This window comes from Pseudoroseomonas ludipueritiae (genome assembly GCF_014490445.1).
Lineage (GTDB): Bacteria > Pseudomonadota > Alphaproteobacteria > Acetobacterales > Acetobacteraceae > Pseudoroseomonas > Pseudoroseomonas ludipueritiae.
Genome location: NZ_JACTUZ010000011.1, coordinates 1 through 54,230, shown reverse-complemented (window position 1 = coordinate 54,230; position 54,230 = coordinate 1). Strand labels below are relative to the sequence as shown.

59 protein-coding genes (1 of these 59 running past the window's edge) are annotated in these 54,230 nt (G+C 69.3%); 38 read left to right on the top strand and 21 right to left on the bottom strand.

The window, feature by feature from the left end; genetic code table 11:
* Positions 1 to 508, bottom strand: partial view of a CvpA family protein gene (locus IBL25_RS05350; protein ID WP_187777519.1) — the 5' portion only. The gene continues 53 nt to the left of window position 1, outside the view; the window shows 508 of its 561 coding nt (coding positions 1–508); its start codon is at positions 506 to 508; the stop codon falls past the left edge of the window.
* A gap of 35 nt (positions 509 to 543) precedes the next feature.
* Positions 544 to 1,983, bottom strand: coding sequence for a DNA repair protein RadA (gene radA / locus IBL25_RS05345; RefSeq protein WP_187777518.1), 1,440 nt, complete (start codon positions 1,981 to 1,983; stop codon positions 544 to 546).
* A gap of 182 nt (positions 1,984 to 2,165) precedes the next feature.
* On the opposite strand from radA, the gene IBL25_RS05340 reads away from it, so the two are divergent.
* Positions 2,166 to 3,338: an MFS transporter gene (locus tag IBL25_RS05340; RefSeq protein ID WP_187777517.1), complete on the top strand. Its 1,173-nt coding sequence runs from the start codon at positions 2,166 to 2,168 to the stop codon at positions 3,336 to 3,338.
* On the opposite strand, the gene IBL25_RS05335 is transcribed toward IBL25_RS05340, so the two are convergent.
* From IBL25_RS05335 to rpsF, 10 genes are all read right to left on the bottom strand, one after another.
* Positions 3,335 to 3,760: a VOC family protein gene (locus tag IBL25_RS05335; RefSeq protein ID WP_187777516.1), complete on the bottom strand. Its 426-nt coding sequence runs from the start codon at positions 3,758 to 3,760 to the stop codon at positions 3,335 to 3,337. The two genes, IBL25_RS05340 and IBL25_RS05335, sit on opposite strands and share 4 nt — an antisense overlap.
* Before the next feature lie 4 nt (positions 3,761 to 3,764).
* Complete coding sequence (locus IBL25_RS05330; protein ID WP_187777515.1) at positions 3,765 to 4,544, bottom strand: ABC transporter ATP-binding protein; 780 nt, start codon at positions 4,542 to 4,544, stop codon at positions 3,765 to 3,767.
* Complete coding sequence (locus IBL25_RS05325; RefSeq protein WP_187777514.1) at positions 4,541 to 5,326, bottom strand: MlaE family ABC transporter permease; 786 nt, start codon at positions 5,324 to 5,326, stop codon at positions 4,541 to 4,543. The genes IBL25_RS05330 and IBL25_RS05325 overlap by 4 nt, the downstream gene beginning before the upstream one ends.
* Before the next feature lie 15 nt (positions 5,327 to 5,341).
* The gene (gene alr / locus IBL25_RS05320) at positions 5,342 to 6,412 is read right to left on the bottom strand and encodes an alanine racemase (RefSeq protein WP_202986687.1); all 1,071 of its coding nucleotides are present in this window, start codon (positions 6,410 to 6,412) and stop codon (positions 5,342 to 5,344) included.
* The gene (locus IBL25_RS05315; protein WP_187777512.1) at positions 6,399 to 7,904 is read right to left on the bottom strand and encodes a replicative DNA helicase; all 1,506 of its coding nucleotides are present in this window, start codon (positions 7,902 to 7,904) and stop codon (positions 6,399 to 6,401) included. The genes alr and IBL25_RS05315 overlap by 14 nt, the downstream gene beginning before the upstream one ends.
* Positions 7,905 to 7,973: 69 nt before the next feature.
* Positions 7,974 to 9,206, bottom strand: a complete 1,233-nt coding sequence (locus IBL25_RS05310; RefSeq protein ID WP_187777511.1) for an SAM-dependent methyltransferase — start codon at positions 9,204 to 9,206, stop codon at positions 7,974 to 7,976.
* Between the two features lie 203 nt (positions 9,207 to 9,409).
* Positions 9,410 to 9,979, bottom strand: a complete 570-nt coding sequence (gene rplI, locus IBL25_RS05305) for a 50S ribosomal protein L9 (protein WP_187777510.1) — start codon at positions 9,977 to 9,979, stop codon at positions 9,410 to 9,412.
* 18 nt (positions 9,980 to 9,997) lie between these two features.
* On the bottom strand, positions 9,998 to 10,936 hold the full coding sequence (locus IBL25_RS05300; RefSeq protein WP_187777509.1) for a DUF2232 domain-containing protein: 939 nt from the start codon (positions 10,934 to 10,936) through the stop codon (positions 9,998 to 10,000).
* A 32-nt stretch (positions 10,937 to 10,968) separates the two neighbouring features.
* On the bottom strand, positions 10,969 to 11,247 hold the full coding sequence (rpsR, locus tag IBL25_RS05295) for a 30S ribosomal protein S18 (RefSeq protein ID WP_187777508.1): 279 nt from the start codon (positions 11,245 to 11,247) through the stop codon (positions 10,969 to 10,971).
* A 6-nt stretch (positions 11,248 to 11,253) separates the two neighbouring features.
* Positions 11,254 to 11,733 (bottom strand): 30S ribosomal protein S6, encoded by a 480-nt coding sequence (gene rpsF / locus IBL25_RS05290; RefSeq protein ID WP_187777507.1) that lies wholly within the window; start codon positions 11,731 to 11,733, stop codon positions 11,254 to 11,256.
* 304 nt (positions 11,734 to 12,037) lie between these two features.
* Between rpsF and fabD the strand changes: the two genes are divergently transcribed.
* The 6 genes from fabD (at position 12,038) to IBL25_RS05260 (ending at position 17,360) form a co-directional block, all read left to right on the top strand.
* Entirely contained in the window at positions 12,038 to 12,994 is a 957-nt protein-coding gene (gene fabD / locus IBL25_RS05285; protein WP_187777506.1) for an ACP S-malonyltransferase, read from the top strand.
* 16 nt (positions 12,995 to 13,010) lie between these two features.
* Complete coding sequence (gene fabG / locus IBL25_RS05280; protein ID WP_187777505.1) at positions 13,011 to 13,748, top strand: 3-oxoacyl-[acyl-carrier-protein] reductase; 738 nt, start codon at positions 13,011 to 13,013, stop codon at positions 13,746 to 13,748.
* Between the two features lie 118 nt (positions 13,749 to 13,866).
* Positions 13,867 to 14,106, top strand: coding sequence for an acyl carrier protein (locus IBL25_RS05275; RefSeq protein ID WP_120637424.1), 240 nt, complete (start codon positions 13,867 to 13,869; stop codon positions 14,104 to 14,106).
* A gap of 53 nt (positions 14,107 to 14,159) precedes the next feature.
* On the top strand, positions 14,160 to 15,443 hold the full coding sequence (gene fabF, locus IBL25_RS05270; RefSeq protein WP_187777504.1) for a beta-ketoacyl-ACP synthase II: 1,284 nt from the start codon (positions 14,160 to 14,162) through the stop codon (positions 15,441 to 15,443).
* A gap of 67 nt (positions 15,444 to 15,510) precedes the next feature.
* Complete coding sequence (mltG, locus tag IBL25_RS05265) at positions 15,511 to 16,479, top strand: endolytic transglycosylase MltG (protein WP_187777503.1); 969 nt, start codon at positions 15,511 to 15,513, stop codon at positions 16,477 to 16,479.
* Complete coding sequence (locus tag IBL25_RS05260; protein WP_187777502.1) at positions 16,476 to 17,360, top strand: DMT family transporter; 885 nt, start codon at positions 16,476 to 16,478, stop codon at positions 17,358 to 17,360. The genes mltG and IBL25_RS05260 overlap by 4 nt, the downstream gene beginning before the upstream one ends.
* On the opposite strand, the gene IBL25_RS05255 is transcribed toward IBL25_RS05260, so the two are convergent.
* On the bottom strand, positions 17,347 to 18,144 hold the full coding sequence (locus IBL25_RS05255; protein WP_187777501.1) for an SDR family NAD(P)-dependent oxidoreductase: 798 nt from the start codon (positions 18,142 to 18,144) through the stop codon (positions 17,347 to 17,349). The two genes, IBL25_RS05260 and IBL25_RS05255, sit on opposite strands and share 14 nt — an antisense overlap.
* Before the next feature lie 30 nt (positions 18,145 to 18,174).
* Here IBL25_RS05255 and IBL25_RS05250 point away from each other — a divergent pair, with 30 nt between their 5' ends.
* The 3 genes from IBL25_RS05250 to IBL25_RS05240 are packed head-to-tail and all read left to right on the top strand — an operon-like array spanning position 18,175 to position 20,643.
* Entirely contained in the window at positions 18,175 to 19,071 is an 897-nt protein-coding gene (locus tag IBL25_RS05250; RefSeq protein WP_187777500.1) for a YicC/YloC family endoribonuclease, read from the top strand.
* Complete coding sequence (gene gmk / locus IBL25_RS05245) at positions 19,068 to 19,697, top strand: guanylate kinase (protein ID WP_187777499.1); 630 nt, start codon at positions 19,068 to 19,070, stop codon at positions 19,695 to 19,697. Before IBL25_RS05250 ends, gmk begins: the two co-directional genes overlap by 4 nt.
* A 19-nt stretch (positions 19,698 to 19,716) precedes the next feature.
* Positions 19,717 to 20,643 carry an AEC family transporter gene (locus tag IBL25_RS05240; RefSeq protein WP_187777498.1) on the top strand — a complete coding sequence of 309 codons (927 nt, stop codon included), beginning with the start codon at positions 19,717 to 19,719 and terminating at the stop codon, positions 20,641 to 20,643.
* Positions 20,644 to 20,661: 18 nt separating this feature from the next.
* On the opposite strand, the gene IBL25_RS05235 is transcribed toward IBL25_RS05240, so the two are convergent.
* Positions 20,662 to 20,937 (bottom strand): usg protein, encoded by a 276-nt coding sequence (locus IBL25_RS05235; protein ID WP_187777497.1) that lies wholly within the window; start codon positions 20,935 to 20,937, stop codon positions 20,662 to 20,664.
* Positions 20,938 to 21,207: 270 nt separating this feature from the next.
* Here IBL25_RS05235 and groES point away from each other — a divergent pair, with 270 nt between their 5' ends.
* The 4 genes from groES to IBL25_RS05215 all read left to right on the top strand — a co-directional run bounded on the left by groES (position 21,208) and on the right by IBL25_RS05215 (position 24,307).
* Positions 21,208 to 21,498 (top strand): co-chaperone GroES, encoded by a 291-nt coding sequence (groES, locus tag IBL25_RS05230; protein ID WP_187777496.1) that lies wholly within the window; start codon positions 21,208 to 21,210, stop codon positions 21,496 to 21,498.
* Between the two features lie 53 nt (positions 21,499 to 21,551).
* The gene (gene groL, locus IBL25_RS05225) at positions 21,552 to 23,195 is read left to right on the top strand and encodes a chaperonin GroEL (RefSeq protein ID WP_187777495.1); all 1,644 of its coding nucleotides are present in this window, start codon (positions 21,552 to 21,554) and stop codon (positions 23,193 to 23,195) included.
* A gap of 286 nt (positions 23,196 to 23,481) precedes the next feature.
* Positions 23,482 to 23,685, top strand: a complete 204-nt coding sequence (locus IBL25_RS05220; protein ID WP_007434677.1) for a cold-shock protein — start codon at positions 23,482 to 23,484, stop codon at positions 23,683 to 23,685.
* Between the two features lie 217 nt (positions 23,686 to 23,902).
* The gene (locus IBL25_RS05215; protein WP_187777494.1) at positions 23,903 to 24,307 is read left to right on the top strand and encodes a hypothetical protein; all 405 of its coding nucleotides are present in this window, start codon (positions 23,903 to 23,905) and stop codon (positions 24,305 to 24,307) included.
* Here the strand turns inward: IBL25_RS05215 and IBL25_RS05210 are convergent.
* From IBL25_RS05210 to IBL25_RS05200, 3 genes are read right to left on the bottom strand one after another with little or no spacing between them, the layout of a single operon-like run.
* Entirely contained in the window at positions 24,299 to 26,377 is a 2,079-nt protein-coding gene (locus IBL25_RS05210) for a prolyl oligopeptidase family serine peptidase (protein WP_187777493.1), read from the bottom strand. The genes IBL25_RS05215 and IBL25_RS05210 overlap by 9 nt on opposite strands.
* Positions 26,378 to 26,384: 7 nt before the next feature.
* Positions 26,385 to 26,807 carry a tellurite resistance TerB family protein gene (locus IBL25_RS05205; protein ID WP_187777492.1) on the bottom strand — a complete coding sequence of 141 codons (423 nt, stop codon included), beginning with the start codon at positions 26,805 to 26,807 and terminating at the stop codon, positions 26,385 to 26,387.
* 53 nt (positions 26,808 to 26,860) lie between these two features.
* Positions 26,861 to 29,665 carry an ATP-dependent DNA helicase gene (locus IBL25_RS05200; RefSeq protein WP_379656010.1) on the bottom strand — a complete coding sequence of 935 codons (2,805 nt, stop codon included), beginning with the start codon at positions 29,663 to 29,665 and terminating at the stop codon, positions 26,861 to 26,863.
* Positions 29,666 to 29,762: 97 nt separating this feature from the next.
* On the opposite strand from IBL25_RS05200, the gene IBL25_RS05195 reads away from it, so the two are divergent.
* Positions 29,763 to 31,409, top strand: coding sequence for a lysine--tRNA ligase (locus IBL25_RS05195; RefSeq protein ID WP_187777490.1), 1,647 nt, complete (start codon positions 29,763 to 29,765; stop codon positions 31,407 to 31,409).
* 5 nt (positions 31,410 to 31,414) lie between these two features.
* Positions 31,415 to 33,319 (top strand): putative bifunctional lysylphosphatidylglycerol flippase/synthetase, encoded by a 1,905-nt coding sequence (locus IBL25_RS05190; protein ID WP_367615561.1) that lies wholly within the window; start codon positions 31,415 to 31,417, stop codon positions 33,317 to 33,319.
* A 12-nt stretch (positions 33,320 to 33,331) separates the two neighbouring features.
* On the opposite strand, the gene IBL25_RS05185 is transcribed toward IBL25_RS05190, so the two are convergent.
* Complete coding sequence (locus tag IBL25_RS05185; protein ID WP_187777488.1) at positions 33,332 to 33,979, bottom strand: S24 family peptidase; 648 nt, start codon at positions 33,977 to 33,979, stop codon at positions 33,332 to 33,334.
* A 140-nt stretch (positions 33,980 to 34,119) separates the two neighbouring features.
* On the opposite strand from IBL25_RS05185, the gene IBL25_RS05180 reads away from it, so the two are divergent.
* From IBL25_RS05180 to IBL25_RS05110, 15 genes are all read left to right on the top strand, one after another.
* Complete coding sequence (locus IBL25_RS05180; RefSeq protein ID WP_187777487.1) at positions 34,120 to 34,566, top strand: hypothetical protein; 447 nt, start codon at positions 34,120 to 34,122, stop codon at positions 34,564 to 34,566.
* A 170-nt stretch (positions 34,567 to 34,736) separates the two neighbouring features.
* Entirely contained in the window at positions 34,737 to 35,138 is a 402-nt protein-coding gene (locus IBL25_RS05175; RefSeq protein WP_367615560.1) for a hypothetical protein, read from the top strand.
* 142 nt (positions 35,139 to 35,280) lie between these two features.
* Positions 35,281 to 35,517, top strand: a complete 237-nt coding sequence (locus IBL25_RS05170) for a hypothetical protein (RefSeq protein WP_187777486.1) — start codon at positions 35,281 to 35,283, stop codon at positions 35,515 to 35,517.
* A 3-nt stretch (positions 35,518 to 35,520) separates the two neighbouring features.
* On the top strand, positions 35,521 to 36,966 hold the full coding sequence (locus tag IBL25_RS05165; protein ID WP_238940230.1) for a portal protein: 1,446 nt from the start codon (positions 35,521 to 35,523) through the stop codon (positions 36,964 to 36,966).
* 8 nt (positions 36,967 to 36,974) lie between these two features.
* Positions 36,975 to 37,688: a capsid assembly protein gene (locus tag IBL25_RS05160; protein WP_187777485.1), complete on the top strand. Its 714-nt coding sequence runs from the start codon at positions 36,975 to 36,977 to the stop codon at positions 37,686 to 37,688.
* A 213-nt stretch (positions 37,689 to 37,901) separates the two neighbouring features.
* Positions 37,902 to 38,738 carry a phage capsid protein gene (locus IBL25_RS05155; protein WP_187777484.1) on the top strand — a complete coding sequence of 279 codons (837 nt, stop codon included), beginning with the start codon at positions 37,902 to 37,904 and terminating at the stop codon, positions 38,736 to 38,738.
* Between the two features lie 73 nt (positions 38,739 to 38,811).
* On the top strand, positions 38,812 to 39,381 hold the full coding sequence (locus IBL25_RS05150) for a hypothetical protein (protein ID WP_187777483.1): 570 nt from the start codon (positions 38,812 to 38,814) through the stop codon (positions 39,379 to 39,381).
* A 4-nt stretch (positions 39,382 to 39,385) separates the two neighbouring features.
* Positions 39,386 to 41,266, top strand: coding sequence for a hypothetical protein (locus IBL25_RS05145; protein WP_187777482.1), 1,881 nt, complete (start codon positions 39,386 to 39,388; stop codon positions 41,264 to 41,266).
* On the top strand, positions 41,266 to 41,706 hold the full coding sequence (locus IBL25_RS05140) for a hypothetical protein (RefSeq protein ID WP_187777481.1): 441 nt from the start codon (positions 41,266 to 41,268) through the stop codon (positions 41,704 to 41,706). The genes IBL25_RS05145 and IBL25_RS05140 overlap by 1 nt, the downstream gene beginning before the upstream one ends.
* Positions 41,707 to 41,767: 61 nt before the next feature.
* The gene (locus IBL25_RS05135; RefSeq protein WP_187777480.1) at positions 41,768 to 44,110 is read left to right on the top strand and encodes a hydrolase; all 2,343 of its coding nucleotides are present in this window, start codon (positions 41,768 to 41,770) and stop codon (positions 44,108 to 44,110) included.
* Positions 44,111 to 44,113: 3 nt separating this feature from the next.
* Entirely contained in the window at positions 44,114 to 44,437 is a 324-nt protein-coding gene (locus IBL25_RS05130) for a hypothetical protein (protein WP_187777479.1), read from the top strand.
* On the top strand, positions 44,409 to 45,854 hold the full coding sequence (gene terL / locus IBL25_RS05125) for a phage terminase large subunit (RefSeq protein WP_238940229.1): 1,446 nt from the start codon (positions 44,409 to 44,411) through the stop codon (positions 45,852 to 45,854). The genes IBL25_RS05130 and terL overlap by 29 nt, the downstream gene beginning before the upstream one ends.
* A gap of 48 nt (positions 45,855 to 45,902) precedes the next feature.
* Positions 45,903 to 46,295 carry a hypothetical protein gene (locus tag IBL25_RS05120; protein ID WP_187777543.1) on the top strand — a complete coding sequence of 131 codons (393 nt, stop codon included), beginning with the start codon at positions 45,903 to 45,905 and terminating at the stop codon, positions 46,293 to 46,295.
* Entirely contained in the window at positions 46,235 to 46,504 is a 270-nt protein-coding gene (locus IBL25_RS27490) for a polymorphic toxin type 50 domain-containing protein (protein WP_187777478.1), read from the top strand. Before IBL25_RS05120 ends, IBL25_RS27490 begins: the two co-directional genes overlap by 61 nt.
* A 419-nt stretch (positions 46,505 to 46,923) precedes the next feature.
* On the top strand, positions 46,924 to 47,433 hold the full coding sequence (locus tag IBL25_RS05110; RefSeq protein ID WP_187777477.1) for a hypothetical protein: 510 nt from the start codon (positions 46,924 to 46,926) through the stop codon (positions 47,431 to 47,433).
* Positions 47,434 to 47,528: 95 nt separating this feature from the next.
* On the opposite strand, the gene IBL25_RS05105 is transcribed toward IBL25_RS05110, so the two are convergent.
* On the bottom strand, positions 47,529 to 47,753 hold the full coding sequence (locus tag IBL25_RS05105; RefSeq protein WP_120638570.1) for a hypothetical protein: 225 nt from the start codon (positions 47,751 to 47,753) through the stop codon (positions 47,529 to 47,531).
* Positions 47,754 to 47,854: 101 nt separating this feature from the next.
* On the opposite strand from IBL25_RS05105, the gene IBL25_RS05100 reads away from it, so the two are divergent.
* Genes IBL25_RS05100 through IBL25_RS05090 form a run of 3 tightly spaced genes read left to right on the top strand, consistent with a single transcriptional unit; the run spans position 47,855 to position 49,104 of the window.
* Entirely contained in the window at positions 47,855 to 48,229 is a 375-nt protein-coding gene (locus IBL25_RS05100) for a hypothetical protein (protein ID WP_187777476.1), read from the top strand.
* On the top strand, positions 48,226 to 48,699 hold the full coding sequence (locus IBL25_RS05095; RefSeq protein WP_187777475.1) for a cell wall hydrolase: 474 nt from the start codon (positions 48,226 to 48,228) through the stop codon (positions 48,697 to 48,699). The genes IBL25_RS05100 and IBL25_RS05095 overlap by 4 nt, the downstream gene beginning before the upstream one ends.
* 6 nt (positions 48,700 to 48,705) lie before the next feature.
* Positions 48,706 to 49,104, top strand: coding sequence for a DUF952 domain-containing protein (locus tag IBL25_RS05090; protein WP_456315854.1), 399 nt, complete (start codon positions 48,706 to 48,708; stop codon positions 49,102 to 49,104).
* A gap of 4 nt (positions 49,105 to 49,108) precedes the next feature.
* On the opposite strand, the gene IBL25_RS05085 is transcribed toward IBL25_RS05090, so the two are convergent.
* Positions 49,109 to 49,963, bottom strand: a complete 855-nt coding sequence (locus IBL25_RS05085; protein ID WP_238940228.1) for a DMT family transporter — start codon at positions 49,961 to 49,963, stop codon at positions 49,109 to 49,111.
* Between the two features lie 116 nt (positions 49,964 to 50,079).
* Here IBL25_RS05085 and IBL25_RS05080 point away from each other — a divergent pair, with 116 nt between their 5' ends.
* The 4 genes from IBL25_RS05080 to IBL25_RS27230 all read left to right on the top strand — a co-directional run bounded on the left by IBL25_RS05080 (position 50,080) and on the right by IBL25_RS27230 (position 53,680).
* Entirely contained in the window at positions 50,080 to 51,138 is a 1,059-nt protein-coding gene (locus IBL25_RS05080) for a quinone-dependent dihydroorotate dehydrogenase (protein WP_187777474.1), read from the top strand.
* Complete coding sequence (locus IBL25_RS05075; RefSeq protein WP_187777473.1) at positions 51,138 to 52,001, top strand: TIGR01459 family HAD-type hydrolase; 864 nt, start codon at positions 51,138 to 51,140, stop codon at positions 51,999 to 52,001. Before IBL25_RS05080 ends, IBL25_RS05075 begins: the two co-directional genes overlap by 1 nt.
* A 36-nt stretch (positions 52,002 to 52,037) precedes the next feature.
* Positions 52,038 to 53,255: a multidrug effflux MFS transporter gene (locus IBL25_RS05070; protein WP_187777472.1), complete on the top strand. Its 1,218-nt coding sequence runs from the start codon at positions 52,038 to 52,040 to the stop codon at positions 53,253 to 53,255.
* Positions 53,256 to 53,341: 86 nt separating this feature from the next.
* Positions 53,342 to 53,680: an Hpt domain-containing protein gene (locus tag IBL25_RS27230; RefSeq protein WP_187777471.1), complete on the top strand. Its 339-nt coding sequence runs from the start codon at positions 53,342 to 53,344 to the stop codon at positions 53,678 to 53,680.
* A gap of 10 nt (positions 53,681 to 53,690) precedes the next feature.
* Here IBL25_RS27230 and IBL25_RS05060 read toward each other — a convergent pair.
* Positions 53,691 to 54,230 (bottom strand): response regulator (locus IBL25_RS05060; protein WP_187777470.1); only part of this gene is annotated, 540 nt, incomplete at its 5' end.

The following is a 54,230-nucleotide window of genomic DNA, read 5'->3' as shown; positions in this document are numbered from 1 at the left end:
CGCGGTCAGGCAGCTCCGGCAGACGCGGGCGGTATTCGGCCGGCAGGAACGACACAACGGCCTGGGCCGCATCCGCCACCACCGGCAGGGTCCGGGCATTCCGCACCGCTTCGGGCCAAAGCTCGGTGGCAGGCAGGAACAACCCGCCGACGATATAGGCGAGTACGAGCAGGAAAGCACCTCTCGCGAGGCCAAACACGATGCCGAGGGCGCGATCCACCCCCCCGAGGACGGAATGGCGCACCAGCCCGGCGAACCAGGCGATCAGCAGCTTCAGCACCAGCAGGGCGAGCAGGAAGGCGATGGCGAGGGCGGCGAGTTCCGCCATCCACTCGGTGGTCAGGTATTTCATGACCAGTGGCTTGGCCGCCGGCTGGGCATAAAGCGCAAAGGCAATGGCGCCGGCCCAGGCGCCGATGCCCAGCACCTCCCGCACCAAGCCCCGGAAATAGGCGATGAGCGCCGAAAGGGCGAGCACCGCGAGAACAAGGCCGTCGACCCAGGTCATCGTGGCGCAGCCTATACCGGGGCCATGGCGCGGTGTCAGCCCTCCTCGGTGGCTTCGGCCTTCTCGGATTTGCGGGTAGCGGGCTTCGGCTTGGCGCTGGCGGCCAGCGGCGCCACCAGATCGGCCAGATGGCCGATCTCGGAAAGCCGCAGGCCATCGGGGGCGGCGGGCGCGCGGCCGCCGCGCGCGACTCGGCGGGGTAGGGTGGCGGCGGAGAAGCCGAGCTTGGCGGCCTCCCGCAGCCGGGTATCGGTCTGGGAGACCTGCCGCACCTCACCCGAGAGGCCGACCTCGCCGAAGAAGACCATGTCAGGCGGGGTCGGGCGGTCGGTGGCGGCCGAGACAAGCGCCGCGGCCACGGCGAGATCCGCCGCCGGCTCCCCCACCCGCAGCCCACCGGCGACATTGAGATAAACGTCGTTCTGGCCGAGGCCGACGCGGGCGCGGGATTCCAGCACCGCCATCAGCATGGCCAGCCGCCCGGAATCCCAGCCCACCACCTGCCGGCGGGGGGAGCCACCATTGGCGGAAGGGGAGAGCAGCACCTGGATTTCCACCAGAACCGGGCGCGAACCCTCCATCCCCGCGAAGACGGCACTTCCAGAAATATTGCCGCGCCGCTCCGCCAGGAAGAGGGCGGAGGGGTTGGAGACCTCCACCAGCCCCCGGTCCGTCATCTCGAAGACGCCGATCTCGTCCGTGGCGCCGAAGCGGTTCTTCACCGCGCGCAGGATGCGGAACTGGTGGCCGCGGTCGCCTTCGAAATAGAGCGTGGCATCCACCATGTGCTCCAGCACGCGCGGGCCGGCGAGGGTGCCTTCCTTCGTCACGTGGCCCACCAGCACCAGCGCGAAGCCGCGCGTCTTGGCCAGCCGCCCCAGCTCGGCGGCGCAGGCGCGGACCTGGGAGACGGTGCCGGGCGCGGAATCCAGGCTGTCCAGCCAGACGGTCTGGATGGAATCCATGATCACCAGCGTGGCGTCGCGTTCTTCCTCCAGGGAGGCCGCGATGTCGCGCAGGCTGGTGGCGGCGGCCAGCGCCAGGGGGCTGTCGGCCAGCCCGAGGCGCTGGGCGCGCATGCGCACCTGGTCGATGGCCTCCTCGCCCGAGATATAGAGCGTGCGCTTGCCGGCGGACGCCACCTTGGCCGCCGCCTGCAGCAGGATGGTGGACTTGCCGATGCCCGGGTCACCGCCCACCAGCACGATGGAGCCGGGCACAAAGCCGCCGCCCAGCACCTGGTCGAGTTCCGCGAGGCCGGTGCGGGTGCGCGGCGGCGGCTCGGCGCGGCCCTTCAGGCCGACGAATTCGATCTTGCGCCCGCCGCTGCTCTTGCCTGTGGGGCCGGAGGGGCGGGACTCGGCCGCTTCCTCCGCGATGGTGTTCCACTCGCCGCAGGTATCGCAGCGCCCCTGCCACTTGGGGTAAACGGCGCCGCAATTCTGGCAGACGAAGCGGGTGACGGATTTGGCCATGCCTGTGGATATAGAACAAACCGCGCACAGGCGGTAGGCCGGCTTGACATCGGCGCGGGGCGCAGCGAAACGCGAGGCATACGCCTGGGCCGGACGCCCTGGCGCGTAAGCGTTCACGTCAATCAACGCATCCCCTACCCGGCGCCGGCTTCCGCGCGCCGGCCGAATGGCGTTGTTCCCGCATGTCCTCTTCTTCCGTTCCGATGAGCACCAAGGCCGCCATGGGCCCGCTGGTCGTCATTGTCTTCCTGGGCTTCCTGGCCGTGGGCACGCCGCTGGCGGCGCTGGCCATCCACCTGCATGACGCCATGGGCTTCAGCCCGGCACTGGTGGGCGCCGTGATCGGCGCGCAATCGCTGATGACGGTGGTGACGCGGCATGCCGCCGGCACGGTCTGCGACCGCTACGGGCCGCGCCGCTCGGCGCTGATCGGCTTGCCGCTGGCGGCGCTCTCGGGGCTGGTGATGCTGCCGGCCACGATCCTGCTGCCCGCCGACAGCCTGCTGGTGGTGCCGCTGCTGCTGCTGGCGCGCGCCATGCTGGGGGCAGCGGAAAGCTTCTTCCTGACCGGCAGCATGACCTGGGGCATTGGCCGCATGGGCCCGGCGCGCACCGGCAAGGTCATGGCCTGGCAGGGCATCGCCATGTATGCGGCGCTGGGCACCGGCGCGCCGCTGGGCCTGTGGCTGCTGCAAGACGGCGGCTTCGACACCGTGCTGCTGCTCTCCATTCTGGCGCCGCTGCTGGCCACCGGCATCGCCCTTGGGCTACGCGGCTTCCCCGGCTCGGGCGGGCTGCGGCTGCCCTTCCACCGCGTGGTGGGGCTGGTCTGGATGCCAGGGACGGTGCTGGCGCTCTCCGGCCTGTCCTTTGTCGCCATGACCACCTTCCTGGCGCTGCACTACCAGGCGCGGGGCTGGGCGGGGGCGGGGCTCGGCATGATCGGCTTCGTGGCCGCCTATATCCTGGTGCGGCTCTTCCTGGCGCATCTGCCGGACCGGCAGGGGGGCATGCGGGTCGGCATCGCCTCGCTGGCGCTGCAATTCCTCGGGCAATTGCTGCTGTGGTGGGCGCCGGGTCCGCTCCCGGCGTTGCTGGGCGCGGTGGTCACCGGCCTCGGCTTCTCGCTGGTCTTTCCCGCCATGGGGGTGGAGGCCACGCGCTGCGTGCCCGCCGCCCAGCGTGGGCAGGCGGTCGGCAATTTCATCGCCTTCTTCGATCTTGCGCTAGGCCTGGGCGGGCCGCTGCTGGGGCTGGCGGCGACGCTGGGCGGCTCGGCCGCGCCCTTCCTGGTGGGGGCGGTCTCGACCCTGGCGGCGCTGCTGCTGCTGCGCCGGCTGCCGCCGGTGGCCTAGTCCGGCAGCGTCACCGCGCCATTGGGGCCGATGGGGAAGCCCGGGTTCCAGGCTACTTCCCACAGGTGGCCAGCGGGGTCCGCGAAGGCGCCGGCATAGCCGCCCCAGTCGGTTTCCCGCGCTGGCTTGGTGATGCGGGCACCGGCGGCGGCGGCTTCCGCCAGCACGGCGTCGACCTCCTGCCGCGTCCGGGCATTGTAGGCGAGGCTGAAGCCACGAAAGCCCTGGCCTTCCGGCGCCAGGCCGGAATCCCGCGCCAGATCCTCCCAGCCATAGAGCGAGAGGATCATGCCGCTGGCCTGGAAGAAGGAGACGCCCTCGGCCGCGCGCATCCCGCGCCGCCAGCCCAGAGCCTCGTAGAAGGCGGTGGCCGCCGCCAGATCAGGCACGCCCAGCGTGATCAGGCTGAGGCGCTGCTCCACCGGGCTATTTCCGCAATTCCATGGTGATGGGCCCTTCGCGCTCCCCGCGCGCGAACTGGTCCACCATGGCATTGCCGGTCTCGCCCAGCGTGGCGGCGGGGCCGGTCCAGACGATTCGGCCCTTGTGGATCATGGCCGCCGTGTCGCCGATGCGCCGGGCGCTGGCCATGTCATGCGTGATGGAGACCGCCGTGGCGCCCAGGCGCTTCACGCAATCCACGATCAGCCCGTCGATCACCGCGCCCATGATGGGGTCGAGGCCGGTGGTCGGCTCGTCGAAGAAGATGATATCCGGGTCGCCGGCAATGGCGCGGGCCAGGCCCACGCGCTTCTGCATGCCGCCCGAAAGCTCGCCCGGGTAGAGGTCGCCGACGCTGCCGGCGAGGCCGACCTGCGCCAGCACCTCGGCCGCCTTGTCCCGCGCCTGGGTGCGGGTGATGCGCTTCTGGGCCAGAGGCTTGAAGCAGACATTCTCCCAGACCGGCAGGCTGTCGAAGAGCGCGGCATTCTGGAACAGCATGCCGATGCGGTCGTTCAGCGCCTCGCGCTCCCGCCGCGGCATGGTCAGGACATTCTGGCCGTCGATCTCGATGATGCCGGCATCGGGCTGGATCAGCCCCAGGATGGACTTGATGGTGACCGACTTGCCGGAGCCCGAGCCGCCCAGGATGACCATGCCATGGCCGGCCTGCACGTCGAGGTCCACGCCATCCAGCACCTGCTTAGGCCCGAAGGACTTGCTGAGGCCGCGCAGGCGGATCTTGGGGGTGGAGGAGCCGCTCATTGGGCGAAGAACATCTCGGTGATGATGTAGTCGAGCGCCAGGATGAGGATGGAGGAGGAGACCACGGCCGCCGTGGTGGCCGCGCCCACGCCCTGCGCGCCGCCACGGCTGTTATAGCCATGGTAGCTGCCCATCAGCGCCACGATGAAGCCGAAGACCGCCGCCTTCACCAGGCCGGAGATCACATCCATCGGCTGCATGAAGTTCAGCGTGGCGTTCAGATAGGTGGCGGAGCCGAAGCCCAGCTTGGCGGTGCCGATGATCCAGCCGCCCATCACGCCCAGCACATCCGCCACCACCACCAGCAGCGGCATGGCGAGGGTGCCGGCCAGCAGGCGAGGCGCCACCAGGTACTTCATGGGGTTGGTGGAGAGGGTGGTCAGCGCATCCACCTGATCGGTGACGCGCATGGTGCCGATCTCGGCCGCGAAGGCGGCGCCGATGCGGCCCGCCACCATCAGGCCCGCCAGCACCGGGCCAAGCTCACGCGTGATGGAGAGCACCACCACATTGGCGATGGCGCTTTCCGCCCCGAAGCGGGAGAAGCCGGAATAGGATTGCAGCGCCAGCACCATGCCGGTGAAGACCGCCGTCAGCGACACCACCGGCAGGGAGAAATAAGCGATCTCCACAAAGGCGCGGAGGAACATGCGCGGGTAGAAGGGCGGCCGCAGCAGGTGCGAGAGACCCTCGGCCGCGAAGAGCGCGATGGCGCCCGCGCGCCGGCAGAGGCCGAGCACGGCGCGCCCGAGGCTCGCCAGGAAGTTCAGGATGACGTTCAATTCAGGACCGCCGTATCATGCCGGCCGGTATTGGCGCCGGTAGCGGGCGCCGAGCGATGTCATGACCTCGTAACCGATGGTGCCGGCCAGCGCCGCCACATCGTCCGGCGTCTGCGCCGGGCCGATTAACTCCACCCGGTCACCGGGGCGAAGGTCGGGCAGGTCGGTGACGTCGAGGGTGATGAGATCCATGGAAACCCGGCCTACCAGCGGCACAGGGCGCCCGGCGACAATGCCGATGCCCCGGCTGGACAGGGCGCGAAGGTAGCCATCGGCATAGCCCGCGGCAATGGTGGCAATCCGACTGTCACGTTTCGCCACCCAGGTGGCGCCGTAGCCCACCGGGGTGCCGGCCGCCACCTGCCGCACCTGCAGCACCGGCACGGTCAGGCGCAGCACCTGCCGCATCGGGTTCGGCAGCCCCGGAGTCGGGTTGATGCCATAGAGCCCGCAGCCCGGCCGGCCGAGGTCCGAGGCCATGGCGGCGCCATGGAAGATGCCGGCGGAATTGGCGAGGGAGCGGGGGATGCCGGGGAAGGCCGCGGCGGCCTCGGCGAAGCGGGCGGGCTGCAGCCGGTTCAGCTCGTGCTCCGGCTCATCGGCGCAGGCCAGGTGCGTCATCACATAGCGCAGGCCGAGCCCGTCCAGCGCCCCGGGGGGAAGGGCGGCCCGCTCGGCCGGGGAAAGGCCCAGGCGCTCCATGCCGGTATCGAGATGCAGGATGGTGCCGGCCCCGGGCGCCCCGGCGGCCTGCCAGGCAGCGATATCGGTGGGGCCGTTCAGCACCGGCGTCAGCCCGGCGCCGGCATCCGCGCCGGGCGGGAAGCCGCCGAGCACGGCGATCATCGGCCCGGCGCCCAGCGCCTGCCGCAGCGCCATGCCCTCGGCCAGTTGGGCCACGAAGAAGTGGCGGCAGCCGGCCCCGGCCAGCGCCCGCGCCACCGGAGCGGCGCCGAGCCCATAGGCATCGGCCTTCACCACGCCGGCCACGGGCGCGCCATGGCGGGCGCCGAGGTCGCGCCAATTGGCGGTGATGGCCGCGAGGTCGACTTCGAGAGTCGCCTCGGCAGCCTCAGTAACCGTCATGGCCATGGGTGATGTCGAGATCGCCGAAGCGCGTGAACTCGGCCTCGAAGAAGAGCGGAATGGTGCCGGTGGGGCCGTGGCGCTGCTTGGCCACGATCAGGTCGGCACGGTTATGGGCCTTCTCCATCCGCTCGATCCAGGCCGTATGGGCTTCCTCGAACTTCTCGCCTTTGTCGAAGGCTGCCTGCTTCGGCTCCTGCATCTTCAGGTAATAGTCGTCGCGATAGACGAACATCACCATGTCGGCGTCCTGCTCGATCGAGCCGGATTCGCGCAGGTCCGAGAGCTGCGGCCGCTTGTCCTCGCGGGATTCGACCTGGCGGGAGAGCTGGGACAGCGCCATCACCGGCACCGCCAGTTCCTTGGCGATGGCCTTCAGGCCCTGGGTGATCTGGCTGATCTCCTGCACCCGGTTCTCGGGGCGGGAGCCGGCGGCGGGGCGCATCAGCTGCAGGTAGTCCACCACGATGAAGTCGAGGCCGCGTGTCCGCTTCAGGCGGCGGCAGCGGGTGCGGAGCGCCGAGATGGTGATGGCCGGCGTGTCGTCGATATAGAGCGGCAGGCGCGCCAGCTCGCGCGAGACTTCCACGAATTTGTCGAAGTCCCGCTGCATGATCTCGCCACGGCGGATGCGGTCGCCGGAGATGCGGGAGGCTTCGGAGAGGAGACGGGTGGCGAGCTGGTCCGCGCTCATTTCCAGCGAGAAGATGGCGCAGCCGCCCTTGGGCACGGCGCCGGGGCCATGCTCGTCCTCGGCCGCGCGCAGGATGGACTGGGCGGCGCCGAAGGCGATCTTGGTGGCCAGCGCGGTCTTGCCCATGCCGGGGCGGCCGGCGAGGATCAGCAAGTCGGAGGGATGCAACCCGCCGGTCTTGGCATCCAGGTCCCGCAGGCCGGAGGAGAGGCCGGACACGCCGCCGCCACTCGTAAAAGCCTTCTCGGCCATGGTGACGGCTTCGGTCAGGGCGCGGCCGAAGGGCACGAAACCGCCCTCGTTGCCGCCATCCTTGGCCAGGTCGAAGAGCGCTTGCTCGGCGGCTTCCAGCTGCTCGCGGCCTTCCAGCCCTTCATCGGTGCCGAAGGCGCGGTTCACCACCGTCTCGCCCAGGTCCACCAGCTGGCGGCGCAGCCAGGCGTCATGGATGATGCGGCCATAGTCGCCGGCATTGATGATGCCGACCATGGCCGAGATCAGCCGGGCCAGGTATTCCGGCCCGCCCAGCTCATCCAGCAGGCCGGAATGGGCGAATTCGCCGCGCAGGGTCACCGCATCCGCGAGCTGGCCGGCCTCGATGCGCCGCTGGATGGCGGCATAGATGCGGCCATGGACCGGGTCGGCGAAATGCTCCGCCGCCAGGAATTCGGAAACACGCTCATAGGCTTTGTTGTTGGCCAGGAGCGCGCCAAGCAGCGCCTGTTCCGCCTGCAGGTTCGCTGGCGGCTGGCGCTGAGAGACGCGGAGCAGGCCATCGGTCTGGGGGACGCTGTTCATGCCCCCAGACTACCCTGTCCGGCCCCCCTCAGGCGAGAGGGAGGCTGTGGATAACGGGGATGCTTTGCCTCAGGCATCCTCGCGTGGCTGCTCCGCCACACGCCGCTCGGCCTCCACCATATAGTCGCGGGAGAGGGGGAGGGTGTCCACCTTGCGGGTCAGCTGCAGCTGCCAGTTCATGTGGCCCATGTAGCGGAAGGCCAGTTCCGAGCCGACCAGGTAGAATTCGAACATGCGGCAGAAGCGCTCGTCATAGAGGCTCTGGATCGCGTCCCGGTTGGCGGCGAAGCGGCGGCGCCAGTGGGCGATGGTATGGGCATAGTGCAGCCGCAGCACCTCGATATCCGTGGCCCAGAGGCCGGATTTCTCCACCGCCGGCAGCACCTCGGACAGGGCCGGGGAATAGCCGCCGGGGAAGATGTACTTGGAGATCCAGGCATTGGTGCTGCCGGGGCCGTCCGAGCGGCCGATGGCATGGATCACCGCCACGCCGTCCTCCTTCAGCGCGCTCTTCACGGTACGGAAGAAGGTCTTGTAGTGGTCGATGCCCACATGCTCGAACATGCCGACCGAGACGATGCGGTCCACCGGCCGCTTCCAGTCCCGGTAGTCCATCAGCTCGAACTTCACCCGGTCCGAGAGCCCGGCCTCGGCCGCGCGGCCGCGGGCCACTTCCAACTGCTCGGTGGACAGCGTGATGCCGGTGACGCGGGCGCCGTGCTCCCGTGCCAGATGCAGCGCCATGCCGCCCCAGCCGCAGCCGATATCCAGCACCTCCAGGCCCGGCCGGTCGAACTTCAGCTTGGAGGCGATATGCCGCTTCTTCAGCAGCTGCGCTTCCTCCAGCGTCTCGTTCCCGGTGGGGAAATAGGCGCAGGAATATTGCCGGTCCCGGTCCAGGAAGAGGGCATAGAGGCGGCCATTGAGGTCGTAGTGATGCGCCACGTTGCGACGGGCGCGGCTGGCGGGGTTGAGCTGGTCGAAGCGCCGGCGGGCCCAGCGCACCTTTTCCATGATGCCCTCGGCCGGGTGACTGAAGCTGCCCCGCATCAGGTTGATCGACATCAGCTCGGTCAGGTCGTAGAGCGAGCAGTCCATGGGGGCGATGTTGCCCTCCATGTACTCCTCGCCAAAGGCGAGGGTGGGATTGGTGGACAACCGCCAGAGCGCAGGCTTGCTGCGGATTTCCAGGCCTGCGCTGGGGCCGTCGGTGCCGCGATATTCCACAATGCGGCCATCCGGGTAGCGGACGGTCAGGGTCCCACATTGGATCAAGCGGGACAGAATACGGTCGAACAGCATGCCCGAGCCTTCCTCTTTCACCACGAAAGGTGATCGTGGCAATTGGGGGCCGAGCTTGTCCAGCCAAGCCTGGGCGGGTGTTACGAAGACTTCATCGCGGTATTCCATTCGTTACAACCGGCGCCGCCGATTGGAACAAGGCGCGAAAAAGGGCGCTCCCCTCGCGGAAAGCGCCCTTTCTCCTTCAGCCCTGGAAGAAGGGCTTATTCCTCGGTGGCAGCGCCCAGCTCGGACAGCTCGGCGGCCAGCTCGGCCTCCAGGCTCTCGTCCTCGGCCTGCTGCTCGGCGCGCAGGTCCTCGCCACGCGCCTGCTTCTCGGCTTCTTCCGGGGAGCGGGCGACGTTGACCGTCAGCGGCAGGTGGACTTCCGGGTGCAGCTCGACGCGGACGGTGGTCAGGCCTGTCGTCTTGATCGGCTGCTCCAGGAGGACCTGGCTGCGGTTGATGGTCAGGCCGGCTTCCTTGGCGGCGTCCGCGATGTCGCGGGCGCTGACGGAGCCGTAGAGGCCACCGGACTCGCCGGCCTGGCGGATGATGATGACGGACAGGCCGTCCATCCGCTCGGCCACGCGCTCGGCTTCCTCGCGGCGCTTCAGGTTCTGCGCCTCAAGCTGGGCGCGCTCCTGCTCGAAGCGCTCGAGGTTCGCCTTGCTGGCGCGGATGGCCTTGCCCTGCGGCAAGAGGTAGTTGCGGGCATAGCCCGGACGGACGGAGACGAGCTCGCCCATCTGGCCGAGCTTCTCGACCCGCTGCATCAGGATGACTTCGATCATCGGTTTTGAACCCCGATCTCAGGTGTTGGCGGGCGGCGGGTTACGGCGCCCGAATTGGTCAACGAGGCCCAGTGCCACCAGCATGATGGCGCCGGGCAGGCTGAAGACGAGAAGCAGGACATAGATCAGCACCAGCAGGGGCGCGCGCGCCTTGGCCGGCCGCAGCCGGGTGTGGAGCACCGCCAGCCCTTGCAGGACCATCGGCACCAGCAGCACCAGGCAGACCGACAGCGGCACCAGCGCATGCGCCGGGTCCGCCAGCAGCCAGGCCGCCGCGGCGAGCGCCGGCAGGGCAGGGTACCAGCGGGGCAGCCGCGCCGTGCTCCAGCGCGTCTCCGGCGCCAGCGCCAGGCCCTGGCGTCGCAGCAGCCACTGCGCCAGCCCGGCATTGCCGGTCAGCACAACAGCCAGCCACAGCGCCATGGCCGCCGCCTGCAGGCGGATGACCTGCGTCACCAGCCCTTCCGGCTCTTCCACGCCCATATGGACCAGGCCCGCCGACACCGCCTCCCGCAGCGCATGCTCCAGGCCACCCTCGGGGCTGGCCAGGGACAAGGCCGCGAGCAGCAGCACCGCCGCCGGCCAGAGGCCCAGCAGCGCCAGCGGCAAGCCGAGGGCGAGATGCCCCCCGCCATGCGCCAGCCCGCGGAGGGCCGTGACCAGCAGCAGGGTCGCCGGCATGCCGAAGGCGCCGAGATAGATCAGCGCCGGCAGCATGCTGATGCTGTCCACCAGCAGGGCCACCCCCGCCACCGCCACGGCGATGAGGAAGGACGGCAGGCCGAAGCCCAGCCCCGCGAGGCAGAGCGGCAGCGGGGCGAGCCAGAACAGGATCGCGCCCAGCGGCAGCCCGTGGAAGGCCCAGAGCGCCGCCAGCGCCGAGACAAGCCCGCCCGCCGCCCCCGCGAGGAATCGCGGGTCGTTGGCCAGGCCGGTCGATGGCTGGTTGGTGCTCAAGCCAGGATGTCCGTTTCTCGTCTCAGCCCGGCTCAGTCGTTGATGACGTAGGGCAGCAGGGCCAGGAAGCGGGCGCGCTTGATGGCGTTCGCCAGCTCACGCTGCTTCTTGCCCGACACGGCCGTGATGCGGCTCGGCACGATCTTGCCGCGCTCGCTCAGGAAGCGAGAGAGCAGGCGCACGTCCTTGTAGTCGATCTTCGGCGCGTTGGGGCCGGAGAAGGGGCAGGACTTGCGGCGGCGGTAGAACGGGCGGCGCGCGCCAACGGCGGGGCGGCGGGCAGCGGGGTTCAGGTCGGTGGTCTCGGACATGCTCTCTTACTCCTCGCCGCCGGCGTTGCCGCCGTCCATCTCGTCGCGCGGACGCGCACGGAATTCCTCGCGGTCGTCGCCACGCTCGCGGCCACGGCCGGAACCGAAGCGGCCAGCCGGGCGGGGGCCACGGAAGCTGCGGTCACGCTCGCGGTCGTCGCCACGCTTGGCGAGGATGGCGGAGGGAGCCTCGGGGTCGATCGCCTCGACGCGGATGGTCATGTGGCGCAGCACGTCCTCGTTGAGGCCGAGCTGGCGCGCCATCTCCTGCTCGGCGGAGGCCGGGCAGTCGAGGCCGAGGAGCACGTAGTGACCCTTGCGGTTCTTCTTGATGCGGTACGCCAGGCCGCGCAGGCCCCAGTACTCGCGCTTCTTCACCTCACCACCGGCTTCGGTGATGACGGAGGAGATCTGGTCGGTGATGGTGTCGACCTGCTGCTGCGTCAGGTCGTTCCGCGCGATGAGCACGGTTTCGTAAAGCGGCATGGTGTCTCCCTGTGGCTGTCTCAGCCCCGGGGCTTCGCGGCACCATGCCGCAAAGCGCAAACGGGCATAGCCGGGCGCGATGCCACGCGCCCGGCAGGGTGGGCGGCGTTAAGCACGGCGGCGGTGCCCAAGTCAAAGGATTCGGGGGAAGGGCCGGGCTTAAAGGCCACAGGTGCCCGGAATCGGGATGCGGGGGATGAATGACGGCGCTGCGGGGCCATAATATTGCCAAGGATTTCTTGACACCCGCGCGCCCCGCCTCTACCCCGCCGCCGCCATTCACACGTGGGAAACATTTCGCCCCATGCCGCTTGCCTTTGTATTTCCAGGCCAGGGCAGCCAGGCCGTCGGCATGGGCCGCGACCTCGCCGCCAGCTTCCCCGCCGCGCGCGAGGTCTTTGAGGCCGTCGACGAGACCCTGAAGCAGAACCTCTCCCGCCTCATGTTCGAGGGGCCGGCGGAGGAGCTGACGCTGACCGCCAATGCCCAGCCGGCGCTGATGGCCGTCTCGCTGGCCGTGCTGCGGGTGCTGGAGCAGGAAGGCGGCTTCGACCTCAAGTCCCGCGTGGCGCTGGTGGCCGGCCATTCGCTCGGCGAATACAGCGCGCTGGCCGCCGCCCTGACCTTCGACGTTCCCACCGCCGCCCGCCTGCTGCGTCTGCGTGGCGATGCGATGCAGAAGGCGGTGCCGGCGGGCATGGGCGCCATGGCGGCCCTGCTGGGTGCGGAGATGGCCCAGGCCGCCGCCATCTGCGCCCGCGCCGCCGAGGGGCCCGAGGGGCGGCACGAGATCGTCGAGGCCGCCAATGACAATGGTGGCGGCCAGGTGGTGATCTCCGGCCACCGCGGCGCCGTGGAGCGCGCGGTGGAGCTGGCCAAGGCCGAGGGCATCAAGCGCGCCATGCTGCTGCCGGTCTCGGCGCCCTTCCATTCCTCGCTGATGGCGCCCGCCGCCGATGCCATGGCCGAGGCGCTGGCGCAGGCCGAGCTGCGCCCGCCGGTGGTGCCGCTGGTGGCCAATGTCTCCGCCGCCAAGGCGACCGACCCGGCCGAGATCCGCGAGCTGCTGGTGCGGCAGGTGACCGGCACGGTGCGCTGGCGCGAATGCGTCGGCACCATGCTGGAGCTGGGCGTGGACCGCTTCGTCGAGATCGGCTCCGGCAAGGTGCTGACCGGGCTGGCCAAGCGGCTGGCGCCGGATGCGCAGGCCATGTCGGTGGGCTCGCCCGCCGATATCGAGGCCTTCCTCAAGAGCCTGTAAGGGATACCACCGGGATATGTTCAGCCTCGAAGGCAAGGTGGCGCTGGTCACCGGCGCGACCGGCGGCATCGGCGCCGAGATCGCGCGCGCGCTGCACAAGCAGGGCGCCAAGGTCGCGCTGTCCGGCACCCGCCGCGAGGTGCTGGAGACCCTGGCCGCCGAGTTGGGCGAGGGCGCCCTGGTGGCGCCGGCCAACCTGACCGACCCCGCCGCCCCGGCGGCGCTGGTGGAGCAGGTGGAAGGCGCCTTCGGCAAGCTGGACATCCTGGTCAACAACGCCGGCTTCACCCGCGACGGGCTGGCGATGCGCATGTCCGACAAGGACTGGTCGGATGTGCTGGAGGTCGACCTGGCCGCCCCCTTCCGCCTGGCGCGCGCCGCCATCCGCGGGATGATGAAGCGCCGGGCGGGCCGCATCATCTCCATTGCCTCGATCGTCGGTGTCACCGGCAATCCGGGGCAGGCGAACTACGCCGCCGCCAAGGCCGGCCTGATCGGCATGAGCAAGGCGCTGGCGCAGGAAGTCGCTTCCCGCGGCATCACGGTGAACGTGGTGGCCCCGGGCTTTATCGCCACACCGATGACCGATGCGCTCAACGAGCAGCAGAAGGCGCGGCTGATGGAACGGATTCCGATGGGACGGATGGGGGAGGCCACTGATATTGCGGCGGCCGTTGCCTATCTGTCTTCCGAAGAAGCCGGCTGGGTCACCGGCGCCACCCTGCATGTCAACGGCGGGATGGCGATGATCTGAACCACTTCGCGGGGGGAATTGTTCCCCGTGAAGCTTCCGTGTTAAGCCCGCGCGGGCCATGGGAGGGGCTGTTCCCTCCCGCCGCCGCAGGCAGCGTTCCAGCAGGAGACATCGCGTCATGAGCGATACCGCCGACAAGGTGAAGAAGATCGTTGTCGAGCATCTCGGCGTCGAAGAGGCCAAGGTGACGTCCGAAGCGTCGTTCATTGACGACCTGGGTGCCGACAGCCTCGACACCGTCGAGCTGGTGATGGCGTTCGAGGAGGCCTTCGGGGTCGAGATCCCGGACGACGCCGCCGAGAAGATCACGACCGTCAAGGACGCGATCGACTATATCGAGGCGCAGAAGGCGGCCTGAGGCCCCCTTCGGACTTGCGCTTCTAGAGGACTAAGAATCGGGAGGTTGCACGCGTGTTCGGTTCTCTGACGACGCCGCGCCGCGTCGTCGTCACCGGGATGGGCATTGCCTGCCCTCTCGGGGTCGGCGTCGCGCATGTGTGGCAGCGGATGCTTGCCAGCGAAAGCGGCATCGGCCCGATTAGCCTCTTCGACCCGAAGGACCTGCCGGCGAAGATCGCCGGCGAGGTGCCTTCCGGTTCCCGCGCCGAGGGTAAGCTCGACTTCAACGAGTTCATCCCGGTCAAGGACCAGAAGAAGATGGACCGCTTCATCCAGCTCGCCCTCGTGGCGGCCACGGAAGCGGTTGAGGATTCCGGCTGGGTTCCGGAGTCGGAGGAAGACCGTTGCGCCACGGGCGTGATGATCGGCTCCGGCATCGGCGGCCTGCCCGAGATCTACAATGCCTCGCAGCTGGTCAGCTCCGGCCGCGCGCGGCGTTTGTCGCCCTTCTTCATCCCGGCGGCGCTGATCAACCTCGCCTCCGGCCATGTCTCCATCAAGTATGGCTTCAAGGGCCCGAACCACGCGGTGGTCACGGCCTGCGCCAGCGGCGTGCACGCGCTGGGCGATGCCGCGCGCCTGATCGCGCTCGGCGATGCCGATGTGATGGTGGCGGGCGGCACGGAAGCGGCGGTCTGCGAGATCGGCATCGCCGGCTTCTGCTCGGCCCGCGCGCTCTCCACCGCCTTCAACGACACGCCGGAACAGGCTTCCCGTCCCTGGGACGAGGGCCGCGACGGCTTCGTGATGGGCGAGGGTGCCGGCGTGATGGTGCTCGAGGAATACGAGCACGCCAAGAAGCGCGGCGCCAAGATCTATGGCGAGGTGATCGGCTACGGCATGTCCGGTGACGCCTATCACATCACCGCGCCCGCCGAGGGCCATGACGGCGCCTATCGTGCCATGAAGGCGGCCTTCAAGAATGCCGGCGTCACGCCGGACCAGGTCCAGTATGTCAATGCGCACGGCACCTCCACGCCGCTGGGCGACGACCTGGAGTTGGAGGCGGTCGAGCGGATGTTCGGCGATGCCGCCAAGGGTCTGGCCATGTCCTCCACCAAGTCGGCCATCGGGCATCTGCTCGGCGCGGCGGGCGCGGTGGAAGGCATCTTCTCGATCCTGGCGATCCGGGACGGCGTGGCTCCGCCGACGCTGAACCTGGAGAAGGCCTCGCGGGAGAGCGTGATCGACCGCGTGGCGTTGCAGCCGCAGGAGCGCAAGATCGACGTGGCGCTGTCCAACAGCTTCGGCTTTGGCGGCACCAACGCCTCCATCCTGTTCCGCAAGGCGTCCTGATCCATTGATCCGGCCGGCCGGGGAGCCGTGATCCCCGGCAAGTCTTCCCTTTCTTGAGCGAGGGCCCATGCGCAAGGCGTTGATCGTCCTTCTCGTGCTGGTCCTGCTGGCGGGCGGTGGCGCCTGGTGGGCGCGGGAGCAGTATGTTTCCCCCGGCCCCCTGGCCGAGGCGACCGCCATCGTGGTGCCGCGCGGCAGTTCCCAGGCCATTGCCGAGGTGCTGGTGGAGCGGGGCGCCATCCGCGATGCCCGCGCCTTCACGCTGGCCGCCCGGCTGACGCGTTCCGAAGGGCCGCTGCGGGCCGGTGAATACCTCTTCCCCGCCCATGGTTCGCTGGAGCAGGTGCTGGAGGTGCTGCGCGAGGCCCGGCCGGTGCAGCGCCGCCTAACCCTGCCGGAAGGGCTGACGGCCAAGCAGATCGCCGCCCTGATCGATGCCGCGCCGGGCCTGACCGGCGATACTCCCGCGCTGGATGAAGGCGCGCTGCTGCCCGAGACCTATTCCTACCAGTATGGCGATACCCGCGCCGCCCTGGTGCGCCGCGCCACCACCGCCATGAGCGCGGCGCTGGAACGGCTCTGGAAGGACCGCAGCCCCGGCCTGCCGCTGGAAACCCCGCGCGAGGCGCTGGTGCTGGCTTCCATCGTGGAGCGCGAGACCGGCATGCCGGAGGAGCGGCCACGCGTCGCCGCCGTCTTCCTGAACCGGCTGAAGCGCGGCATGCCGCTGCAATCCGATCCTACCGTGGCCTATGCCGCCGCGGATGGCGCGCTACTGGAGCGGCCGCTGACGCGCGCGGACCTGGACCGCGACCATCCCTTCAATACCTATCGTGTACGCGGCCTGCCGCCGGGGCCCATTGCCAGCCCGGGCGAGAAATCCCTGGAAGCGGTGCTGCACCCGGCGGAGAGCGACGACCTCTACTTTGTCGCCGATGGCAGCGGCGGCCATGCCTTTGCCCGCACGCTGGAAGAGCATAATCGCAACGTCGCCCGCTGGCGGCAGATCGAGCGGCAGCGAGCCGCCCCACGGTGAGTGCGGCCGCGGCGCCGCTTTCGGCCTCCGGGCTCTGGCTGCGGCTTCTGGTGATCGCGGGGCTCTGGGGCTCGGCCTTTCCGCTGCTGCGCTTCGTCGCGCCGGCCATGCCGCCGCTGGCGGTGGCCTCGGTGCGGGCGCTGCTTTCGGCCCTCGCGGTGCTGGCCTTCCTGGCCGTGACAGGCAAGCTTTCCCGGCCGCGCGGCGCCACCTGGTGGCATATCCTGGCCGTCGGCACGCTGAATGGCTGGGTGCCGAACATCCTGACCGCCACCGCCATGCGCGGCATCGAGAGCGCCCCGGCGGCGCTGATCCAATCCGCTTCCCCGCTGCTGGTGGGGATGATGAGCCTGCTGCTGCTGCGGGAGGAGAAGCCGGGTCCCGCCACCTTCGCGGGGCTGCTGCTGGGCCTGCTGGGCATCGGGCTGATCCTGGGGCCAGCCGCCCTGACGGAGGGCGCGGACCTGGGTGCCGCGCTGATGATGCTGGGCACCGCCGCTTCCTATGCCCTGGGCACCGTTTATGTCCGCCGGGTGCGGCCGGAGGTGCCGGAGCATCTGGTGCTGGGCCAGCAGGTGGTGGCCATGCTGGTGGCGGCGCCGATGGCCCTGGCGCTGCATGGCGTGGCGGTGCTGGACCAGCCGGCTGAGATCTGGCTGGTGTTGCTGCTGCTGGGGGTGGCCTGCTCGGCGGTGCCGCTGTCGCTCTTCATCGCGCTGCTGGGGCGGGCGCCGGCGGCCAAGGCCTCGATGGTCAGCTACCTGCAGCCGCTCTTCGCCGCGCTGGTGGGCGCGGCCTGGCTGGAGGAATGGCCGGCGCCGCAGGTGCTGCTCGGCGGCCTGGTGGTGCTGGCCGGCGTCTGGATGACTACGCGGCGCTGACATCCTTGGCCGGCACGGCGCGGGAGGCCCAGGCCATCAGCCCGGGCGGCAGCATCCCCAGCAGCCGGAACAGCGCATAGGTGCGGCGCGGATAGGCGACCCGCTGCCGGCCGGAGGCGATGCCTTCCAGGGTGCGTCGCGCCGCTTCCTCCGGCGAGATCATGAAGGGCATGGGGAAGCGGTTGGGCGCTGTCATCGGCGTGCGGATGAAGCCGGGGCAGATGCTGTGCAGCCGGATGCCGCGCCGCCGCTGGGTGGCATCCGTGGCCTCCGCCCAGCGTTGCACGGCCGCCTTGCTGGCGGAATAGGCCGGCGCGCTGGGCGCCGCCACGAAGCCCACGACGGAGGCGACGATGCCGATCCGCCCGCGCAGCCCATCCGCCCCTGGCGCCTGTGTGGCCATGCGGGCCATGGCGGGCAGGGCGGTGTTCAGCACGCCGTTGAGATTCGTCTCGAAGACGGCGCGCACCTGCTCCCCAGGCTCCGTGCCGCCGCCGGTGCCGCCGGAGATCCCGGCATTGGCTAGCAGCAGGTCGATCCGTCCCATGCCATTCACCCAGGCGGCGCAGGCGGCGGCATCACGCACATCCAGCGGCGTCGCCATGACCTCGGCGCCCAGGGCGTGGCAGGCTGCGGCGGTATCCTCCAGCCGGGTGGTGTCGCGCGCCGCCAGATGCAGCACCCGGCCCGGCGCCGCATTGGCCAGCGCCAGGGCACGGCCAAGGCCGGAAGAGGCACCGGTGATGGCGACATGCGCCCAAGGCAGATCCGTCACGTCTTGCATCCTGTCGCAGAGGGATGGAGAAGGCCGCCCATGGCTCTTTCCTCGATGACCGGTTTTGCCCGGCAGGCCGGCACCTTGCCGGATGGCACGGGTTTCGTGTGGGAATTGCGCAGCGTCAACGGGCGCGGCCTGGATGTGCGCTTGCGCCTGCCCCCTGGCCCCGATCAGTTGGAGCCCCGGTTGCGGGACGCGGCGCAGTCCCGCTTCAAGCGCGGCAATATCTCTGCCAGCCTCAGCGTGAAGCGCGAGGAGCGCCCTGCACCGCGCCTGACGCCCGACCCGGTGGCGCTGGAACAGGCCCTGGCCCTGGCTCTGGAGGTGGCGGCGCGCATCCCCGGCTGCCCGGCGCCGCGCGCCGAGTCGATCCTGGCCATGCCCGGCGTGCTGCGCAGCGAGACCCCGGAGCCGCGCGAGGAAGAGGCCGAGGCGCGCAATGCCGCCCTCTCCGCCGGCTTCCTGCGCGCGCTGGAGGATCTGGCCGAGGCCCGGCGGGAGGAGGGCGAGAAGCTTTCCGGCATCCTGCACGCGCTGCTGGATGAGATCGCGGCCCTGGTAGAGCGCGCCGCCGCCCTGGCGGCCGAGCAGCCTGCCGCGCATCGCGCCCGCCTTTCGGCCGCCCTGGCGGAACTGCTGGACGGCGAGCGGCGGGTGCCGGAGGAGCGGCTGGCCATCGAGGTGGCGCTGCTGGCGCAGAAATCCGATGTGCGGGAGGAGCTGGACCGGCTGGCCGCGCATGTCGCCGCCGCCCGCGCCCTGCTGGATGGTGGTGAGCCAGCGGGGCGGCGGCTGGAATTCCTGGCGCAGGAATTCGGGCGCGAGGCCAACACGCTCGGCGCCAAATCCGCCAGCCTGGGGCTGACCGGCATTTCCCTCGATCTGAAGGCCGCCATCGAGCGGCTGCGCGAGCAGGCGGCGAACGTCGAATGAACCAGATTTCCCGCCGGGGCCTCTGCCTCGTGCTTTCCGCCCCCTCCGGCGCCGGCAAGTCCTCGGTCAGCCGGGCGCTGCTGGAGCGGGAGCCGGACCTGCGGCTTTCGGTCAGCGCCACCACCCGCCAGCCGCGTCCAGGCGAGGTGGAAGGCGTGCACTACTTCTTCCGCGAGCGGGAAGAGTTCCAGCGCATGATCGCGGCCGGCGAGCTGATCGAGCACGCGGAGGTCTTCGGCCGCTTCTACGGCACGCCGCGCATGGCGGTGGAACGGGCGCTGGCGGCGGGGCGGGACGTGCTCTTCGACATCGACTGGCAGGGGCACCTGCTGCTGCGGCAGGCATTGCCGGGCGATGTGGTCGGCGTCTTCCTGCTGCCGCCGGACCTGGCGGAGCTGGAACGCCGCTTGCATGGCCGTGGGCAGGATTCCGCCGAGGAGATCGCCCGCCGCATGGCTGCCGCCCGGGATGAAATCAGCCACTACGGCGATTTCGACAATGTGCTGGTGAACCACGACTTCCACCGCACGGTGGAAGAGGTCCGCGCCATTCTGCATGCTGGCCGCACCGCGCGGCTGCGGCAGCCCTGGTTGCCTGAATTCGTGTCCGGGCTGCTGGGGCAGTGAGGGGCGCGGTGCCCGCCGCATGATCTTCCTGCTGACCATCGTGGCGCCGATCTTCGCGATGATCGGCATCGGCTACCTGTCCGCCTACCGGCAATGGGTGACGGACCAGGGGCTGAAGGGGATGAATGGCTATGTCTTCAACCTCGCGCTGCCCTGCCTGATCTTCAACGGCGCCACCACACCGCATCCCGGCGGCGGCGCCACGGCCTTCGCCTTCTTCACCGGCTGCCTGGCAGCCTATGCGCTGGCGGTGCTGCTGGCCCGCACGCTGCTGCGGATGAAGCTGGGGGAAGCGGGGACCTTCGGCCTCAACGCCTCCTTCGGCAACAGCGGCATGATCGGCGTGCCGCTGATCCTGGCGGTCTATGGCCAGCCGGGGCTGGCGCAGCTGCTGGCCATCATCGGACTGCATTCGCTGATCCTGCTGCCCATCGGCACCGTGATCGGCGAGATCGCGCATGGCGGGCAGGCGCCAGTGCTGAAGATCCTGCGCGCCACCCTGGCCTCGGTGCTGCGCAACCCCATCGTGCTGGCGGTGCTGGCGGGCTTCGTGGTCTACCAAGCCGGCATCCCGGTGCCCCGGGTCGGGCGCAACTTCCTGGAGCTGGTGGGGGCCTCGGCCTCCCCGGTGGCGCTCTTCTGCCTGGGCGCGACCCTGGTGGCCTTCGATGCGCGGCGGGACTGGCCTTCCGCGCTGCTCTGCGCCGGGCTGAAGCTGCTGTTCATGCCGGTGCTGGTCGGGCTGGTGGGCTGGGCCATCGGCCTGCCGCCCTTGCAGATGGCCGTGGCCCTGGTGACGGCGGCGCTGCCCACCGGCGCCAACGCCTTCTTCCTGTCGCGCCGCTATGTGGCCGGCGCCGAGCGTTCCGGCGCCACGGTGCTGCTGTCCACCATCCTCTCGGTGGTGACCCTGACGCTCCTGCTGCTGGCGCTGGGGGCGGGCTGAACCCGCCCCGCCGCGGCCTTAGTGCAGCCGGAACTCGCCCCCGGCGTAACGGAACTCCGCCGGCTTGGTCAGCGCGGCGGAGGCGACGCGCACCGAATGCAGCGGCCCCTCAATGTCACGTTGCCAGAAGGCGAGGAAGCGGTGCAGCTCCGGGAAATTCGGTGCGTGGTCCAGCTTCTGCCAGATGAAGGTCTGCAACAGGCCCGGATGGTCGGGCAGGTGGTAGAGGATCTCGGCGGTGGTCAGCCGCCAGTCTGGAATGCATACGAAGGACTCGATGTCACGCAGCAGCATGATCGTTGTGTCTCCGCTTGGTTAAGGCCGTCGGCCCTTCCAACCCACAACCGCCATCTTGCCACGGCTTGCAGCGCAGCGGCCAAGAAAAACTTTTGGTTTCAAAGTGTTAGCACTCATCACGGCAGAGTGCTGACAAACGCTTGACGAGCCGCGCAGACTTCCCTAGATCGCTTAGCACTCTCCTGGGGTGAGTGCTGACAGGGCTTGCTGGTCCAGGAGAGCCAACCGTCACTGGGTGCGCCTGAAAGAGGGCGCCAGGAGAGGGCCATGAGCTTCCGTCCGCTGCATGACCGCGTTGTCGTTCGCCGGCTGACCGCCGATGAGAAGACCGCCGGTGGCATCATCATCCCCGACACCGCCAAGGAAAAGCCGCAGGAAGGCGAAGTTGTCGCCGTCGGCTCCGGCGCCCGTAACGAGCAGGGCCAGCTGGTCGCGCTCGACGTGAAGGCCGGCGACCGCGTCCTGTTCGGCAAGTGGTCGGGCACCGAGGTCAAGATCAAGGGCGAAGAGCTCCTGATCATGAAGGAATCCGACATCCTGGGCATCCTGGCGGCCTGAACGGCCCCGTTTGCCTGACGCGATTCCAACAGAACAGACAGAGGTAGAAGACAATGGCTGCTAAGGACGTGAAGTTCGGCGCCAACGCCCGTGAGCGGATGCTGCGCGGCGTGGACATCCTGGCCGATGCCGTGAAGGTGACGCTGGGCCCGAAGGGCCGCAACGTCGTGATCGACAAGTCCTTCGGCGCGCCCCGCATCACCAAGGACGGTGTGACGGTCGCCAAGGAAATCGAGCTGTCCGACAAGTTCGAGAACATGGGCGCGCAGATGGTGCGCGAAGTGGCCTCGAAGCAGAACGACCTGGCTGGCGATGGCACCACCACCGCCACCGTTCTGGCCCAGGCCATCGTCCGTGAGGGCGCCAAGGCCGTGGCCGCCGGCATGAACCCGATGGACCTGAAGCGCGGCGTCGACAAGGCCGTGGCCAAGATCGTCGAGGAACTGCAGGCCAAGACCAAGAAGATCACCACCTCCGCCGAGGTGGCCCAGGTCGGCACCCTTTCCGCCAACGGCGAGGCCGAGATCGGCCAGATGATCGCCGAGGCGATGGAGAAGGTCGGCAACGAGGGCGTGATCACGGTTGAGGAAGCCAAGGGCATCCAGACCGAGCTCGACGTCGTCGAGGGCATGCAGTTCGACCGCGGCTATGTCTCCCCGTATTTCATCACGAATGCGGAGAAGATGATCGCCGAGCTCGAGAACCCGTACATCCTGATCCACGAGAAGAAGCTGTCCCAGCTGCAGCCGATGCTGCCGCTGCTGGAGACGGTGGTGCAGTCGGGCCGCCCGCTGATCATCGTGGCCGAGGACGTGGAAGGCGAGGCGCTGGCCACCCTGGTGGTCAACAAGCTGCGCGGTGGCCTGAAGATCGCCGCCGTGAAGGCCCCGGGCTTCGGTGACCGCCGCAAGGCGATGCTGGAAGACATCGCGATCCTGACCGGTGGCCAGGTGATCTCCGAGGACCTCGGCATCAAGCTCGAGACCGTGACCCTCCAGATGCTGGGCCAGGCCAAGATGGTCCGCATCGAGAAGGAGAACACCACGATCGTCGACGGCGCCGGCTCCAAGGAGGACATCCAGGGCCGCGTCGAGCAGATCAAGGCGCAGATCGAGGAGACCACCTCGGACTACGACCGCGAGAAGCTGCAGGAGCGCCTGGCGAAGCTGGCCGGCGGCGTGGCCGTCATCCGCGTCGGTGGTTCCACCGAGGTCGAGGTGAAGGAGCGCAAGGACCGCGTCGACGACGCGCTGCACGCGACCCGCGCCGCGGTTGAGGAAGGCATTGTTCCGGGTGGTGGCGTGGCCCTGCTGCGCGCTTCCCTGAAGCTGGCCGACCTGAAGGGCCTGAACAACGACGAGCAGGTTGGCATCGAGATCGTCCGCCGCGCCATCCAGGTGCCGCTGAAGCAGATCGCCGAGAACGCCGGCAAGGACGGCGCCGTGATCGCCGGTGAAGTCCTGCGCGACGACACCTACGAGTACGGCTACGACGCCCAGCTGGACGGCTACAAGAACCTGGTCGAGGCCGGCATCATCGACCCGACCAAGGTTGTGCGTACCGCCCTGCAGGATGCGGCCTCCATCGCGGCCCTGCTGATCACCACCGAGGCGATGATCGCCGAGAAGCCGGCCAAGCCGGCGGCTCCGGCCGGTGGCCCGGGCGGCATGGGCGGCATGGGCGACATGGACTTCTGATCTCCGTCGGGGGGACCGGTTTCCGGTTCCTCCACCAGGATCGAAAGTTCGAAAAGAGGGGCGGTCTTCGGACCGCCCCTTCTTTTTTGAGATGAGTTCTGTTCCAGTTCGATAACGGGTTTGCGTTGACAGGGGCTTGACGATCTGGCCCACTCGTTACGCCACCGCTGCTGATCGCCTTGCCGTGCCTCCGGACGACCCGGGCGCCCATCAAGCCGTGAACCGGATGGGATAACCGCCCTGGCGATGTTCGCCCGGGCCAGCCAGTGAGAAGGAGTGGGTCGCCATGGCGATCGGCACCGTGAAATGGTTCAACGCCACCAAGGGCTTCGGCTTCATTGTCCCGCAGGATGGCGGCAAGGACGTGTTCGTCCATATCACTGCCGTGCAGCGTGCCGGTCTGCAGGGGCTGCAGGAAAACCAGAAGATCAGCTTTGAGGTGGTGCAGGAGCGCGGCAAGGCCGCCGCCACCAATCTGAAGCCGCTCTAAGCCAAAGAGCTGGAGCGGGGGCCCTGTGCCCCGCCTTGGACGGCCCACGCCTCTGGCGCGGGCCGTTTTTCTTTGCCTTCAACCAGTTACCGGCATGAAGCGTGAGCAAAGTTAAATTGGGGCATAAAAAGGGCGAAAGCAGGGCAAATATGTCTGCTGCATTGCACCAGAATGGCTAGATAGCGGCAGACCTCACGAAATAGAGAGAAGTTCCGTCGTGCCGCGCCGTTTCGTTGCCTTTGCTATAGCTTTGATGCTGCTGGTGTTTTCCTCCGATGCCATGGCGGCGGGCGGGCGCAAGGGCGATCTGAGCCTGACGGCTGTTGTTGGCGGTGCCCTGCCTTACTCGACGGATGGTGGCGGCTATCTGGTGACGCGGCTGATCAGCCCCGACCAGAATGCCCGCATAATCGACTTCGCGGCCCAGGCACCTTTCGGGCGGGACATGGGGAAGGTCTTCGATGCCCGGCCACAATTCGGCCTGGGCGGCCGCTATGAACTGGGCAAGACCCCCGGCGGCCTCAAGCTGACCCTGCGGGCCATGGTCAGCACCGCGATGGAGCGGCCTTCCGAGGGCGAGCGCCCGCTCCTCGGTGTCGCGGGCCTCACCGTCCTATTCTGATTCCCAGCCGATGGCACGCCGCAGGAAGGCGGAACCCAGGGCCATGAAGCGCGCCGTCTCGGCATTGTCCTTGCCATAGCCATGGCCGCCGGCGGCGGGCTCGTAGAAGCGGGCATCGTAGCCGAGCTTCTGCAGCTTCGCCGCCATCTTGCGCGCATGGCCCGGATGCACCCGGTCGTCCCGCCGCGTGGTGGCGATCAGGATGGGCGGATAGGGGCGTCCCGGCTCGGCGGCATGGTAGGCGGAGAAGTGCCGCATGAAGGCCCAGTCCTCCGGCACCGCCGGGTCGCCGTATTCGGCGATCCAGCTCGCGCCCGCCAGCAGCTTGGCATAGCGCCGCATGTCGATCAGCGGGATGGTGCAGAAGAGGGCACCGAAGCGCTCGGGGTAGCGGGTCAGCATATTGGCGATGAGCAGGCCGCCATTGGAGCCGCCTTCCGCCGCGATCCGCCCCGGCACCGTCACGCCGCGCCGCACCAGGTCGGCAGCCACGGCGGCGAAGTCATCATGGGAAAGACGCTTGTCCTCCCGCCGCCCGGCCTCATGCCAACGGGTGCCGAATTCGCCGCCGCCACGGATATGCGCCACCACCGCCGTGCCGCCGCGCTCCAGCCAGAGATGGCCGGTGCTGCCGCGGTAGGAAGGCTGCATCGTCACCTGGAAGCCGCCATAGCCGGTCAGGTGCACGGGCGCGTCGCCGCTCTCCTCCGCCGGGCCGGTCTGCACATAGGGGATGCGCTCGCCGTCGGAGGAAATCGCCTCATGCCGCGTCACGCGCAGGCCGTCGGCGTTGAAGAGGCGCGGCGCCTGCCGCAGCAGCAGCGGCGCAGCCAGCCGGCTGGCGGAGGTTTGCAGCAGGGTGGGCGGCGTCAGCGGGTCCTGGGCCAGGGCCAGCAGGGTGCCGTCGGATTCCTCCGCCTCGGCATCCAGGGGCCAGACGCTGACCACGCCGATCTCCGGCAATCCTTCCAGCGGGCGGGAGGTCCAGGTGCCGTCCTCCCGCTGGGTCCAGAGTGTGTGCACCGGGCGCAGGTCGTCCAGCACCGAGAGCACCAGCCGCCCGCCGCACCAGAAGAACCCGTCCAGCGCGCGGCGGGGCGCGGGCTCAAAGAGCACGGTCAGGTCGCGCTGGTTGTCCAGCAGGGCGGAAAGGCGGGTGCCCAGCAGCGTGTCGGGCGGGTAGGTGGTCTCGCTCACTGTCCAGGGGGTGCGGGGTTGCAGCACCACCCTGTCGCCATCCCAGTTGATGCGCATGTCGGTGGGCAGGTTGAGGTGCCAGCGCGGTCCGTTACGGTCGCCCAGGAAGACCGACATGTCGAAGAAGCCGATCTGGTCGAAGAAGACCACCCGCTCCGCATCGGCCGAGCGGTCCACGCCGCCCCAACTGCCCATGTGGTTGGCCGCGACCTCGAAGAGCACCGGGGCCGCCATCGGGCTCTCGCCGCGCGACCAGCGGCGGATGGTGCGGGGATAGCCGGATTCCGTCGCCATGCCCTCGCCCAGGGCGGAGGACAGGATCAGCGTGTCGCGGTCCAGCCAGGCGGCGCTGCTCTTGCCCTCCGGCAGGTCGAAGCCGCCGGGCACGAAGGCGCGGCTGGTGAGGTCGAATTCCCGCAGCACCACGGCGTCGCCGCCGCCGCGCGAGAGGCGCAGCAGCGCCCGCTCATGCATCGGCGGCAGGGTGATGGCGCCTTTCCAGATCCAGTCCTCGCCTTCCGCCGCCGCCAGGGCATCGAGGTCCAGCAGCACTTCCCAGTCGGGCGCTTCGCCGCGGTAGGATTCGAGGGTGGTGCGGCGCCAGAGGCCGCGCGGATGCTCGGCATCCTGCCAGTAGTTATAAAGCAGCCCGCCGCGCCGGGTGACATGCGGGATCTTGTCCGGCCGGTCCATCATCGCCTTCAGCGCGGCGGCATCGGCGGCCACGCGGGCATCGGAAAGGCGGGCGAGGGTCTTCTCGTTCTGGGCCTCGACCCAGGCCAGGGCCTCCGCGCCTTCCACCTCCTCCAGCCACAGGAAAGGATCGTCGTCCGGGTTCTCGAGGGTCGGGCGGGCGTCGGGGGCGATGGTCATGCCGGGCTCAGGCCATCTGGTACCGCGCCTTGGCGGCGCGTTCGATGGCGCCGGCGATCAGCCGGTCGATATCCATGCCGATGCGGAAGTCCTGGAGGAACTGCAGCTCGCCCTGGGTGGCCTCGCCATCGGCGGCGGCGACCTCGCAGGCCAGCAGATAGGCGGTCTCGCGCAGGCGGGGCGGCAGGGCGTCGCGCATCATGGTGAAGGCGCGGTCCAGGCCATCGGTCTGTCCCAGCAGGGCGAGGCAGGTCTCGGTCACCGGCTCGATCTCATGCGCCTGGAAGCCCGCGAAGACGGGCAGTTCCTGCACCAGCCGCGACATCATGCCCAGTTCGGCGTCGGACATGTGCTGGTCCGCCGCGGACATCAGCACCATGGCGCAGATCAGTCCTTCATGGACGGTGAAATGGGACTTGGTATGCGGCATGACGTTCAGGTTTTCCTCGGTTCCATCCGGCGTATCGCGGCCGTGACACAGCTTCAACCCGGCGGAAGCGCGGGGGATGCAAGAAAAGCGGCAGTTTGGCGCACGGCTTCCGCCAGCCCGAGCCGCCGGGGCACCACGCCCTCCGGCAGCCCGCCGAGCAGGCGGGAGGGAGTGCGCGGGTCCAGCAGCACGAAGACGCCCCGGTCGTCGGCGCGGCGGATCAGCCGGCCAAAGGCCTGGCGCAGCCGGTGCCGGGCGATGCCGTCATCATAGGCCGTTGGCCGCCCGCCGGAGAGATGAATCCGCCGTTCCCGGTGCAGAATGGAGGGGCGGGGCCAGGGCACGCGGTCAAAGACCAGCAGGCGGAGCGCGCGGCCGGGCACATCCACGCCATCGCGCAGCGCATCGGTGCCGAGCAGGCAGGAATCCTCCTCCGCCCGGAAGATGTCCACCAGGGTCGCGCTGTCCATGGCATCCACATGCTGGGCGTAGAGGGGGATGCCGGCTTCGGCCAGGGCGGGGGCGATGCGGGCATGCACGTCCCGCAGCCGGCGGATGGCGGTGAAGAGGCCCAGCGCGCCGCCGCCGGAAGCCAGGAAGAGCTGCTGCATCGCCGCCGCCACCTGGCCGGGGCTGTCGCGGTTCATGTCCTCCACCACGATGGCCAGGGTCTGGTTGGCGTAATCGAAGGGCGAGGGCAGGGCAGCGCGGATGGCGGGGTTGGGCAGGTGCTGGACGCCGGTGCGCGCTTCCGCTTCCCGCCAGGCGGCCTCCGGGTCGCGCTTCGCGGAATTGTCGCGCAGGGTGGCGGAGGCGATCAGCACGCCATGCGCCGGGGCCGCCACCTGGGTGGCGAAGGGCACGGTGGGGTCCAGCCAGTGGCGGTGCAGCCCGGCATCGACGTCGCGCCCGTCGCGCCGGGTCAGCGCCAGCCAGTCCACATAAAGCGGCCGGGTGCCCGGCTCCGGTGGCGGTTCCCGCAACTGGCGCAGCATGGCCAGCCAGGCGCCAAGCGGGATCAGCGCGCGGCGCTCGATGGCACGGGCGGCGGTGTCCAGGCGGATGCGGTCGCCGGTTTCCAGCTCCTGCTCCGGGTCTTCCAGGATCTCGTTCAGCAGCTTTTCGAGATGCTTCAGCGGCGCCTGGAGGCGTTGCAGCGCGTCTTCCAGCGCGGCGGCGGCGGCGGGGACATCCTCGTGCAGCGGGTAGAGATCGGCCTCGGCGTCGTAAAGCGGGTCGGCCTCGGCGGTGCGGGCCAGGACCTGGGCGCGGGCGGCGCGCAGGAAGTCCTCACCGGGGCGGGGAGTATCGCCGGGGGCATCCTCCCAGCGGTCCCACCAGCCGGAGGCGGGCAGGGCGCGGGCCATCTGCTCGGTATGGTCCAGCGGCGGGATCAGCGTGGGGTACTGGGGCAGCAGTTCTTCCAGGCGGCGGCGCAGGCCACGGGCGCGGCCCCGCCCGCCCTCGCTGCCCAGCAGCCAGCGGCGGACCTCCGCCATCTCGGCGCCGGAGAGCGCGGCGGCGAAGGCGCCATCGGCGGCATCGAAGAGGTGGTGGCCCTCGTCGAAGACATAGCGCAGCGCGGCGCCGGTCTCGCCATCGCCGCCGCGCGGGCCGAGCGCGGCCTGCACCATCACCAGCGCATGATTGGCCACGACAAGGTTGGCGGTCTGGGCACGGCGGATGGAATGCTCGACGAAGCAACGCTTCCAGTGCGGGCAGGCGGAATGGATGCATTCCCCCCGCCGGTCCGCCAGCAGGGAAATGGCGCCGGCGGGAAACAGCTCGGAGATCCAGCCGGGGAAGTCGCCGCCCATCAGGTCGCCGTCCCGGGTCGCGCCGGCCCAGCGTGCCACCAGGGCCAGCGCCACGATGCGGGCGGGCATGGCGCCGCTGACCGCCTCGTCATAGTTCAGCAGGCAGAGGTAGTTCTCGCGGCCCTTGCGGATCACGACCTTGCGGCGGCGCTCCTCCGGGTCCGGGTAAAGGCGGGCCAGTTCCTGGTCGAGCTGCCGTTGCAGGTTGCGGGTATAGGTGGCGATCCAGACCGGGGCGCCATTGCGCTCGGCCCAGAGGCTGGCGGGGGCGACATAGCCGAGCGTCTTGCCGGTGCCGGTGCCGGCTTCCGCCAGCACAAGCTGCGGCTCGCCCGGCACCTCGCGCGGCGCGAAGGCCATGCTGGCGGCGGAAGCGAAATCGCCCTGGCTGGGGCGCTGCTCGGCACCCTCGCCCAGGATCTCCGCCAGGCGCGTGCGGGCCTCGGCGGCGGTCACGGGCAGGCTGGCGGGGGGCGGGGCGGGGGCGGCTTCCTCCCATTCGGCCAGGGTGCGCCAGACCTTCAGCCCGTCATTGCTGCCGCGCGCCTTGGGCTGGCCCAGCGCCGCCAGCACCGCATCCGCCCAGGGCCAGTGCGCGGCATCGCGCAGCCGGGCGGCCAGCATGGCGGCATCGCGGTTGGGCTGCGCGTTACGGGCGCGGGCGAGGCGGCGGAGGATCTCCGTCGCGATCTCCGGCAACAGGGCGGCGGCGGATTCCGCATCCTCCGGCGGCGGCAGGTCCAGCGCCAGGGCCAGGCCGCGCGGGGTAGGCGGCGCCGGCTGGGCCGGCAGCGTGAAGGCGAAGAGTTCCAGCAGGTCATAGGCGCCGGGGATGGAGGAGATGCCGAGGCGCTTGGCCATGGCCGGCGCATGCACCAGGATCGGCGGGCCCATCTCCCGCAGGGCTTCCACCGCGTCGCGGGCGCGCAGGGTGGATAATTCGCCATCCGGGGTCAGCAGGACTGCCGCGCCATGGGTAGCGGCGATCAGCGCAGGGGCATCGGGCAGCAGCAGGCTGGGGGGCTGAGGCGCAGGGGGCACGCCGTATCCTAGGGGCAAAAGGCGAACGAAGCCATGATGAGCGGACCTGCGGAATGCGTGCGTTGACCACCAGCCTTCGCCCTGGCATGGGGCGGGCATGACCGCCGATCCCACGCTCCGTACCATCAAGGCCTGGCCCTTCGAGGAAGCCGCCAAGGTCGCCGATCGACTGGCCGCGTCGGGGAAAAAAACGGCGCTGTTCGAGACGGGCTACGGCCCCTCGGGCCTGCCCCATATCGGCACCTTCGGCGAGGTGGCCCGCACCACCTGGGTGCGCAATGCCTTCACGCGCCTGACCGGGCTGCCCTCCAAGCTGTTGGCCTTCTCGGACGACATGGACGGGCTGCGCAAGGTGCCGGACAATGTGCCGAACGGCGACCTGCTGCGGCAGCACCTGGGCAAGAGCCTGACCGCCGTGCCGGACCCCTTCGGCACCCATGACAGCTTTGGCGCCCATAACAACGCGCGGCTGCGCAGCTTCCTGGATGCCTTCGGCTTCGAATACGAATTCGCCTCCGCCACCGACTACTACAAGTCCGGCCGCTTCGACGCCGCGCTGATGCGGATGCTGGAGGCGCATGAGGAAGTGCGGCAGGTGATCCTGCCGACCCTCGGCCCGGACCGCCGCGCCACCTATTCGCCCTTCCTGCCGGTGCACCCGAAGACCGGCGTGGTGATGCAGGTGCCGATGGAGGAGACCCGGCCGCAGGACGGCACCGTGGTCTGGCGCGACCCCGAGACGGGAGAGCGCTTCGAGACGCCGGTGACCGGCGGCCACGTCAAGGCGCAGTGGAAGGCGGACTGGGCCATGCGCTGGTTCGCCCTCGGCGTCGATTACGAGATGTCGGGCAAGGACCTGATCGACAGCGTCAAGCTGTCCTCCCAGATCTGCCGCGTGCTGGGGGCCGAGCCGCCGGTCAGCATGACCTATGAGCTCTTCCTGGATGCCAATGGCCAGAAGATCTCGAAGTCCAAGGGCAATGGCCTGACCATCGAGGAATGGCTGCGCTACGCGCCACCCGAGAGCCTGGCCTATTTCATGTACGGCCAGCCCGGGCGCGCCAAGCGGTTGCATTTCGATGTTATCCCGCGCGCGACGGACGAATACCTGCAGCAGCGGGAGAAGCTGCGCGCCGGCCTGGACCCGGCCAACCCGGATTGGCACATCCATGGCGGCGAGGCGCCCAATACGCCCGAGCCGCCACTGACCTTCGGTATGCTGCTGAACCTCGTCACCGTCTCGGCGGCGGATACGCCGGAGCGGCTGTGGAAGTTCGTGCGCAACTACGCGCCCGAGGCGACGCCGGAGAACCAGCCGCTGCTGGCGCAACTGGTGGAATATGCCGTCGCTTATTCCCGCGACTTCATCCTGCCCGGCCTGCGCCCGCGCGCGCCGACGCCGGAGGAACGGCCGGCCTTTGAGGCGCTGGTGGAGCTGCTGAAGCAGCATCAGGCGGAGATCGAGGCCATGCCGCCGGGGCTGACCCAGGCCGAGTTCATCCAGACCCTGGTCTATGACGCCGGGCGGCGAGAGCCCTTCCTGGTGCCGGCCAAGGATGGCGGGCGGCCGGGCGTGAACCGCGGCTGGTTCAGCGCGCTGTACCAGGTGCTGGTGGGCACGGACCAGGGGCCGCGCTTCGGCTCCGTCGCCGCCGCCTATGGCATCCCGGAAACGATCCGGCTGGTGGAGGAGGCCCTGGCCCGCCCTGCCGAGCCGGAATCCGCTGAGGCCGGCCAGGCGTGAGACCGGTGCTGGCCCTGCTGCGGCGCCATGGGCCCACAGCCTTCGGCCTGCTGCTGCTGGCCGGCGCCATCTATGTCGTCCAGAAGGAATTCCGCGACCTGTCCATGGCCGACATCCTGTCGGCCGTGGGGGCTGTGCCGGGCAGCGCGCTCTGGATCGCCGGTGGATGGACGCTGCTGGCCTATGGGGTGCTGACGGTCTACGACCGGCTGGGCTCGGTCTATGCCGGCAAGCCGGTCAGCTACCTGCGGACCTCGCTGGCCTCCTTCTGCGCCTATACCCTGGCCCATAACCTGGGGGTCGCGGCTGTCTCCGGCGCCGCGGTGCGATACCGCTTCTATGCCGCCTGGGGGCTGACGGCGGTTGAGATCGCCAAGGTCATCGCCTTCACCAGCCTGACCTTCGGCCTGGGCGGCATGGCGCTGGGCGGCGCCGTGCTGGTCCTGGAGCCAGAGATCCTGCCCTGGTTCCGCGACAACATGCCGCATTGGGCCATGCAAGGCATTGGCGTGGCGCTGCTGGCGGTGGTGGGCGCCTATCTCGTGCTCTCCCGCGTGCTGCCGCATTTCACCATCTTCGGCCACAAGATCGACCTGCCGGGCTTCCGCATGGCCCTGATGCAGACGACGCTGGCAGTGGTGGATGTCGTGGTCACCACCATGATCTTCTATGTGCTGCTGCCGCCGGCGGAGGGGCTGACCTTTGTCCGCTTCCTGGGCATCTACCTCGCCGCCTATTCGGCGGGGCTGGCGGCGAATGTGCCGGGCGGGCTCGGCGTCTTTGATACCGTGATCCTGCTGGCGCTGCAGCCCTATGTGCCGGCGCCGCAGGTGATCGGCGCGCTCTTCCTGTTCCGGCTCTACTACTACATCGTGCCGCTCTTCATCGCCGGCGCGCTCTTCGCCGGCTTCGAGCTGAGCCAGCGCCGCCACCTGCTGGGTAGCTTGGGCACCGAGGCGCGGGTGGCGGATTCGCTGGAGGGGCCGGCACTCTCCGGCCTTTCCGCCGTCATGGGCGTGGCGCTGCTCTTTATCGGCGCGCTGCCTTCCCATGGCACCTGGCTGGCGGAATGGGCGGGGGAGTGGGCGGCGCTGGCCGGGCATTTCGCCGCCTCCGTCATCGGCTCCCTGCTACTGGTCATGGCCTATGGCATGCTGCGGCGGCTGCGGATCGCCCGCATCGGCGGCATCGTGCTGTTGCTGCTGGGGGCGGCGGCGGTGGCGCTGAAGGGTGAGCCCTGGTGGCTGGTGGTGATCTTCCTGCTGCCGGCAGGGTTGCTGGCCGGCATGCGCAGCACCTTCTATCGCGATGCCCGGCTGACGGGGGAGCCGCTGTCCTTCAGCACTGTCATCTCGCTGACGGCGAGCCTGCTCTGCGCCCTGCTGCTCGCCAGCATCGCCTGGAGCGGGCCGGTGACCGAAGATCCCTGGTGGATGGTGCCCTTTTCCTCCGATACGCCGGCCTCGCTGCGGCTGGCGGTGGGGGTCGCGGGGGTGCTGCTGCTGGTGGCGGTGTTCCGGCTGCTGCGTCCTTCCCGCCTCGTTGCCGCGCCTTACGACGAGGCGGCGCGTGCCCGGCTGAAGGCATTGGGTGCCACCGTGCCGGAGGAGGCCGATGGCGCCATCCTGGTCGAGGGCGCCGGCTTTGCCTTCCGCAAGCTGCCGGACACGTGGATCGGGCTCGGCGACCCGGCGGGGGAGGAGCAGGCGCGCATCACCGCGCTCTGGCGCTTCCGCGATATCTGCGAGCGCAATGGCGTCAGCCACGCCTTCTGGCGTGTCGGTCGCACCATGTTGCGGGCTTATGAGGATACAGGGCTGGCAGCGGTGGCGCTGCCGGATGGCAGCTTCCTGGCCGCCGACAGCGAAGGTGACCCTAGCGTGCTGCTGAAGCAGATGGAGCGGGGCTGAGGCCCCGCGCCCTTACTGGCTGGCCCAGAGGATGCGGTGCATCCAGGCGATCTCGGAGAGGTCGAAGCTGTAGTTGGGATGGGCCGGGTTCAGGCTGGCCAGCTCGATTCGCCGCGCCGACTGGCGCAGCAGCTCCTTGGCCATCACCTCGCCCCGTGCCGTGCGCACCACCACCCGGTCTCCCCGCCGCACGGGTGAATTGGGCGAGACGATGATGGTATCCCCGTCCCGGAACACCGGCTCCATGCTGTCGCCGGAGATTTCCAGTGCGTAGGCATTGGGGTCGGAGAGTTCGGGCGTGCTGATCTCGTCCCAGCCGGCGCCGACGGGATAGCCGCCATCGCCGAAATAGCCCTCGCTGCCCGCCTGGGCGAGGCCGAGCAGCGGGATGCGGCGGCCCGGATTCGGGCGGCTGCTGTTGTGCAGCGTCGGCGCGCCGGTCACCAGGCCGGCGAAGCTTTCCATCTCCGTGCCGGTGGCTTCCAGGATCTTGGCGATGCTTTCGGTGGAGGGCCAGCGCGGCCGGCCATCGGCGCCGATTCGCTTGGAAGGATTGAAGGCTGTGGGGTCCAGCCCCGCGCGGCGTGCGAGGCCGGAAGCGGAGAGCCCGTGCTCGGCCGCCAGGGCGTCGATCGCCCGCCAGATGTCGTCATGACGCATAAGCCTATCATCCTAAAGGCCGGGGGTTGTGGCAAGACGACAATCCTAGGAAAGTGATCACAGATAGGTGTTGACGCCTAGGTGCGAAACGTTTGATGTTCCTGTTGTGTTCACGTTCAGGTAGGAAAGGACACACCCTGATGCCCGCCGCCCTTCGCACCAACTCCACCCCGGTTCTCTCCTCGATGTCCAAGGCCGAACCCTTCCTCTCCGCCGAGGAAGCCTGGATCTGGACCATGTCCGCCCTGGTCGCCCGCCGCGAAGGCGCGCGCATCGTGGCCGGCGCCGGCAGCAAGCAGCGCCCCTGCGAGCCGGATGACGTGGTCAAGTGCCTGGACCGCCTCTACCGCCAGCGGCGAATCGACCTGGTGCATGCCCGCATCATGCGGATCTGGGGCGAGCGGGGCATGGCGCCGGACCCGCGCCACCTGGGCGAGAAGAACGACTGGCGGATCTGGAACGAGGCGATGCAGCGCCTGGACTGGCCGCTGCGGATGAAGGGTATCGTGGCGGGCGGCGCGCGTCCCAGCGGCATGGCCGAGGTGGTGGAGCTGGCGGCCCGCTGCCCGGTGGAGGGTGGCGCGTGAGGCGGAAGGTGCTGGCACGCAAGCCGGCACCAGCACGGCGGCGGGGGCGGGTCGCACCTGCGCCGCTGGCCAGGGTGCCTGTGGAGCAACACGCCGCATCCCTGGAAGGGGGTGCGGCGGAGCCGATTCGGGCTTCGCACCGTCATGCCCTGGCGGAAGGAGCGCAGCGGGTGTGGATCGGCTTTGGCGGGCGGGCGGACCGACTGTGGCTGCGGCTGCTGCGGCCGGGCTTCCGCCATTGCTTCGCGGCGGTGGAGGATGCGCAGGGCTGGACGGTGGTGGAGCCGCTCTCCGGCCGGTTGCTGGTGGCGCGGCCGGTGCTGGTGCCGGGTTTCGACCTGCCGGGATTCTATCGCCGCGCCGGGCTGGTGGTGCTGGGGCCTTTCACGCCAGGCACGCCGCATTGCGGCTGGCTGCCGGCGCTTTCGCCTTATTCCTGCGTCGCCGTCTGCCGTGCGCTGCTGGGCAAGGGTGCGCCTTTCGCGATGACGCCGCGCGGGCTGTTCCGTGCTCTGGAGAAATCGCTCGACGGTTCGGAAAAAATTCTTGACGAAAGGAATTTCGTCCTGTAGAACCATCCTTGTCAACGGGCGAGCTGCGCCCGCTGACTTTCCTCCCGATCCCGAACTTGAACGGGCCCGCGCCGATCCCCTGGCGCGGGCCCGTTTCTTTTTGGACGGGTTCCTGCCGCAGCCACAAGGAGTCCGCACGCGCATGGGTGGCCTGATGAAAGCCCCGAAGCCGGTGGTGGTGACCGCATCCCAGCCCGCCGCCGTTGCCCCCGCCGTGAACGCGGCCGAGGTAGCGGCCACCGCCCAGGCGGCGCGCGTGGAGAACCAGGAGCGCGCGCGGCGCGGCCTGGCCGGCACCATCGCCACCTCCGATCGCGGCGTTCTGGGCGAGGCACCGCGCCCCGCCGCCAGCGCCCGCAAAACCCTGCTGGGGGAGTAACCGATGCCCCGCAACGAGATGACGCCGGAGGCGGTGCTGGCCCGCCATGCCGCCGCGCTGGAGCGCCGCCGCCCCTGGGAGGCCGTCTGGCGCGAATGCTACGACCATGTGCTGGCCACGACTCCGGGCAGCGGCGGCCCGATGCTCTATGATGCGACGGCCGCCGATGCCGCCGAGCAGCTCTCCGCCAGCCTGCTGGCCGAGCTGACGCCGCCCTGGTCTCGCTGGTTCGGCCTGGCGCCGAGTCGGGCACTGGAGGAGGGGCCGGATGCCGCTGCCGCCGCTGCGGCATTGGAAGAGGCGGCGGAAGTGCTGCAGGGGCACCTGGACCGCTCCAACTTCGCGCTGGAGATGCACCAGGCCTTTCTGGACCTGGTGGTCGCCGGCACCGGCGTGCTGCTGGTGGAGGAGGCGCCGCCAGGCGAGAGCAGCGCGCTGCGCTTCACCGCCGTGCCGCTGACCCAGGCGGTGCTGGAGGAAGGTGCCGGTGGCCGGCTGGATACGGTCTATCGCGCCACGATGCTGGAGGCTGGTGCCATCGCCCGCCGCTACCCCACCGCCATCCTGCCCGCCGGGCTGGGGCCGGAGGAGGAGGGCGATGCGCCCGTGCGCTTCCGGGTGGTGGAGGCGGTCTGGCCGGATGGGCATGGCGGCTGCGGCTATCTCGCCGTGCTGGACCATGACGGCCGCGCCGTGCCGCTGGCCACCGGGCGTTTTGCGGACAGCCCCTTCATCGCCTTCCGATGGCTGAAGGCGCCAGGCGAGACCTATGGCCGCGGCCCGGTGATGAAGACGCTGCCGGATATCCGCACCGCCAATAAGGTGGTGGAGCTGGTGCTGAAGAATGCCTCCATCGCCGCCACCGGTATCTGGCAGGCCGAGGATGATGGCGTGCTGAACCCGGCCACGGTGCGGCTGGTGCCGGGTGCCATCATCCCGAAGGCGCCGGGTTCCTCCGGCCTGACGCCGCTGGCGGCGCCAGGGAATTTCGATGTCTCGCAACTGGTGCTGGAGGACCAGCGCCGCCGCATCCGCGCGGCACTTCTGGCCGACCGGCTTTCCGCGCCGCAGGACGCCCGCATGACGGCGACCGAGGTGCTGGAACGTTCCGCCCAGACCGCGCGTCTGCTGGGTGCGACCTATGGCCGACTGCAATCGGAACTGCTCTCGCCGCTGGTGGCGCGCTGCCTTTCCATCCTGCGCCGGCGCGGCGAGGTGCCGCCGATGCTGCTGGACGGGCGCGAGGTGCGATTGACCTACCAGTCGCCGCTGGCCCGTGTGCAGGGCCGCGCCGATGCGGCGAATACGCTGTTGTTCCTGCAGGCGGCCTCCGCGCTCGGCGCCGAGGCGGTGAAGCAGATCGACATCACCGCCGCCACCCGACACCTGGCCCGCGCGCTGGCCGCGCCGGCCGGGCTCCTGACCCCCATCGCCCCCACCGAGGAGTGACTGCCCGCATGTCCGAGAACCTGCTCGAAGCCGCGGCGCCGGACGCGCCTGAGGATGTGCCGGAGAAGTTCCGGGACGAGGCCGGCGCGCTGCGCGTCGATGCGCTGCTGAAATCCTACAAGGAATTGGAGAAGCGCATGTCCCAGCGCTTCGCCCCGCCCGCGCCGGATGCGCCGGAGGAGGAGAAGCAGCGCTTCCGCCGCGCCATCGGCGTGCCGGACTCGTATGAGGAATACAGCGTCGAAGCAAAGCACGACCTCTGCGGCCCGGATGCGGAGATCAACAAGCGGCTGCATGAGGCGGGCTTCACCTGCGCCCAGGTGCAGCTGGTCTATGACCTGGCCGCCGAGCGCCTGCTGCCGCTGATCGCCGAGGCCGCCGCCGATTACGAGGCCGAGAAGCAGCGCGCCAAGCTGGCCGAGGCGCTGGGCGGCGAGGCGCAGTTCAAGCGCCTGGCGCCGCAGATCGCCGCCTGGGGCCGTGCCAATCTGCCGCCGGGTGCCTTCGAGGCGCTCTCCACCACCGCCGAGGGCGTGCTGGCGTTGCATGGCATGATGGCCAAGGCCGAACCCAGTCTGGCGCGCGAGGCCGAGCCCGCCGGCGGCGTGGATGAGCAGGCGCTACGCAAGATGATGCGCGACCCGCGCTACTGGCGCACCCGGGAGCCGGAATACGTCAAGCGCGTGACCGAAGGCTTCAAGCGGCTGTTCGGCAACAGCTGAACCGATAGCGGCAGGGTTCCGCAGCCCCGCTCGCCCTGCCGCGGCGGGCCGCTGGCGCGGTGCATTGCACCCCGGCGGCCTGCCTCCCCGAAATCCGCCTCGCCCAACCCGCAACCGTGGGCGCGATGGCGCGCGCGCATCGCCGGCCCCGATACCGGGACCAACCGCGCGGTGCGGGCATCACACCCAAACGTCTCCTTCAAGGAACATCCGATGTCCGCCACGATCGACCAGGTTTTCGCGAAGCAGTTCGAGTCCGAGGTGCATGAGGCCTATCAGCGCCAGGGCAGCAAGCTGCGCCCCACGGTGCGCAGCAAGAATGGCGTGCGTGGCGCCTCCACCGTGTTTCCCATCGTCGGGCGTGGCACGGCGGCGGCGAAGGCGCGCAACGGCGCGGTGCCGGTGATGAACCTGTCGCATTCCCACGTGGAATGCTTCCTGCAGGACTATTATGCCGGCGAATGGATCGACCGCCTGGACGAGCTGAAGACCAATATCGATGAGCGCGCCGTGGTGGCCAATGCCGGCGCCTATGCGCTGGGCCGCAAGACCGATGAGCTGATCATCGCCGCCATGGATGCCGGCACCCGCGAGGCCATCGGCACCGCCGCCGGCACCACGGATACCGATGGGCTGACCAAGGCCAAGGTGCTGCTGGCCTTCGAGATGCTGGGCGCTGCCGATGTGCCGGATGATGGCAACCGCTTCGCCATCGTTGGCTGGAAGCAGTGGAGCGACCTGCTGCAGATCCCGGAATTCGCCAATACCCAATATGTCGGCGATGACGAGCTGCCCTGGAAGGGCACGCAGGCCAAGCGCTGGCTGGGCGCGACCTGGATGCCGCATTCCGGCCTGACCAAGAGCGGCGACCTGCGCTTCTGCTACTTCTACCACAAGACGGCCATCGGCCATGGCGTGGCGCAGGAAGTTGCCACCGACATCACCTGGCACGGCGATCGCGCGGCCTATTTCGTCAACAACATGATGAGTCAGGGCGCGGTGCTGGTCGATGAGACCGGCGTTGTGCGGATGCGCGCCTTCGAGGCCTGAGCACGGCGCGGTCGGGGGCTTTGTGCCCCCGGCCGGCTATCCTTCTCTTCACCGCCGATCAGGAGTTCTGCCGATGGCGCTCTCTGCCCTCGTCCTCTGCTCGCGCGCGCTCCTCAAGATCGGCGCGCAGCCTGTCGCCTCCTTCGATGAAGGCACCGCCGAGGCGGAGGTGGCGGCGAATCTCTATCCATCCGTAAGGGACGCGATGCTCTCCTCGCACCCCTGGAGCTTCGCGACCGGGCAAATGGACCTGCCGCGCCTGGCGGAACTGCCCTTTGCCGATTACCGCCACGCCTATCAGGTGCCGGCGGATTTCCTGCGCGTGCTGTCCGCCGGCAGCGGCGGGGCGGGGCGCGGGTTGTTCTACCGCCTGCATGAGCAGCGCCTGCACACGGATGCCGATCAGGTGACGCTGACCTATGTGTTCCGGCCTGAGGAAAGCGAGTTTCCGCCCTTCTTCGCCGCCGCGCTGGTGACGCGGCTGGCCGCCGAGTTCTGCATCCCGCTCACCGAGAGTACCTCACGCGCCGAGATGCTGCACCGGATGGCCGATGGCGAGTTCCGTGCCGCGCGGCTGGCCGACAGCCAGCAGGCCACGGTGAAGGCCATCGAGGATTTCCCTTTGATCATGGCGCGGGGGTGAGGGCATGGCCATGGGCCGCAGCGTCAAGACCAGTTTCACCGCGGGGGAACTCGGCGACCAGCTTCTGGGGCGGGGCGACCTGCGCGCCTTCGAGAATGGCGCGCGGCGCCTGCGCAATGTCTTTATCCAACCCACTGGCGGCGTGACGCGCCGTCCCGGCCTGCGCCACGTTGCGCTGCTGCCGGGCAAGGCGCGACTGATCGCCTTCGAGTTCAACACGGAGCAGACCTATCTGCTGGTGCTGACGGACCGGCTCTTGCAGGTCTTCATGGGGGATGTGCTGGCGGCGCAGCTTGTGGCGCCCTGGACGGAAGGCATGTTGGACCACATCGCCTATACCCAGAGCGCCGATACATTGCTGGTGGTGCATCCGGACCTCCCCCCGCAGCGCATCAGCCGCAGCAGCCATGCTGACTGGAGCATTGCCGGCTGGTTCTTCGTGGAACAGCCTTTCCACCGCTTCGCGCCAACCAGTGTCACGCTGGCCAGCAGCGCGACGACGGGCGCGGTGACGCTGACAGCTAGCGCCAATGTCTTCCAGCCGGGCCATGCCAATACGCTGCTGCGCATTGGCTTGAAGAAGGTGCTGGTGACACAGGTCATCTCGCCCACGGTGGCGAGCGCGGTGGTGCAGGAGCCACTGGACGGCGTGGCCGCGACCGCCGATTGGGATGAGGCCGCCTTCAGCGCCGCGCGCGGCTGGCCCGTGACCGTCTGCTTCCACCAGGACAGGCTGGTGATCGGCGGTGCGCGGGACCTGCCGAACCGGCTGTGGTTGTCTCGCTCCGGCGACCTGTTCAACTTCGATCTCGGCACCGGCCTGGATGACCAGGCGATCGAGTTCGGCCTGCTGTCGGATCAGGTGAATGCCATCCGCGCCGTCTTCTCGGGGCGGCATCTGCAGGTCTTCACCTCGGGCGCCGAATGGATGGTGACGGGCGATCCGATGACGCCGGCTTCCATCCAGTTGCACCGGCAGACGCGTATCGGCTCGCCGGTCGCGCGGATGATCCAGCCGGTGGATGTCGATGGCAGCACCATCTTTGCCTCGCGCGCGGGTCAGGGGATCTACGAATATGCCTATACCGACGTGCAGCAGGCTTATCAGGCCAGCGATCTTGCGCTGGTGGCGCGGCATCTGGTGCAGGCACCAGTGGCCATGGCTTACGACCAGACCCGGCGGCTGCTGCATGTCGCGATGGAGGGCGGCTGGCTCGCCACGCTGACACTCTACCGCACCGAGCAGGTCACGGCCTGGACGCGTCAGGATACCGAGGGGCGCTTCTCCTCGCTGGCCGAGATCGATGGCACCGTCTGGTGCGTCAGCTTCCGCATGGGAGGCTGGCGGCTGGAGCGTTTCGACGATGCCCTCGCGGTCGATGCCGGCCTGAGCGGCGAGAGCAGGACCGAGAAAGCCGCTTGGAGCGGCCTGGATCATCTGCTGGGCGCGACCGTGCAGGTGGTGGCCGATGGCGCGCCGCGCGGCCCTGTGCCGGTGGTGCGGGGTGCCGTGGCGCTGGATGCGCCGGCCTTCTCCGTGCAGGCGGGCCTTGGCTTCACACACCTGATCGAGCCATTGCCGCCCTTGCTGTTCTCTCCCTCGGGTTCGCGCGCCGGACCCTTGCGGCTGGTGAGCGCGACCTTCCGCCTGCTGGATACGGCGGCGCTGGCCGTTGACCTCGGCCGCGGCGCCGCGCCGGTGCCCTTCCGGCGCATGGATACGCCGATGCTGGATGCCGCGCCCCAGCGCTTCACTGGCGATGTCACGCTGCGCGGCCTGGGCTGGCGCCGCGACACTATCCAGCCGCTCTGGCGCATCGAGGGCGATACGCCGCTGCCGATGACGCTGCTTTCCGTCACCACCGAGACCAGGATGACCGATTGATGGCCCAACTCGTTCCCATCGCGGCTGTCGCCGGCACCGCGGCCTCGCTTTACGGCACGGTGCGCCAGGGGCAGCAGCAGGCCGCCACGGCCAAGGCGCAGGCGCGGCAGCAACAGCAGGAATTGGATGCCCGTACGCAGCAGCTGGCCACCGCGCAGGCTGCCGAGGCACGCAGCCGGCAGGACAAGCTGGAGCGCACCGTGTCGTCCACCCGTGCACGGCTGGCGGCTTCCGGCGTCAACCCTGACCAGGGCTCAGCCGGTGCCATAACCGCCGGCCTGGCGCAGGATGCGGCGGAGGCAGCGGCCGATAGCGCCGGCACCTACGAGGCGCGGCTGGCATCCGGCCGCAGCAGCCTGCTGAACGCCGATGGCTCGCTGACCACCTGGCTGCGGGCCGGCAACAGCTTCGGCAGCGCCGTGCGCAACCTGCTGGACTGACGAATCGCGCCCCGCCGCGAGGCCCGGGCTTTCCCTCACCCTTTCCACATGAGAGATCCGAATGGCCGAGCATATCCGCATCGGCGACGTTGCGCCGCGTGTGCATTACGCGGCGGATGGCGCGCAGACCGTCTTCATCTACCCCTTTCCGATCTTCCAGGTTGCCGACATGGAAGTGCGCGTGGATGGGCGGATCGTCGCCAGCGGCTACACGGTGCGCGGGGCGGGTGCCTCCGAGGGCGGCAGCGTTGCCTTTGCCAAGGCACCGCGGGCTGGCAGCATGGTGGCCCTGCGCCGCCGCATGGTCATCGCGCGCAACAGCGACTTCCAGCCGAATGGCCTGCTGCGCGCCAATACATTGAACGACGACCTCGACCGCCAGGTGGCGGCGATGCAGGAGTTCCGTGACGACACTGGCAGCATGCTGCGTGCCAATCCGGGCGAGGCTCCCACCGGGCTGGTGCTGCCCGATCGCATGGCGCGCGCCAATCGCGTGCTGGGCTTCGACAGCCTGGGCAATGTCACCGCCTTCACGCGCGAGGAGGGCGTGCTGCGGGTGCCGCAGGTAGGCGCCATCGCCCGCACCGTGGCGGACAAGATGGGCGAGGTTCTCTCCGCCCGCGACTTCGGCGCCATGGGCGATGGCGTCAGCGATGATGGTCCGGCCTTACAGGCGGCGATGAACGCGGCGGCCGGCAGCGGCAAGTATCTGCTGATTGGCGAAGGCAGCTTCCGCACCACCATGCCGCTGCTGCTGCCCGGCGCCGCGCCAGGAATGACCATGCGCGGCGTGATCGTCTATGCCGGCCCGGGTGGCCACGCGGCGCTGACGCTGGGCGACGGCGCTGGCGCGCGCAATGCCGCCAAGCTCTACAAGGGGCTGCGGGTGCAGCGCGCCACATTGTCGGATTGGGTGGATGAGGCCGATATCGGCATCCTGTTGCGCAACCTCGATGCTTCCAGCGTCGAGATCCGGCAGGCGGAGGGCTTTACCATCGGCATCCGGACGCAGGGCGTGGAGCGTGGCTTCGAGGATAGCACCATCCAGCTCGGCCGTATCGTGGACAACCGCATTGGTCTGGATATTCGCTGCGAAACGGCGGCAGCCTGGAACAACAGTATCCGCTACATTGGCGGGCATTTTGCCAATTCCTCCGCGACGCATACCACCAAGGACCGCTTCGGCGTGCGCTTCTCCTGCGCGCCGGGGGCGTATCCACGACACAATGCGCATCTCTTCATCGGCCCTGGATTTGAACTGCAGCGCCAGGGGACGCCAGGAGCGGTGGCCGCCATCCCCTTCCTGCTGGAGGCCGGAGATGAGCGAGGCATTGTCGCGCGTGGCGTGCGGATGGAGCAGTGCAGCCCCTTCGTGGCCCGCCATACGGGCGGCGCCAATGACTGCGTCTATGAAGTCTCCTATGTCGGCACCTATGCCTTCACCGGTACGGCGATCGAGTACACCGCCTCGGCCACGCGCGCCGGCGGCACGGTTGTGCCATTGCATCAGGCGGCGGCAGCACAGGGCGCGCCCCGGCTGGTGGCGGCAGCGGAGAATATCCGGCAGCGCGCCTTTCGCCAGACCATCGACACCAGCGGCGGCATCGGCTTCGAGCAGATGGCGGTGCTTTCCGGCAATCCCGCCGGCCCGCCGGGCAACCTGAACGGCTTCGCCTTTGCAGGCCTGACCTTGTTCACGCTCAATGCCGATAGCGTCGGCATTCCCACCAGCCGAGGCCTGGCCTTCGTCGTTGATTGCGGTGACTGCAAGGAGTTCTTCATCGCCGCCGAAGGCAGCGAACTGCGGCCGGTGGTGATGCAATTCGACGGCGGCGAGAATGTGCTGTCGGATTCAAGCCCGGCGCTGCTGTCCAACATGAACACGGTTTGGGCCGGTAGCCCCTCCTTCTTCTGGGAAGGCAATGCCGATCTGGACAGCCTGGTGGGCGGCTTGGCCATCAACAAGCTGCAGCGAGTCACGCTGCATGCCAATGCGCGCTTCGCGGCCATCGGCGTGCGCGGCGGCACGGCCAATGCCGTGCTGAAGGCACTGCGGCTTTACTGCTCGCCCATGTATGCGCCGGCGCTGATCTATGGTGGCAGCCGCAAATGGGGCGTCCGGGAATACACCACCTCCGACAGCGGCTGGGTTGTTCCAGCGCTGGCGGCCGGCGCCACCGCGACGCGCGATGTCGCCCTGCCGGGCGTGCGGCAGGGGGATTTCGTGCAGGCTTCCTTCGCCAAGTCGACCGGCTTCCAGGCTGGCGGCGTGGTGTTTCAGGCCAGCGTCGGCGGCACGGGCGGGACGGATCAGGTTCGTGTCACGGCACAGAACATCAGCGGCGGCAGCATCGATATTGGGGCGGGAACCCTGCATCTGCGCGCCACAAAGCCAAGGATCTGAGCCATGAAAGGCATACCCCCGGCTCTCGCGACCGAGCTGGAATCGGCGGCGATGCGGGTGGTGGAGGATTATGGCGCCTTCATCGCGCGAGGGCCCGCGCCAGGCACCCATGACGATGCCAAGGCCTTCGCCGCGCATCATGCCGCCGCCAAGTCGGCTCTGGCCCATCTGGAGCATCTGCTGAAGCTCGCCCGCGCCGCCGGTGCGGGTGAGGACGTGGCGGGCGTCGCCCAGGCCCAGGCGCTGTTGCAACAGGCGCGCGGGGCAATGTCGGCCGAGGCACAGGAGGACGAGGAGGATGACGCCGATGGAGGAGCCGCCGGCTGACCTGCTGGAATTCGTCTGGGTCTGGAACACGCAGCTTGGCCAGGGCACGCCCGCCGTGCATCGTCGCATTCTGCGCTGGCTGAATGCACGGCGCGGGGCAGGGGATGGCCGCCTGCTGCTGATGGCCTTCCGTGGTTGTGGCAAGTCCACGCTGGTTGGCCTTTACTGCGCCTGGTTGTTGGCGCGTTGGCCGGAGACCCGCATCCTGGTGCTGGCAGCGGATCATCAGCTCGCCACCAAGATGGTGGCCGCGGTGCGCCGCATCGTGGAGCGGCATCCGCTCTGTGCGCATCTGGTGCCGCAGCATGCCGAGGCATGGGCCTCGGACCGCTTCATCGTCAATCGCCAGGGTGCGCTGCGCGATCCTTCCATGCTGGCGGCGGGGCTGGGGGGCAATATCACCGGCACACGGGCGGATGTCATTATCTGCGACGATGTGGAGGTGGCCGGAAATTGCGATTCTCCGGGGAAACGTGAGGAGCTTCGTGAAAGGCTGGCGGAGACCGAGTTCATCCTGACCCCCGGCGGCACCATCCTGTATGTCGGCACGCCGCATTGCGCCGAAAGCCTTTACCTGCATCCGGACGAGGGCGATGCGTTTCTCGGCAGCTACCGTCGCCTGTTGATCCCGCTGCTGGACGCGGCGGGCCGCAGCGCCTGGCCGGAACGCTTTTCCACCGGCACCGTCGCGCGGATGCGGGAGCAGGTGGGGCCGATCCATTTCGGCCGGCAGATGCTGTTGCGCGCGGTGGCGGGTGGCGCGGCGCGGCTCGACCCGCGCCTGGTCATCCGCTACGCCGAGGATACCGATTATCGCGAGGCCAGTGGCCGCCCGGTGCTGAACCTGCTGGGCCGGCGCATGGTGTCCGGCGGTGGCTTCTGGGACCCGGCCTATGGCCGGCCCGGCAGCGGCGATGGGTCCGTTCTCGCCGCCACCTACAGCGATGCCGACGGCAACCATTACCTGCATCGCCTGGCTTATCTGACACATGACCCGGATGCGCCCGATGACCCGGCGACCCAGCAATGCCGCCAGGTGGCGCAGATCGCGCGCGAATTGCTGCTGCCGGTGCTGCGGGTGGAAACCAACGGCATCGGCCGCTTCCTGCCCGCGTTGCTGAAGCGGGAAATGGCGCGCGCCGGCGCCGCCTGCGCCGTGGTGGAGCAGCACAGCCGCCATGCCAAGCAGGACCGCATCCTATCCGCGTTGGACCCGGTTCTGGCGGCGCGCAAGCTGCATGCGCATGAGCGTGTGTTCCGCACGCCCTTTCCAACCGAGATGGCGGAATGGAAGCCCGACACGCCGGGGATGCGGGATGACGCGCTGGATGCGGTCTCCGGCTGCCTTCTGGCGGAACCAGTCCGGCTGCCCGGCGCACCGCCGGCGCCGCGCGGGCCGGGGTGGCGAGGCCTTTGACAAAAACAGGACCGATCAGGAAAGGTGCGTTGCACGGCACTTGTCTCCGTGCGCGCCTATGACCGTGTTCGGGGTGGGCGGCCGGAGCTTGTCGGCAGTCATACCCGAACTGCTCCGGATGGCAGTGCCGATGACCGAGCTATCGGGTTCGGTGGTGGCGGTTCGACCGGACGAGCGGCCGCCGGCGGCTCGGTCATCTTCGTCATGCGAAGGCGCGATCCGCTGGAAGGTGTGGAGAAGCCGCAGCCGTTGGAAGGCGGCAGTGGCGGCATGTCGGCCCATCACGCAGCTTTGGTGGCAGTGCATCTGGCCGTGCGCGCTCGCCAAAACCCAGTAGTGAGCCGCGCTTCGATATCCATCGCGACGTGCAAGCGCGCCATATGCCTGGAACCCAAATCGATCCCAGACGCGGTACTCTTTATGCCGATCCAGATGCATTGATAAAAGAGTTTGCTGGAAAAGGGCGGGTGGTCACTGGAAGTAAGCCGGGGGGTGGGGGAACAAGAGAGTCCTCTGATACCGGAAGTCGAATCATGGACGTCTATCGTCATAAAGATGGACGTGAGGCACTGACGACACGCGGCATGATACACTATTCGTCTCGCGGCGCGCATATCGTGCCGGCGAGACCAAGTGGATGGGTGGAGTGATGGTGACCTGGGCAAACCTCCCGAAAATGCGGGAAGACCTGATCTGGTCGGCGCAACGTGCGCTAAGGGATCAGACACCAGCCAGCATGATCGTGTATTCCGTAGAAGTGGACATCTCCCGTCACCTGCTGCGGCTATGAGCGCATTTTGGCGCCCCACCTTCGGAAGATGATTATGCCAACCTTGGCAATGTGGAAGGTGAGATCTTCGCGGACTACGTCGATGACACATTCATCGGGACGGAGATCGAGGTCCTGGCACCTGGTGAAGAGCCGAATGTTCTGCCAGGCAGCGTAGCCTATCGTCGCTCCTTATAGTCAGGCTGAGGCTTGCACACATCATCGCGACAACGGTGACGCTTAACCCTTTCATCAGCGTTCCCATGCCATGCTGCATCTGCACAATGGGCAAGAATGCTGATGGTTCAGGTTACGTCCTGCTCGCCTTGCTTCGCTCCGTCGGTGAAGGACTGGTTCGAGACCGGCGGCAACTCGATTGGCACCTTTCGCTTCCGTGGCGGCCGGCAGGCGCCGACCACACGAGGACTGATCCATGAAACGCCGCTTGGCCGCCGCTTCATCATGGCGCGTCCATCGGGCTTCCCCGCCCCGCCCTGGCAGCGGGACGCATGGTATGACTGGCATGCCGACCTGGCCTGGTCCGCCCGCCGCGCCCTGTCCGGGCAAACGCCGCGCCGGCTGATGCTGATGCTGGTGGCCATGGACCTGCGCCGGCGCGCCGCCACTCTCTATCCCGTCTTTGACGCTCATCCGACGCAGGATGAACAGGACCAGATCAACGCCATGGAGGCCGAGGTGACGGCCGATTTCGTGGACTGTGCCGAGATCACCACCCGCCCGCTGCTGGCCCCTGGTAAGGGCAAGCTGCATCTGCCTCAGGGCATGGTGGCCTATCGCCGAAGAGGATAATCAACCAGAGGTAGAATTTCCCTTGCTTGCTTCGGCGTTTTCCATTAAGCCTTAGCTTGTCAGCGGGTGAATTGCGCCCGCTGCCCGGCCGGCCCTCAGGCCACCTTCTTGACCTTCAAAATCTCGTCGGCATGCCGCACCCGCCCGGGCGCGGTGATGCGGAAGCGGCTGTCCGTGCCTTGCTCCGCCAGGCCCATATCGGCCAGCCGGTGCAGGCAGGGGCCATCTTTCAGCCCGTCCGGCCGTCCAAGGCGCCCTACCAGGGTCAGCCGGTGCAGTGCCGATCGGCAGCAGGTCTCTAGGTAAGGCTCGTTCCACATCGTTCCAAAACGCAACTGGTTGCCGGAGGCGCCGGTGGCCCCCTGTAGCATGCAGGGTGGCCCCGGCGCCTTCTCCGTTCAAGAAGGCCGAGGAGGGCCGCATGAATCCCGCAGAGATGGAGCCGCAAATGCTGGCCGCCGCGGTGCAGGCACCGATGATGGCCGCTTTGTTCTGGATGATGCATGGCTTGCGACGTGGCTTGTCCGAGCGTCTGCCGCCTCTGGACGACCCGCCGCCGTCCCGCGACCCCGATGCCCTGGCCCGCACGCGCGATGAGCTGGCGGCGTTCAAGCTGGAAGTGGCGCGGACCTATGTGCCGCTTTCGCTGATCCGCGACGTGGACCAGCGGCTGACGCAGCAATTGCTGCGGATCGAGGAAAAACTGGATGCCGCGACCCGTGCCGCCACTGTGGCGGCGGCGGCGGTGGCGGCGCAACAGCCCCAGCGTGGCTGGCGGCCGGAGGACAGGGCATGAGCATTCTTTCCAACCCGCGTGACGCGCAGGCCACCGCCCTGGCGCCGGTGGACATCTTCGCGCTCACCCTCTGGGCCGAGGCCGGCACCCGTTCCGTCCGCGCCATCGAGGCGCTGGCGGCGGTGGTGATGAACCGCGTGAAGCGCGCCGAGGCCGGGGAGGCCGCGCGCTGGGGCAGGGGTGTGGCGGGGGTCTGCCGCGCGCCCTTTCAGTTCTCCTGCTGGAATCCGCGCCACCCGCGCCACCTGCTGATGATGGTGGTGCCGCCGGGCGACCCGGTGCTGGCCATGTGCCGCCGCATCGCCGCCCGTGCCATGGCCGGGTTGCTGACAGACCCCACCTTCGGCGCCACCCATCACCATGCCGGGGAGGAGTTGCCCGCCTGGGCCGTCGCCCGCACGCCCTGCGCCGAACTGGGGGGGTTCCTGTTCTACGCGGCGGAAGCCGTGACCCAACATAAGAACAAATAGAGAACTATGGCGCTGGCGCGGCTGCCAGGGCCGCGCTACACCGGGGCCATGGAAGCCGTCATCTACACCATGGTCCATGAGGTCGATTGGCAGGCCGCGCAGCGGGAAGGCCTTTATCGCGGCAGTGCCGACGACCGCCGCGATGGCTTCCTGCATTTCTCCACCGCCGCACAGCTGCGGGCCAGCGCGGCCAAGCATCGCGCGGGGCAGGCTGGCCTCTGGCTGCTGGCTGCCGATGCCGCCGCGTTGGGCGAGGCCCTGACATGGGAGCCCGCCGCCGGCGGCAAGCGCCCCGGCCTTTTCCCGCATCTCTACGCGCCGCTGCCGCTGGCCGCGCTGCGCTCCGCCGTGCCTCTGCCCCTGGGCGAGGACGGCCTGCACATCTTCCCCCCCGAGATCCCCTAAGGCGTCATTCCCGCGCCACCCGCTGGCTCATGACGCAGGCGCCGACCACGATGGCGGCGCCGATCAGCGTGGCCGCGCCGGGCCAATGGCCCCAGATCCCCACATCCAGCACCATGGCCCAGACCAGGGCGGAGAATTCCAGCGGCGCCAGCTTTGCCACGCTGGCGTGGCGGAAGGCGCCGGCCAGGCAGATGGTCGCGCCCCCGGCCAGGATGCCATTGGCCGCCAAGGCCAGCCAGTCGATGGCCCCGGCCGGCGGTATCCAGCCCGTCCAGGCGAAGGGCAGCAGCACCAGCCCGCCCGGCAGCGCCGACCACAGGATCAGCCGCGCCGTGCCGGGCTCGTTCCGCAGCCAGCGGTTGATGGTCAGCACCACCGCGTAGCAGCAGGTGCCCATGAAGGCGAAGCCATAGGCCGCGAGGCTGCCGCCCGCCTGCAGCCCCGGCGCCATGGCCACCAGCACCCCCAGGAAGCCCACGGCGCACCAGAGCCAGGCGGCGCGCGGCGGGCCCTCCCGCAGCAGCAGGGCGGCCAGAGCCATGGTGAGGAAGGGCGCGGTGAAATAGACCAGATAGCCTTCGGCCATCGGGATCTCGCGCAGCGCCAGGAAGAAGCCCAGTGCCGAGCCCAGCATGGCCGCCGCCCGCAGCAGGTGCAGCGCCGGATGCGCTGTGCCGAGCGTGCCCCCAAGGCCCGGCCGCAGTGCCCGCACACCGAAAAGCAGCGCCAGCATCACCACATGGCGGATCAGCACCACCTGCGGCACCTGATAGCTACCCGCCAGCAGCTTGCTGTTGGCATCCAGCAACGCGAAGAGCCCCAGCGCCCCCAGCATCAGCAACGGCCCTCGCACGGGCATCTCCTCGCTTATCCGCGCGGGGCAGGACCATAGCCGGCGCCGGAACGCAATCCCCTTGCCGATTGTCCTCGCGGGGCTTCCCTTGCGGCCTTTGGCGGTGCACAAGCGGCCTCGCCATGACCCCTGCCATTGCCTCCGCCCTGATGCCGCTGATGCGCGGCATGGACCCCGAACGCGCCCATGAGCTGGCGCTGAAAGCCCTGGGCCTTGGCCTGGCCGGCGCCGACCAGGGGCAGGACGACCCCGTGCTGGCCACCACGGCGCTGGGCCTCGGCTTCCGCAACCCCATCGGGCTGGCGGCGGGCTTCGACAAGAACGCGCTGGCGGTGCTGCCGCTGATGCGACTGGGCTTCGGCTTCGTGGAGCCCGGCACCACCACGCCGCGCCCGCAGGACGGCAACCCCAAGCCCCGCCTGTTCCGGCTGGAGCAGGATGCCGCCGTCATCAACCGCATGGGCATGAACAACCGCGGCATGCAGGCCTTTGTCAGCCGGCTGGCGGCGCTGCCGCGGCCGCTGCCGGCGGTGCTGGGCGCCAATATCGGCATCAACAAGGAAGGCGCGGACCCGGAGCGCGATTATCCCGCGCTCTATCTCGGCGTGGCGCCGCAGGCCGATTACGTCACGGTCAATGTCTCCTCCCCCAACACGCCCGGCCTGCGGGACCTGCAGGGGGAACAGCGGCTGGCCGCCATCCTGGCCGCCATCGCCGCCGCCCGTGCCAATGCGCCCCGCCAGCCGCCCGTGCTGGTGAAGATCGCCCCCGACCTGGCCGAGGACGCGGTGCCCGCCGTGGTCGAGACCTGTGTGGCGCATGGCGTGGCGGGGCTGATCGTCTCCAACACCACCATCGCCCGCCCGGCCAGCCTGACCAGCCCGCACCGGGGCGAGACCGGCGGCCTGTCCGGCGCCCCGCTCTTCGAGCCCTCAACCGCCCTGCTGCGCCGCGTGCACCGCTTGGCCGCCGGGCGCCTGACGCTGATCGGCTGCGGCGGCATCGCGACGCCGGAGCAGGCCTACACCAAGATCCGCGCGGGCGCCTCGCTGGTGCAGCTCTACGCCGCCTTCGCCTATGCCGGCCCCCGGCTGGTGCCCGAACTCAAGCGCGGGCTGGCCGCGCTGTTGCAGCGCGACGGCTTCACCAGCGTCGCCCAGGCCGTGGGAGTGGATGCCTGATGCGCATGATGGAAAGCGTGGCCGAACTGGCCGAGAGCCATGACGGCTATGTTCTGGACATCTGGGGCGTCATCCATGACGGCCAGCAGCCCTATCCCGGCGTGCCGGAGGCGCTGGCGGAGATGCGGGCGCGCGGCAAGCGCATCGTGCTGCTCTCCAACGCGCCGCGCCGTGCCTGGACGGTCGAGAAGCAGCTGGCCGGCATGGGGCTGGACAAGGGGCTGTGGGACGGCATCGTCACCTCCGGCGAGGTTTCCTGGACCCTGCTGCGCGACCGCACGCATCCCTGGTTCGCCAAGCTCGGCCGCCGCGCCTTCCACCTCGGCCCGGAACGCGACCTCTCGGTGGTCGAGGACCTGGACATCTCCCTGGTCGCCACGCCAGCCGAGGCCGATTGGCTGCTGAACACCGGCCCCGACCCGCTGAACGGTGCCCGCAGCGCCGACCCTTACCAGCCGCTGCTGGAAGACTGCGCCCGCCACAAGCTGCCGATGCTCTGCGTCAACCCGGACCGCGCCGTGATGGTCGGTGGCGAGCGGCTGATCTGCGCCGGCGCCTTCGCCGACCGCTACCTGGAACTGGGCGGCGATGTCATGGAGATCGGTAAGCCCGATGCCATGGTCTATGAAACCGTGCTGGCCACGCTGGGGGTTCCCGCTTCCCGCGTCGCGGCCATCGGCGATACGCCGCATACCGACCTGCTGGGCGCCAAGAATGCTGGCATCGACGCCGTTTGGGCCATGACCGGCCTGGCGGCCGACAACCTGGGCCCCGACCCCTCCGATGCCCTGCTGGAGGCGGAAGCGGCGCGGCAGCATGTCTCGCCCATCGCGGCACTGCGCAGCCTGCGCTGGGCCGCCTGAGGGGCAGGGGGCGCGGCCGGGAGGAGAACCAACGGCATGAGCCCCCGCGACATCTCGCACGAACCCGCCACGGTGAACGGCCATACCCTGCCGCCCCTCTGGCTGCTGACGGTGCTGACGGGTGCCGGCCCCTTCACCATGCAGGTGATGCTGCCGGCGCTGCCGCTGCTGGCCCAGCATTTCGCCGTGCCCTATGCCACGGCGCAGCTTTCCTTCACGGTCTATCTGATCGGCATCTGCCTGGGGCAACTGATCTATGGCCCGCTTTCGGACCGCTTCGGGCGGCGTCCGCTGCTGCTCTGCGGGCTCGGCGTTTATCTGCTGGGCTCCGTCGCGGCGACGCTGGCGCCCAGCCTGGGGCTGCTGGTGGTGGCGCGCGCCGCGCAGGCGGCCGGGGCCTGCGCCGGCATGGTGATGACCCGCGCCATGATCCGCGATGTCTTTCCCGCCAACCAGGCCGCCAGCAAGATCGGCTTTGTGATGATGGGCATGACCGTGGCGCCCATGATGGCGCCGCTGGTTGGGGCTGAGTTGCAGGCCCTGGCCGGCTGGCGCGCCTCCATGCTGGCCTGCGCCGCCCTGGGGCTGGTGCTGTCCCTCCTGGCCCTGCGCTACCTGTCGGAAACGCTGCGGGAGCCGCAGCCGCTGCCCGGCCTGCTCGGCATCCTGCGGGCTTATCTGCGGCTCTTCGCCAGCCCGGTCTTCTGTTGCTACACGGCCGTCACGGCCTTTTCCTCCGGCGTCTTCTTCGCCTTCATGGCCGGCGCGCCGCGCGTGCTGGTGGAAGGGCTGGGCCATACGCCGCGCGCCTATGCGCTGGCCTTCATGGCCACCTCGCTGTCCTTCGCCCTGGGCTCCTTCCTGGCGGGGCGCTTCTCCGGCCGCCTGGGGGTGCAGCGCATGCTGCGGGCCGGGCTGGTCGTCACCACGGCCGGCGCGCTGCTCTCCCTGGTCACGCTGCTGCTGCTGCCCCTGTCCCTGGTGATGTTCTTTCTGCCCATGCTGCTGATGGGCATCGGCAACGGCATCTCGCAGCCCAATTCGCTGGCGGCGGCCATCAGCGTGCAGCCCAAGCTGGCCGGCACCGCATCCGGCGTGGTCGGGGCCTCGCAGATGGCGCTGGGGGCGGTCACGACCGTCGCGGCGGGGGTGCTGGAAGCCGGCACCGGCTTCGGCACCGCCCTGGTGATGGTGGTCTGCGCCCTGTCCGCGCAGCTTGGTCTGGCCGCCGCGCGGCGCCTGGCGCCGGTGTGAAGCCGGAGGAGAAAGCCCAAGTGAAAACCCTGTGCGACTCCGACCGTTTCGTTGACCGTGAGTTCGGCTTTTGCAACCTTCCCGTTGTGAAAGCCATCGATCCCGAGATTGCCCGCCAGCTCGCCGCCGAGCTTCCCCACGATGTCTTTGTCGGTGTGGTCCGGACCTTCGAAGCGGATCTGGCCCGGCTGGTGGAGCAGATGGTCGATGCGCTGGAGGCCAGGGAGATGGATTCCTACCGCCGCAACGCCCATAGCCTCGCCGGCGCCGCCGGCTCCATTGGCGCGCGGCGGCTGGAAAGCCTGGCGCGGCAGGCCATGAGCCCGGATGTGGCCCCGACCGCCGCCACGGTGCAGGAGCTGGGGCAGGAGGCCAGGGCCGCGCTGGCGGAATTGATGAGCCTTTCCTCGGCCGGGCCGCCGTAGCCCTGGCGGCTCAGCCCGCGCGCAGCGCCCGCAGCAGCACCGCCCGCTGCACCGGCTTGGACAGGTAATCGTCCATCCCCGCTTCCCGGCACTGTTGCTCGAATTCCGTGCCCACGGCGGCGGTCAGGCCGATGATGCGCGTGGCGCGGTTGGGTCCGGCGGCGGCGCGGATGGCGCGGGTGGCCTGCAAGCCATCCATCACCGGCATCTGCAGGTCCATCAGGATGATGTCATAGGCTTCGGCCCTCGCCCGGGCCAGCGCCTCGGCGCCATTCGAGGCGACCTCCACCCGGCAGCCGTTGCGCTGCAGCAGCGTGCCCATCACCAGTTGGTTGGTGGTATTGTCCTCCACCAGCAGGACCTTCAGCCCCGGGGTCAGCGGCGGTGGCGGCGGCGCCAGGACGGCGGCGGAGGCCACCGGCGCCGGCACCGGCAGGGCCAGCACGTTCAGCACCGCCTGCCGCAGCCGGCCCGGCAGCAGCGGCTTCAGCAGCGGCACCACGCCCGGCACATCCTCGGCCTCCTCCCGCCCCGCTGCCGTGGCATGCAG

Excerpts from the sequence above, each read along its gene's own strand:
- IBL25_RS05205 (WP_187777492.1), bottom strand. The coding sequence starts at position 26,807 with ATGCCGCATACCAAGTCCCATTTCACCGTCCATGAAGGACTGATCTGC.
- rpsF (WP_187777507.1), bottom strand. The coding sequence starts at position 11,733 with ATGCCGCTTTACGAAACCGTGCTCATCGCGCGGAACGACCTGACGCAG.
- terL (WP_238940229.1), top strand. The coding sequence starts at position 44,409 with ATGACGCCGATGGAGGAGCCGCCGGCTGACCTGCTGGAATTCGTCTGG.
- IBL25_RS05195 (WP_187777490.1), top strand. The coding sequence starts at position 29,763 with ATGACCGCCGATCCCACGCTCCGTACCATCAAGGCCTGGCCCTTCGAG.
- rplI (WP_187777510.1), bottom strand. The coding sequence starts at position 9,979 with ATGATCGAAGTCATCCTGATGCAGCGGGTCGAGAAGCTCGGCCAGATG.
- IBL25_RS05070 (WP_187777472.1), top strand. The coding sequence starts at position 52,038 with ATGAGCCCCCGCGACATCTCGCACGAACCCGCCACGGTGAACGGCCAT.
- IBL25_RS05075 (WP_187777473.1), top strand. The coding sequence starts at position 51,138 with ATGCGCATGATGGAAAGCGTGGCCGAACTGGCCGAGAGCCATGACGGC.
- IBL25_RS05150 (WP_187777483.1), top strand. The coding sequence starts at position 38,812 with ATGGCGCTCTCTGCCCTCGTCCTCTGCTCGCGCGCGCTCCTCAAGATC.
- IBL25_RS05110 (WP_187777477.1), top strand. The coding sequence starts at position 46,924 with ATGGTTCAGGTTACGTCCTGCTCGCCTTGCTTCGCTCCGTCGGTGAAG.
- IBL25_RS05250 (WP_187777500.1), top strand. The coding sequence starts at position 18,175 with ATGGCTCTTTCCTCGATGACCGGTTTTGCCCGGCAGGCCGGCACCTTG.
- radA (WP_187777518.1), bottom strand. The coding sequence starts at position 1,983 with ATGGCCAAATCCGTCACCCGCTTCGTCTGCCAGAATTGCGGCGCCGTT.
- IBL25_RS05235 (WP_187777497.1), bottom strand. The coding sequence starts at position 20,937 with ATGCTGCTGCGTGACATCGAGTCCTTCGTATGCATTCCAGACTGGCGG.
- mltG (WP_187777503.1), top strand. The coding sequence starts at position 15,511 with ATGCGCAAGGCGTTGATCGTCCTTCTCGTGCTGGTCCTGCTGGCGGGC.
- IBL25_RS05145 (WP_187777482.1), top strand. The coding sequence starts at position 39,386 with ATGGCCATGGGCCGCAGCGTCAAGACCAGTTTCACCGCGGGGGAACTC.
- IBL25_RS05095 (WP_187777475.1), top strand. The coding sequence starts at position 48,226 with ATGAGCATTCTTTCCAACCCGCGTGACGCGCAGGCCACCGCCCTGGCG.
- IBL25_RS05170 (WP_187777486.1), top strand. The coding sequence starts at position 35,281 with ATGGGTGGCCTGATGAAAGCCCCGAAGCCGGTGGTGGTGACCGCATCC.
- IBL25_RS05275 (WP_120637424.1), top strand. The coding sequence starts at position 13,867 with ATGAGCGATACCGCCGACAAGGTGAAGAAGATCGTTGTCGAGCATCTC.
- IBL25_RS05310 (WP_187777511.1), bottom strand. The coding sequence starts at position 9,206 with ATGCTGTTCGACCGTATTCTGTCCCGCTTGATCCAATGTGGGACCCTG.
- IBL25_RS05315 (WP_187777512.1), bottom strand. The coding sequence starts at position 7,904 with ATGAACAGCGTCCCCCAGACCGATGGCCTGCTCCGCGTCTCTCAGCGC.
- gmk (WP_187777499.1), top strand. The coding sequence starts at position 19,068 with ATGAACCAGATTTCCCGCCGGGGCCTCTGCCTCGTGCTTTCCGCCCCC.
- alr (WP_202986687.1), bottom strand. The coding sequence starts at position 6,412 with ATGACGGTTACTGAGGCTGCCGAGGCGACTCTCGAAGTCGACCTCGCG.
- IBL25_RS05100 (WP_187777476.1), top strand. The coding sequence starts at position 47,855 with ATGAATCCCGCAGAGATGGAGCCGCAAATGCTGGCCGCCGCGGTGCAG.
- IBL25_RS27490 (WP_187777478.1), top strand. The coding sequence starts at position 46,235 with ATGCCTGGAACCCAAATCGATCCCAGACGCGGTACTCTTTATGCCGAT.
- IBL25_RS05340 (WP_187777517.1), top strand. The coding sequence starts at position 2,166 with ATGTCCTCTTCTTCCGTTCCGATGAGCACCAAGGCCGCCATGGGCCCG.
- fabD (WP_187777506.1), top strand. The coding sequence starts at position 12,038 with ATGCCGCTTGCCTTTGTATTTCCAGGCCAGGGCAGCCAGGCCGTCGGC.
- rpsR (WP_187777508.1), bottom strand. The coding sequence starts at position 11,247 with ATGTCCGAGACCACCGACCTGAACCCCGCTGCCCGCCGCCCCGCCGTT.
- IBL25_RS05135 (WP_187777480.1), top strand. The coding sequence starts at position 41,768 with ATGGCCGAGCATATCCGCATCGGCGACGTTGCGCCGCGTGTGCATTAC.
- groES (WP_187777496.1), top strand. The coding sequence starts at position 21,208 with ATGAGCTTCCGTCCGCTGCATGACCGCGTTGTCGTTCGCCGGCTGACC.
- IBL25_RS05255 (WP_187777501.1), bottom strand. The coding sequence starts at position 18,144 with ATGCAAGACGTGACGGATCTGCCTTGGGCGCATGTCGCCATCACCGGT.
- IBL25_RS05165 (WP_238940230.1), top strand. The coding sequence starts at position 35,521 with ATGCCCCGCAACGAGATGACGCCGGAGGCGGTGCTGGCCCGCCATGCC.
- IBL25_RS05080 (WP_187777474.1), top strand. The coding sequence starts at position 50,080 with ATGACCCCTGCCATTGCCTCCGCCCTGATGCCGCTGATGCGCGGCATG.
- IBL25_RS05140 (WP_187777481.1), top strand. The coding sequence starts at position 41,266 with ATGGCCCAACTCGTTCCCATCGCGGCTGTCGCCGGCACCGCGGCCTCG.
- IBL25_RS05085 (WP_238940228.1), bottom strand. The coding sequence starts at position 49,963 with ATGCCCGTGCGAGGGCCGTTGCTGATGCTGGGGGCGCTGGGGCTCTTC.
- IBL25_RS05130 (WP_187777479.1), top strand. The coding sequence starts at position 44,114 with ATGAAAGGCATACCCCCGGCTCTCGCGACCGAGCTGGAATCGGCGGCG.
- IBL25_RS05160 (WP_187777485.1), top strand. The coding sequence starts at position 36,975 with ATGTCCGAGAACCTGCTCGAAGCCGCGGCGCCGGACGCGCCTGAGGAT.
- IBL25_RS05155 (WP_187777484.1), top strand. The coding sequence starts at position 37,902 with ATGTCCGCCACGATCGACCAGGTTTTCGCGAAGCAGTTCGAGTCCGAG.
- IBL25_RS05105 (WP_120638570.1), bottom strand. The coding sequence starts at position 47,753 with ATGTGGAACGAGCCTTACCTAGAGACCTGCTGCCGATCGGCACTGCAC.
- IBL25_RS05180 (WP_187777487.1), top strand. The coding sequence starts at position 34,120 with ATGCCCGCCGCCCTTCGCACCAACTCCACCCCGGTTCTCTCCTCGATG.
- IBL25_RS05090 (WP_456315854.1), top strand. The coding sequence starts at position 48,706 with ATGGCGCTGGCGCGGCTGCCAGGGCCGCGCTACACCGGGGCCATGGAA.
- IBL25_RS05240 (WP_187777498.1), top strand. The coding sequence starts at position 19,717 with ATGATCTTCCTGCTGACCATCGTGGCGCCGATCTTCGCGATGATCGGC.
- IBL25_RS05330 (WP_187777515.1), bottom strand. The coding sequence starts at position 4,544 with ATGAGCGGCTCCTCCACCCCCAAGATCCGCCTGCGCGGCCTCAGCAAG.
- fabG (WP_187777505.1), top strand. The coding sequence starts at position 13,011 with ATGTTCAGCCTCGAAGGCAAGGTGGCGCTGGTCACCGGCGCGACCGGC.
- groL (WP_187777495.1), top strand. The coding sequence starts at position 21,552 with ATGGCTGCTAAGGACGTGAAGTTCGGCGCCAACGCCCGTGAGCGGATG.
- IBL25_RS05185 (WP_187777488.1), bottom strand. The coding sequence starts at position 33,979 with ATGCGTCATGACGACATCTGGCGGGCGATCGACGCCCTGGCGGCCGAG.
- IBL25_RS05220 (WP_007434677.1), top strand. The coding sequence starts at position 23,482 with ATGGCGATCGGCACCGTGAAATGGTTCAACGCCACCAAGGGCTTCGGC.
- IBL25_RS05210 (WP_187777493.1), bottom strand. The coding sequence starts at position 26,377 with ATGACCATCGCCCCCGACGCCCGCCCGACCCTCGAGAACCCGGACGAC.